Source organism: Streptomyces sp. NPDC001678 (assembly GCF_042892945.1).
In the GTDB taxonomy this organism is placed as follows: domain Bacteria; phylum Actinomycetota; class Actinomycetes; order Streptomycetales; family Streptomycetaceae; genus Streptomyces.
Genome location: NZ_JBIAUP010000006.1, coordinates 452586 through 508447, shown reverse-complemented (window position 1 = coordinate 508447; position 55862 = coordinate 452586). Strand labels below are relative to the sequence as shown.

The following is a 55862-nucleotide window of genomic DNA, read 5'->3' as shown; positions in this document are numbered from 1 at the left end:
GAGCGTGAAGAGGACGGGCGCGGGCTTGCGGGCCAGGCGCCTGAGCCGGGCGAACTGCTCGATCTCCAGGTAGTCGGCGTCGTCCCCGCCGGGGCCGGACTCGACGACGCCGCCGTGGCGTCCGGAGGACGGGGCCGTGTCGTCGGTGCGGGCGCCGATGTCGCTCGCGAGCTGTTCGAGGGTGGCGCGGACGGTCGCGCCGGGGGGCGGGAAGAGCGGCCGGAGTTCCGCGGGGGCGATCCGGGGCTCGCCGCGTCGTTTGCGCGCCGCGCGCACGCGCCCCGGGCGCAGGAGGACGCCGGCGAATCCGGCGAATTCGTCGAGGGCCTGTCCGGGCGCCTTGCCGATGAGGTAGCCGAGGACGCGCAGCAGGGTGCCGATGACGAGCCTGAGCATGACGTACGGCAGGAGCGCGCCACGGGTGTTGGCGAGGAGGGTGTAGACGGCGCCGGCCTTGTCGACGCGGTGGGGGTTGGCGGGCTTGCGGCCGGCGCAGTCGACGGGGCGGCGCTCGCGGGAGGCGGCCTCGGCGTGGCGCAGGACGGCGTCGGGGGCGACGAGGACGCGGTGGCCGGCGGCGTGGGCGCGCCAGCACAGGTCGACGTCGTCGCGCATGAGCGGGAGGCGGGGGTCGAAGCCGCCGAGCTCCTGCCAGACGTCGCGGCGCACCAGCATGCCGGCGGTGGAGACGGAGAGCACGGACCGGATCTGGTCGTGCTGTCCCTGGTCCTGTTCGCGGCGTTCGAGACCGGTCCAGCGGCGTCCGCTGCGGGCGATGGAGACGCCGGTCTCCAGGAGCTGGCGGCGGTCGTACCAGCTGCGGAGCTTGGGGCCGATGACGGCCGCGTCCGGTTCGGCCTCGGCGACGCGCAGCAGTTCGTGGAGGGCGGCGGGCTCGGGCGCGCAGTCGTCGTGGAGCAGCCAGAGCCACTGCACGGGTTCGAGGTCGGCGCGCTCGGCGCCGGGGGCGTCCTCGGTCCAGGTGCGGCCGGCGGGGTCCCAGCCGCTGGAGCGTCTGAGATAGGGGAGGTCGTCGGCGGTCAGGACGGGGGCCGTGCGGACGGCCTCGTCGACGGCGGTGCCGAAGCCCGCGCGCCGGGCCAGGTGGAGGACGCGGTCGGGGCCGAGGGCGTCGGCGAGGAGCCGGCGGGAGTCGTCGGCGCTGCCGGTGTCGGCGGCGACGGCCTGCTGGACAGGGCGTTCCTGGCCGAGCAGCCCGGCGAGGGCGTCGGGCAGCCAGCGGGCGCCGTCGTGGGCGACGAGTACGGCGGTGACGACGTGGCGCGGGAACGCGGGCGGGAGGGCCGGGTCGAGCAGCGCGGGGGTGGTGGGGTCGAACATGGCAGGTGCGGGCCCCGGTTCAGTGGAGACTGCGATGGACGTGTGAGCGCCGCTCTCAGGGGCGCGCGGACCCGGGGAGGGCGTCGGTATGTCTCGGACGGGCCCCCACCCTAGTGGCTGTGAACACAGCGGTCCGCCTCTCGCTTGCGGGGCGCGAGAGGCGGACCGTGCGGTATGGAGCGTGGTGCGGGTGTGGGTGGAGCGGACGGCTCCGCGGTCTCTTCGCCCGGCCGTGGAACGGCCGGCCTTGAACAAGACATCCCGTCAGGCCATGACGCCGGTCTCGTGGACCGCGGCCTTCAGACCGCGGCCTTCTTGAGGCGGCGGCGTTCGCGCTCGGACAAACCGCCCCAGATGCCAAAGCGTTCGTCGTTGGCCAGCGCGTATTCAAGGCACTCGGAACGGACTTCACAGGCGAGACAGACCTTCTTCGCCTCGCGTGTGGATCCGCCCTTTTCGGGAAAGAAGGACTCGGGGTCGGTCTGAGCGCACAATGCGCGCTCCTGCCAGCCGAGCTCCTCGTCCGCCTCCTCGACCAGCAGTTGCTGGAACAGCTCGGTCATGTGCGCCCCTCGTCTGTCAATGCGTCCCCGTGTGCTGCCGCGTGTCAGGTGGTCAGGTGCGGCAGAACGACACGAGTGAAATTACAAGTGCGCCGATCCGGGGCAGTCAAGCCGGGATCTGCTATTGAGCCCCTTATTCACTCTGCGGAACCAAGGGCGCGCGGAAAGTTGCCAAACCACCTCAAGAGTGGACACTTCCACCAGTCGCCACAAAAGCCACTTCCGACCCGGTCCGGGACGGGGGCCTTTCCGCCTCAGAGGAAAGGACGCCACCTGCGGCGAACCCGTTGCACCCGATCTTGACGACCCCGGTCGCCCGTCCGGTGTCCATACACACCGGCAAGCAAACCCTTCACTCCAATCAGTAACCGCACGGGTGAAACATCCCCCCAAAACGGACACCCGGTTGACAGAGGCACGGACGAGCCGGTCTCCTTGGTGACATGCCAGCGAACTCCCTCCCCCTGGCCTCCGCCCCGGGGAACCGCAGCCTGACCCGTGCCTACGGGTCCCGCTGTGCTGCGCAGGCGCGCTGTCGCTGTTCCAGCTGTTGACGCGACCGAAGCCGGTTCCCGGCTCCTCCCGCTCCAGCTGATCTCCCTTTGAGATCGCCTTTTCCCGCTTCCTGTCTCTGATCGCTCCTGCCACGCGTACGCGCGCTCCAGCGCCGTACCGGCACCCGCGCCGAGGATCCATACCCCCATGAACAGCGACGTCCAGATCGCCGGCGACCCGCTCGCCCTCCCCCACCTGATGCCGACGCCCGCCGCCCACCCCGCCACCGTCGCCGAATTCGCCGGCCTGGCCCGCGCCATCGCCGCCGACACCGCCTCCTGGGCCCCGCTGGTGCGCTACGACGCCACCACCCGCTGGTACCACCGGCTGCGCACCGGCCCCGGCTACGAGGTCTGGCTGCTGAGCTGGGTGCCCGGCCAGGGCAGCGGCCTCCACGACCACGGCCCGTCCTCCGGAGTCCTCACCGTCCTCCAGGGCGAACTGGCGGAGCTCTCCGCGCACGGCACGCGCCACACGCTGGGGGCGGGCGCCCAGCGCGTCTTCGCGCCCGGGTACGCCCACGAGGTCGTCAACGACTCCCTCGAACCGGCCGTGAGCCTCCACGTCTACTACCCCGGGCTCACCGAGATGCCGATGCACCGGCCGCCGCTGTGCGCCTCCACCGGACGGCCGTCCGCCGTCGTGACGAGCCAGGCCGCCGTGACGAGCTAGAACGGGACGCCCCGGGCCCGCCCTTCAATATGGCGGCGCGCTCCTGAAAGACTGCGGCCATGCAGCGCATTGTGGTTCTGGCCGGCGGGATCGGGGGCGCCCGCTTCCTTCGTGGCCTCATGTCAGCAGTCCCCGACGCGGACATCACCGTCATCGGCAACACCGGCGATGACATCCACTTGTTCGGGCTCAAGGTCTGCCCGGACCTCGACACCGTGATGTACACGCTCGGCGGCGGCATCCACGAGGAGCAGGGCTGGGGCCGGGCCGGCGAGTCCTTCGCCGTGAAGGAGGAGCTCGCCGCCTACGGCGTGGGCCCGGAGTGGTTCGGCCTCGGCGACCGCGACTTCGCCACGCACATCGTGCGGACGCAGATGCTCGCCGCCGGGTACCCGCTGAGCGCCGTCACCGAGGCGCTGTGCGCGCGCTGGCAGCCGGGCGTGCGCCTGCTGCCGATGAGCGACGACCGCGTCGAGACCCACGTCATGATCGACGACCCCGAGGGCGGGCCGGGCGCCCGCAAGGCCGTGCACTTCCAGGAGTACTGGGTGCGGATGCGGGCCTCGGTGGACGCCCACGCGATCGTCCCGGTCGGGGCGGAGCAGGCCAAGCCTGCGCCGGGCGTGCTGGAGGCGATCGCGGCGGCCGACGTCGTCCTCTTCCCGCCCTCCAACCCCGTGGTGAGCGTCGGCACGATCCTGGGCGTCCCCGGCGTCCGGGAGGCCGTCGCGGACGCCGCCGCCCCGGTGATCGGCCTCTCCCCCATCGTCGGCGGCGCGCCCGTGCGCGGCATGGCCGACAAGGTGCTCGCCGCCGTCGGCGTCGAGTCCACCGCCGCCGCCGTGGCCCGCTACTACGGCTCCGGGCTGCTCGACGGCTGGCTGGTCGACTCCGTCGACGCGGACGCCGTGGCCGAGGTCGAGGAGGCCGGCATCCGCTGCCGGGCCGTGCCGCTGATGATGACCGACGTCGACGCCACCGCCGCCATGGCCCGCGCGGCGCTGGCCCTGGCCGAGGAGGTACGGGCGTGAGCGCGGCCCCCGAGTACCGGGTCTGGGCCCTGCCCGGCATCCCCGAGGTGCGCCCCGGGGACGACCTGGCGAAGATCATCGCCGGCGCGGCCCTGGGCGAGGGGCTGCCCGGGCTCGCCGACGGCGACGTCCTCGTCGTCACCTCGAAGATCCTCAGCAAGGCCGAGGGCCGGATCCTCGCCGCCGAGGACCGCGAGGCCGCGATCGACGCCGAGACCGTACGGCTGGTGGCCCGGCGCGGCACGCTGCGCGTCGTGGAGAACCGGCTGGGGCTCGTGATGGCCGCCGCCGGCGTGGACGCGTCCAACACCCGCGCCGGGACGGTTCTGCTGCTCCCCGAGGACCCGGACGCCTCGGCCCGGCGGATCCGCGAGGGCCTGCGCGAGGCGCTCGGCGTGGACGTCGGCGTCGTCGTCACCGACACGGCCGGACGGCCCTGGCGCAAGGGCGTCACGGACTTCGCGATCGGCGCGGCGGGCGTACGGGTCGCCGACGACCTGCGCGGCGGCGTCGACGCGTACGGCAATCCGCTGGTCGCGACGGTGGTGGCGACGGTCGACGAGCTCGCCGCCGCCGGTGACCTGGTCAAGGGCAAGGCCGGTGGGCTGCCGGTGGCCGTGGTGCGGGGGCTGCCGCACGTGGTCACCGATGACGCCGACGAAGAGGGCGCGTGCTGGCTGGTGCGGCCCGCCGTCGACGACATGTTCCGGCTGGGGACCTCGGAGGCCGTGAAGGAGGCGGTGTCGCTGCGGCGGACCGTCCGGGAGTTCACCGACGACCCCGTGGACCCGGGCGCGGTGCGCCGGGCCGTCGCCGCCGCCGTCACCGCCCCGGCCCCGCACCACACGACGCCCTGGCGATTCGTGCTGCTGGAGTCCGAGGAGTCGCGGACGCGGCTGCTGGACGCCATGCGGGACGCGTGGATCGCGGACCTGCGCGCCGACGGCCTCTCCGAGGACCGGATCGCCCGGCGCGTGCGCCGGGGCGACGTGCTGCGGAAGGCGCCGTACCTGGCGGTGCCGTGCCTGGTGACGGACGGCGCCCACGCCTACCCGGACGCGCGGCGGGCCGCCGCCGAACGGGAGATGTTCGTGGTCGCCGCCGGGGCGGCCGTGCAGAACTTCCTGGTCACGCTGGCGAGTGAGCGGCTGGGGTCGGCGTGGGTGTCGTCGACGATGTTCTGTCCCGAGGTGGTCAGGGAGGTTCTCGCCCTCCCCGAGGGCTGGGACCCGATGGGCGCGGTCGCGATCGGCCGCCCGGCGGCGTCGCCTCCGGCGCGGCCCGCGCGCGACGCGGAGCCGTTCGTGACGGTCCGCTAGGTTTGCGGGCAATCGTCCCGCTGGGCGGGACGGGTGGGCGCAAACCCGCCCACCGGGCCGCACCCGAACCGGGGGTGCCCACGGGGTGGTGCGGGCCGTCGTCCGGGTTGTGCCCACCCTCCCCCAGCTACCGCTGGGAGGTGCCCCCAGCCCTGCGGAACGATTGCCCACAACCACCGTTACATGCGGGAGAAGTCCGGCACGGTAAAGCGCGGACCCCGGCGCTCCGGGGTCACCCCCGACAGGAGGATCAGCCGGCACGCCCGGTGCCGCTGCCCCGCGTACGGCGCCAGAAGGTCGAGCATCGCCGCGTCGTCCGCCCCGCGGAACCCGGTCAGCGCGTAGCCCACGACGCCCGGCAGGTGGAGGTCGCCAACAGTCACCGCGTCCGGCGACCCGTTGCTGCGCTGGAGCGTCTCCGCCGCCGTCCAGGGGCCGATGCCGGGGATCGCCTGGAGACGGGCCGCCGCGCGGGTGTCGTCCATGGCCGCCGCCTCCTCCAGGCGGGCCGCCGCCCGTGCCGCGCGGACGATCGTCGCCGAGCGCTTGGCGTCCACGTGCGCCCGGTGCCACTCCCAGGACGGGATGCGGGCCCAGCCCGCCGGGTCCGGCATCACGCGCATGCCGGCGGGCGCCGGGCCCGGTGCCGGCTCGCCGTGCCGGGTCAGCAGCAGCCGCCACGCCCGGTACGCCTCGTCACTGGTCACCTTCTGCTCCAGGACCGAGGGGATCAGCGACTCCAGGACCAGCCCCGTGCGGGCGAGCCGGAGGCCCGGGTGACGGCGGTGGGACTCGTGCAGCAGCCGGTGGCGGGGGGTGAACGCGGCGGGGTCGTCCTCGGCGCCCAGGAGGGCGGGAAGGCCGTCCAGGAGCCTCTCCGCCCCCGGGCCCCAGGCCTCGGCGTGGACCCGGCCGTCGTAGCCGTCGTACGTCAGCCGCAGCGTGCCGGGCCCCTCCGGGGTGCGGCTCGCCCGCCAGAGCGCTCCGTCCGCGTCCACGCGGTAGGCCGGGTCGCCCGGGCCGCGCGCGAGGACGCCCAGGGTGCGTCCGAGGTCGTAGGGGCCGCCGGTGGGCGGGGCCCACGTGCGGGAGGCCATTCGGCCAGGGTACGTCGCTGAGACGGCCTACTGGTCCGACGAGAAGCGGATCGCCCCCTGGGGGATCCGCGCCTCGCACCAGATCCGGGCCCCGGCGCGCAGTTCGTTGTCCGGGCCGACCTCGGCGCGGTCGCCGATGACGGCGCCGTCCAGGACCGTACGCGCCCCGACGCGCGCTCCGGCGCCGACGAGGGAGTCGCGGACGACGGCGCCCGCCTCGATCACCGCGCCGTCCAGGACGGTGCTGCCGTCGACGAGCGCGCCCGGCTCGACGCGCGCGCCCGCGCCGACGACCGTGCCGCCCGTGAGCTTGGCGTCCGGGGCCACCTCGGCGCCGTCGAGGACGAGGCGGTCGCCGCAGCGGCCGGGGACCGCCGGGGACGGGGCGCGGCCCATGACCAGGTCCGCCGAGCCGCGGACGAACGCCTGCGGGGTGCCCAGGTCGAGCCAGTACGTGGAGTCGACCATGCCCTGGAGGTGGGCGCCGGCGGCCAGCAGCCCGGGGAAGGTCTCGCGCTCCACGGAGACCGGGCGGCCCGTGGGGATCTCGTCGATGACCGAGCGGTTGAAGACGTACGCGCCCGCGTTGATCTGGTCGGTGACAATCTCCTCGGGCGTCTGGGGCTTCTCCAGGAAGGCCTGGACGCGGCCCGTGGCGTCCGTGGGGACCAGGCCGAAGGCCCGGGGGTCCGCGACCCGGGTGAGGTGGAGGGAGACGTCCGCGCCGGTGGTGCGGTGGGTGTCCACCAGGGCCTCGATGTCCAGGCCGGTGAGGATGTCGCCGTTGAAGATCAGGACCGGCTCGTCGGGGCCCGAGCGCAGCCGGTGGGCGACGTTGCGGATGGCGCCGCCCGTGCCCAGGGGCTCGACCTCGGTGACGTACTCCAGGTGCAGTCCCAGCGCGGAGCCGTCGCCGAAGTACGGCTCGAAGACCTCGGCCAGGTAGGAGGTGGCGAGCACGATGTGGTCGACGCCCGCCGCCCTGGCCCGGGCCAGCTGGTGGGTGAGGAACGGGACGCCCGCCGCCGGGACCATGGGCTTGGGCGTGTGCATCGTCAGCGGGCGCAGCCGGGTGCCCTTGCCACCGACCAGGAGGATCGCTTCAGTCACCTTGTCGTCTCTGCTTTCCTGCCGGGGCCGGGCCGTGATCGGCGGCCAGTGTACGCAGAACGTGCGGTTCCGGCCGCGCCCGGTCAGCGTCCCTGGAGGTGGGAGGCCGTGGAGCGGGCTGTTCCGAGCCGGTTGTAGAGCTGGTCGCCGGGGCATTCGGTGGCGTAGCCGTCGCGGTGTCCGGAGATGGCCCTGAGCCTGACGGAGCTGCCCTTCTTGAAGAGGTTGCCGCCGCCCGAGACCAGGGTCGCGGTGCCGGCGGGGTTGACGCCGTAGAGGCCGAGCTTCCACGCGGTGAGGGTCGCCACGGCGGTGAGCGCGGCGCTGGACGGATCGCTCCTTCCGAAGGTCCCGAGCACGGCGATGCCCATGCTGTTGGTATTGAAACCGAGAGTATGGGCACCTCTGACGGGTTTCGCCACACCGCCTGACCGGCCCTCGTAGACCGTGCCGCACTTGTCGACGAGGAAGTTGTAGCCGATGTCCCGCCAGCCGCTGCTCACCACGTGGTAGCGGTAGATACCCCGGATGACGGAGGGGGACTGTCCGCAGCCGTAGCCGTTGCCGGAGGCGGTGTGGTGGACGAAGGCGGCGCGGACGGTCTTGTTGTAGACGAAGCCCTTCTCGCGGATCGACTCGTCGGCGCCCCAGCCGGCCCGGGTGACGATGCGCGGGCGCGGCCCGACGTAGCGGCCGGCGTCGAGGTCGGGGTCGGCCTCGGGGTCCGTGACGTCGGCGCTGCCCTCGCCGTCGCCGTTGTCGGCGCCGCTGTCGGGGGTGCCCTGCTGCGGCCTCTCCGTGGGCTCGGCCTCCGGGTCGGCGGCGCCGTGGCCGTCGGAGATCGGGTGCCCCTCGGCCACGTTGGTGCCGTCGACGTGGGTGGCCTCGATGTCCTTGGCCGACTCGGGCCTGCCGACGGCGGGGATCTCGGTGGCGCCCAGCGGGGCCAGCGGGAAGTTGGCGGCCGAGCTGGCGGCCTCCTCGTCGGAGGGGCCTGGCGCGGGGGGCGGCGCGGAGCGGCCCCGGCCGGCCCGGGGGCGGGCGGGGCCGGGGTCGTGGCCGGGGTCGACGAGCTCGACCCGCATCCCGGAGGGCAGGGCGGTGCCCTCGGCGATCCGGCCCCCGGCGGCGGGCTCGGGGTTGACCCGGACCTGGACGGCGTCGGAGGCGCCCACCCACAGCGGGGCGGTGGAACCGCGCAGGGTGCCGGCGCGGGACTCGGGGGAGTCGAGGTCGGGGCGGTCGTCGTCGTGGGTCTGGACGTCCTGCCACTCGGACCAGCGCTGCCCCCCGAGGGGACGGGTGCGCACCTGGGCCCGGCCGCGCAGCTCCGTGGTGGCGTCGTCCCAGACGATGCCGACCAGGGAGAACGGCGGGACCTCCCGGGCGGGCAGCCCCTGGGGCCCGCGCACCCGGCCGTGCCCCGCGGCCGCCCGGTGGGCGTGGCCGAGCGGGACGAGCCGCAGCGAGTGCGTGGCGCCCGGAACCCTGGGCGGCGCGGCGGCCCGGGGCAGGGCGGGGTGCGGCGGGATCGCCACGGAGGGCGTGGCGGAGGCGGGGGCGGCGAGGAAGGACAGGGTCAGGGCGGCGGCGCAGAGGGTGGCGGCCGGGGGGACGAGATTTCCACGCATGCCAGAAATCCTGGACATATACGTACTAATCTGTCCATTGATCCGCTGACGGCGAGTCGGCTCCGCGGGCGTCCCGCCGCCCCCGGGGACACCTCCGTCCGACTGACCGTCACCGCTCGCGCCGCGTACCCTGGCGCCGATGAACGCCACCGATCGCACCCCCGCCGACCTGCTGCGTTCCGCGCTCGCCGCGGACCCGGCCCGCCCGCTCGTGACCTTCTACGACGACGCCACCGGCGAGCGCGTGGAACTGTCCGTGGCCACCTTCGCCAATTGGGTGGCGAAGACCGCCAATCTGCTCCAGGGCGAGCTCGCCGCCGAGCCCGGCGACCGGCTCGCGCTGCTGCTGCCCGCCCACTGGCAGACGGCCGTCTGGCTGCTCGCCTGCTCCTCGGTCGGCGTGGTCGCCGACGTGGGCGGCGACCCGGCCACGGCGGACCTGGTCGTCAGCGGCCCGGACACGCTGGAGGCGGCGCGCGCCTGCTCCGGGGAGCGCGTCGCGCTCGCCCTGCGCCCCCTGGGCGGCCGGTTCCCCGAGGCCCCGGCGGGCTTCGCCGACTACGCCGTCGAGGTGCCGAGCCAGGGCGACCGCTTCGCCCCGTACGCCCCCGTGGACCCCACCGCCCCGGCGCTCGCCGTGGACGGGCTGGAGCTGACGGGCGCGGAGCTCGTCGGGCGGGCGGCCGCCGACGCCGCCCGGCTCGGCCTCGGCACCGGCTCGCGCCTGCTGTCCGGGCTGGCGTACGACACCTGGGAGGGCCTCTCCGCGGGCCTGTTCGCACCGCTCGCGGCGGGCGGCTCCGTCGTGCTGTGCCGCAACGCCGACCGGCTGTCCGCCGACGCCCTGGACCAGCGGCGCGCGAGCGAGCGCGTCACCGTGACGGCCCTGTAGACGCTGCCGGAGCGCCGCGTCCGGGCGATGATCGGGGTACGTGCCCCCCGGGCACCGGCACCCGGCCCCGCCCGGACGCCGGGCTTCACGGGGCGCGTACGCCACCGACTCCGCGGAGGAGGGACGCAGCGCAGCCGTGAACCGTCCAGGCATGTCCGGCCCGCCGGGCGGCCCCTTCACCGGGGAGCCGTACGGCCGGCCGCCGACGCCCCGCCGGCCGGGCCGCCGACGGCGCTGGCTGCGCCGGCTGGCAGCGGTGGCGGCGGTGCTGGTGCTCGCCGTCGCGGGGCTGGGCTGGGTGCTCTACGAGCAGCTCAACAGCAACATCACCACCGACGACGAGACCGCCGAGGAGCTGCGCCGCTGGGAGAAGCAGCGCCCCAGCGCGCTGGTGCGGGGCGCCCAGAACATCCTGATCATCGGCTCCGACACCCGCAGCGGCTCCGGCAACGGCAAGTACGGCGAGGACAGCGGCAGCCAGCGCTCGGACACCACGATCCTGCTGCACCTGGCTGCCAACCGGAAGAGCGCGACCGCCGTCAGCCTCCCCCGCGACCTGATGGCGACGATCCCCAGCTGCCGCAAGCGCGACGGCACGTACACCAACGAGCGCTTCGCGCAGTTCAACTGGGCGTACGAGCTCGCGGGCACCGCCTGCACCATCCGCACCGTCGAGAACATCACTCAGATCCGGATCGACCATCACATCGTCCTGGACTTCAATGGCTTCAAGAACCTCGTGGACGCCATGGACGGCGTGGAGCTCTGCCTGAACAAGCCCATGGACGACCGCGAGGCCAAGCTCCACCTGCCCGCCGGGAACCAGACGCTCAACGGCGAGCAGGCCCTCGGCTACGTACGGGCCCGCTACAGCCTGGGCGACGGCAGCGACACCGAACGGATGGGGCGGCAGCAGAAGTTCCTCGGCGCCCTGGTGCGGGACATGCGGAGCGAGGGTCTGCTGCTCAACCCGGCCCGCCTCTACCCGGTGCTCGACGCCGCCACCAAGTCGGTGACCACGGACGCGGGGCTGGACTCGCTCAGGAAGCTCTACGACCTGGTGCGCACCGTGCGGGACATCCCCACCGAGCGGGTGCAGTTCCTGACGGTCCCTCGGCGGCCGTACGCGTTCAACAGCGCGCGCGACGAGCTCGTCCAGCCCGACGCGGACCAGTTGTTCCGTCAGTTGCGGCTGGACCAGCCGGTGTCGGTGAACGCTCAGGTGCGCCCGGCCGACGACAAGCCGGGTGACGACCGTCACGGCCGGGGCAGGGCCGGACGGGATCCGGGGCCGGAGGGGGGCGACGGCACGGGGACGGGCGAGAGTGGCGAGGCGCCGCCCGCGCCCCCCGCGTCGGCCGCGTCGCCCGCCGGGCCGCCGGCGCCGCCCCCGCAGGCGCCGGTCGCGCCCGCGCCGCGGACCGTGCCCGCCCCCTCGTCGGCGGCCCCCATGGCGTCCCAGGTGCCCCAGACGCCCCCCGCGACCACGGCACCCTCACCGCTTTCCACCGTCCCGCCGACCTATCAGGGCACCACGGCGGCGCGCGGGATGTGCGGCTGATCGCCACTCAAAGCCGCAAACGCGATAAAACCGTCAAACGACCCGACCGGTTTTTCGTCTCCGCGTTCGTCTCGACATCCCTCTCCACCCCTCTCCGCGAAGTCTCCGCGAAGGGATTGGGCAGATTGCCCAGTTGTAGGGGAGTGCAATTTGTCACGGGCGTCGCTTGACGCTGAACTGGGCGGATAGTGTGAGCGACCCGGTGCGCACGCCGGGTTGACCGCGCACTGCACAAACAACGCTCCGAGCGCCTCAAGGGGGGTAGGCGCCGCGTGGCACCGACGGAGGATTCAAGCGACCGTGGACGCGCAAGGCCGTGGGCGGGCGGGCGGTATCGACCCCGCCGACCAATGGGTGTTCGACCCCGAGACGGGCAGCTACGAGCTGCGTCTCGATCAAGCCGGGGGGCCCGCGCCGGCGCCCCGTGAAGCTTCCGCCGCGACGCCCGGCCAGGCCCCTCGCACATCGCCCAGACCGCCCGCCTCCGCCAGGCCGAAGCCCGGCGGCGGCCGCACCGTACCGGGCCAGCGCGGCACGGGAGCCGGTGGCCGCCGGGGCACCGCGGCCAAGGCGACGGCCACCGGGCGCCGCCGGCCCAAGCCGAAGAAGAAGACGACCGCCAAGAAGAAGGTCCTGATGTGGACCGGCGGCACGGTCGGCGTGGTCCTGGTGGTCGCGTCGGTCGGCGGGTACCTGCTCTACCAGCACCTCAACGACAACATCGACAAGATCGACGTCGGTATCAACAACGGGGTGTTCACCAAGGGACCGCTCAACATCCTGGTCATCGGCACGGACAAACGCTCCGGCAAGGGCAACACCGGCTACGGCGACGACGGCAGCGTCGGCCACGCCGACACCACCGTGCTCTTCCACGTCTCCGAGGACCGGACGAACGCCACCGCGCTGTCCATCCCGCGCGACATGATCACGGACATCCCGGACTGCCCCACCAAGCAGAAGAACGGCTCCACGAAGACCATCCCCGGCTCCAAGGGCGTGCGCTTCAACGAGAGCCTGGGCCAGGAGGACCGCGACCCGGGCTGCACTTGGCGGACCGTCGAGCAGCTGACGGGCCTGAAGGTCACTCACTTCATGATGGCCGACTTCAATGCCGTCAAGGAGCTCTCCTCGGCGGTCGGCGGCGTCGAGGTGTGCGTGGCCAAGGACATCAACGACCGCGACTCGCACCTGAAGATGACCAAGGGGCGGCACACCGTCGAGGGCGAGCAGGCCCTGGCCTTCGTCCGGACCCGGCACTCCGTGGGCTTCGGCGGCGACCTCAGCCGGATCGAGCTCCAGCAGCAGTTCCTGAGCTCGATGCTCCGGAAGATGAAGTCCGGCGACACCCTGACCAACCCCAAGAAGCTCTACGACCTCAGCGACGCCGCGACCAACTCGCTCACCGTCGACACCGGCATAGGCTCCATCAGCAAGCTGACGAGCCTGGCCAAGGAGCTCAGGAAGGTCAATCTGAAGAACGTGACCTTCGCGACCGTCCCCGTCGTCGACAACCCCGCCGACGGCAAGGTGAAGAAGACGGTCGTCCTGGACAAGCCCAAGGCCGATCCGCTGTTCGCCATGGTCCGCCAGGACGTCTCCCTCACCGAGGCGAAGGAGAAGGAGAAGAAGGCGCAGGAGCAGGCCGACGCCAAGCAGGCGGCGCTGCTCCAGGGCCCGAAGGCCGAGCCCGCGAAGGTCCGGGTCAAGGTGTTCAACGGCAGTGGGCGGGTCGGCGCCGCCCAGGAAACCGTCGCCTGGATGCAGAACGGCAAGGGCATGACGCACACCGCCAACGGCGGCAACGCCGCAGGGGGCAAAAAGGATAAAACCCTGCTGCAGTTCGCCCCCAACCAGGCCGATCAGGCGCGCCGCCTCGCGGAGGACATGGGCCTCCCCGTCGACGCCCTGAAGCAGACGACGGCCGACGCGTCCCCCACCGCCGAGATGACGCTCACCCTCGGCGCGGACTTCAAGGGCGCGGGCATCCCGGTGGCCGCCCCGAAGAAGGCACCGGAGGGGATTCAGAAAGTCGAAGCCGACGATGAGAACATCTGCGCCAAGTGAACCCTGACAATGGGCTTTCGCATCTCATAACGCAGTAATACTCATTAGGTACGACACGCCTGCCCATCGGGCCGGACACCAGCCAGGGGAGGCCCGATGCGGCAGAGCAGCGGCGTGCGGGGAGAGAAGTCCCGCGACGCCCGGGGGACCACGCCGGAGCAGGACGCTCCGGAGGGACCCCAGGACTCTCCGAAGGGGTCGAAGGAGAAGCGCTCTCCGAAGAAGGGCGTCCCGGAGCAGAGCACGCCGAAGGCCGCCGACGCCAAGGGCTCCGAGGACGCCAAGGGCTCCGAGGGCTCCGAGGGCTCCGAGGGCTCCGAGGGCACCAAAGGCGCCAAGGAATCCGGCGGCGCCCCCCGGCGCCGCATCGGCCGAATAGCCCGCTGGACCGCGCTCGGCGTCGCGGTCACCGTCCTCGGGGTGTCCGGGGCGGGGTACTTCTACTACCAGCACCTCAACAACAACATCCGCAAGAACAAGCTCAACCTCGGCGACAAACAGCTCGACCGCAGCGTGGCCAACGCGGCCGGCCAGCGCCCGCTGAACATCCTCCTCCTGGGCTCCGACAGCCGGGGCAGCAAGGAGAACCAGGAGCTCGGCGGCGCCCGCGACGACGCCGACCGCCCGCCGCTCGCCGACGTCCAGATGCTGGTCCACGTCTCGGCGGACCGCAGCAACATGTCGGTGATCAGCGTCCCCCGCGACACCCGGGTGACGATCCCCAAGTGCACCGACCCCGACACTGGCAAGGTCTACAGGTCGACCGACCGTCAGATCATCAACACCAGCCTGGTCAACGGCGGCCCGGGCTGCACGGTCGCCACCTGGGAGGAGCTCACGGGCATCCCCATCGACCACTTCATGATGATCGACTTCTCCGGTGTGGTGAACATGGCCGACGCGGTCGGTGGCGTCCCCGTGTGCGTGGACGCCAATGTGCGCGACGACAAGTCCGGCCTCCAGCTGACCAAGGGCAGCCACACCATCAAGGGCAAGCAGGCCCTCCAGTGGCTGCGCACCCGGCACGGCTTCGAGGACGGCAGCGACATCGGCCGCACCCACGCGCAGCACATGTACATGAACGCGATGGTCCGGCAGCTGAAGTCCGGCACCAAGCTCAGCGACCCGGGCCAGCTCACGGATCTGGCCGAGGCCGCCACCAAGGCCCTCACCGTCGACAAGGACCTCGGCTCGGTGAAGGAGCTCTACGACCTCGCCGACGACATCAAGCGGGTGCCGTCCGGCCGGATCACCATGACCACGATGCCGTGGGCCACCGATCCGCAGAACCCGGACGCGCACGTGATACCCAAGGCGGGCGACGCCGACAAGCTCTTCTCGCTCGTGCGCAACGACATCGCCCTGGACGGCAAGGACAAGAAGAAGGACGACAAGGCCCAGGCGCCCACCGCCCCGCCCGCCCGTAAGAACGACATCGCCGTCACCGTCTTCAACGGCACCGGCACGGCGGTGGAGCCGCCGGCCACCGGCCGGGGCTCGGACATCGCCGCGTTCCTGGTCAAGCAGGGCTTCGCCAAGGCGATCTCGGACTCCACGCCGCGCGCGCAGGCGGACACCACGATCACCTATCCGAGGGCCGGGCAGCGCGCCGACGCCCTCGCCGTGGCCAAGGCGCTCGGGCTGCCGGACTCGGCGGTGCGGCACTCCCCCGAGGTCCGGCAGATCACGCTGGTCGTGGGCGGGGACTGGCGTACGGGGACGGCGTATCCGGCGGACGCGGCGGCCCGGGCGGACGCGGCGGCGGCCGACCCGGCCGCGACGCCCGACGCGTCGGGGACCCCGTCGGCCACGCCGTCCGGGAAGCCCACGGGCGAGAACAAGGCGCCCGAAAGCTCGGACCCGCTCAACGGTGCGGACGCCTCGGCGTGCATGAAGGTGAACACGGCGAACCGGTTCTGAGCGCTACCCGCGCCCCATCAGGGGCGCGGGGAACTGCGCGACCAGCCACGACACACCCGCAGGTGGGCAGGGCCCCGGGGGCGAAGGCCCCCGCTCCTCAAGCGCCGGAGGGGCTGGAAGGTCACCGCCGGCTGGCGATGACCTTCCGCGCCAAAGACCGCGGGCTGGTCAGAAAGCCGTACCCCCACGACATGTGCATCGTCGCCAGCGCCACCGGAATCCGCAGCCGCGCGCCGACCGGGAGGCCCTTGCCCGCCGGGACGGAACCGGCCGTGATCGCCGCGAGGTAGCCGGCCGGGACGACCAGGCCCCAGGGGCTGACGGTCGCGCCCACGACGACGCCCGCCGCGATGGCGCACACGGCGGCCGGGGCCGCCAGATAGCGCAGGTTGATCGAGCCCTGGTGGTAGCGGGCCACGACATGGCGCCAGCGGCCGTAGTTCTTGTACTGCTTGGCCAGCGCCCGCACGTTCGGGCGGGGCCGGTAGGAGACCTTGAGCTCCGGGGAGAACCAGATCAGCCCGCCCGCCTCACGGATCCGGAAGTTCAGCTCCCAGTCCTGGGCGCGGATGAACTCCTCGTTGTAGCCGCCCTGCCGCTCCAGCTCCTCGCGCCGGAAGACGCCCAGGTAGACGGTCTCGGCGGGCCCGGCCTGGCCACCGGTGTGGAAGGCCGCGTTGCCCACGCCGATCCGGGAGGTCATGGCGGCGGCGACGGCCATCTCCCAGTCGTTCTCGCCCTCGGCGTGCATGATGCCGCCGACGTTCTGCGCGCCGGTCTCGTCCAGGAGCCGCACGGCGGTGGCGATGTAGTCCGGCGAGAGCATCCCGTGCCCGTCGACGCGTACCACGATCGGGTGATGTGATGCCTTGATCGCGGCATTGAGCGCGGCGGGGGTCCGTCCCGTGGGATTCGGCACCGTGTGGACCCGGGAGTCCTCCGCGACGAGCTCCGCGGCGATCTCGTCCGTACGGTCCGTGGACGGTCCGAGGGCGATCACCACCTCCAGCTCACCGGCATACTCCTGCTCCAGGATGTGCCGCACGGAGGTGCGCAGATGCCGCTCTTCATTGAGCACCGGCATGATCACGGAAACGGCTGGCAGCTGCTGATCGCGCATGGTTCCTCGGGGGTACGGGGGTCGGGATCACCACCCGGCGGACGACGGAAACGTCGGCCACGTTACCGCCAATGGGGGACGTGGTTCCGCCCCGCCCGGGTGGCGGAGCGGGCGCGGACGGCGTGGGGCCGCAGACAGATCATCGTATGGGCCTACGTTGTGTCCGCATGGCGAGGGAAGCGTCACACCCGTCCCCACCCGTCCCCGGCACGCCGCCCGATCTTCGCGGAGGTCCCCCAGTGACCGCACCGGCCCGCTCCTCCGCCCCCCGCTCCGCTCCCCGCCCGGTCAACGCCCGCCACCGCACCCCGCGCCCCCCGCGCTGGGGGATGCGGCTGGCCACGATCGCCGCGGTGGCCGTGCTGGGCACGAGCGGCATCGGGCACGCGGTGGTCTCCGGGCTCTCCGGCGGGATCGGCCGGGTCGACGCCTTCGAGGGCCTGTCCAACCGGCCGGACGGCGGCCGGGGCATGAACGTCCTGCTCGTCGGCACCGACGGCCGCGACCGGATCACCGAGGACGAGCGCAGGCGCTACCGCCTGGGCGGCACCGCCTGTCACTGCACCGACACGATCCTGCTGGTGCACCTCTCCGCCGACCGCGAGCGGGCCACCGTCGTCGGCCTGCCGCGTGACACCTACACCGAGATCCCCGAGCGCACGGACGAGTTCGGCCGGACGCGGCCGGCCCATCCGCAGAAGCTCAACGCCGCCTACGCCGAGGGCGGCCCCGGGCTGACCGTGCGCTCCGTGGAGCGGTTGACCGGACTGCACGTCGATCACTACATGGAGGTCGACTTCACCAGCTTCATGCGGACCGTCGACGCGGTGGGCGGGGTGCGGGTGTGCACCGTGAGACCGCTCAGGGACACCTACTCCGGGCTCGACCTGCCCGCCGGCACCAGCAACCTCGACGGTGGCCAGGCCCTCCAGTACGTGCGCTCCCGCCATCTCGACGGGGCCGCCGACCTGGGGCGGATGCAGCGGCAGCAGCGGTTCCTCGCCTCGCTGATGCACAAGGCCGCCGACGGCGGGGTGCTGCTGAACCCGGTGAAGTTCCAGGAGGTCGCCTCCTCCGTGGTCGGCTCGGTCCGCGCGGACCGGGGCTTCGGCACCGACGAGCTCGTGGACCTCGGCAGGGCGATGCGGAATCTGAGCCCCGCCTCGACCGAGTTCATGTCCGTGCCGATCGCCGTGGCGGACTACCCCGTGCCGAACGTCGGCTCGACCGTGCGCTGGGACGACGCGGCGGCCGGCAAGCTCTTCCAGGCCCTGCGCGAGGACCGGCCCGTGGGCGCGGCCCCGGGCTCCCCCCACCGCCCCCAGGACGCCAAGCCGCCCGCCGAGGGCAATCAGCCCCCCGCCGAGGCCGTCGACGTCGCCCCCGAGCGGATCCGGGTCCAGGTCCTCAACGCCAGCGGCCGCCCGGGGCTGGCCCGGGGCGCCGACCAGGCGCTGCGGGCCACCGGCTTCCTCACCACCGGGCTGCCCCTCGACGCCCCGCCGCCCGCGGTCAGGCACACGACGATCACCTACGACCCGCGCTGGGACCGCTCGGCCCGCTCGCTCGCCGCCGCCCTGCCGGGCGCCGGGCTGCGGCCGGTGGCCGGCCAGGGGCCGCTGATGAAGGTGCTCCTCGGCACGGACTTCACCGAGGTCCGGCCCGTCCGGGCCAAGGAGCCCGACCGGCCGGACCGGATCCCGGTGGTCACCGGCGACCAGGCGGTCTGCCCGGAGCAGACCTGAACCCGGCCCTTCTCCCCTTGGTGAACCCTCGGTCAGTCCTCGAAGCCCTCGGCGGCCCGGTTCTGCCGGAGCTCCATGATCGCGCGGCGCCGGGCGAGCCGGTGCGTCCGCCGGATCTGCGCCTCCTGGTAGCGCCGCCGGTCCCGCTCGGTCTCCGGGACCACCTGCGGCACCGGCCGGGGCTTGCCGTCGGCGTCGACGGCCGCGAAGACGAGATAGGCGCTGCCGACCTGGACGGCCGGCGTGGACTCGTTCCACCGCTCGGCCAGCACCCGCACGCCGACCTCCATGGAGGACCGGCCGGTCCAGTTCACCTGGGCCTTCACATGCACGAGGTCACCGACGCGGACCGGTTCCAGGAAGGCCATCTCGTCCATGGAGGCGGTGACCGCGGGCCCGCCGGAGTGCCGCCCGGCGACCGCGCCCGCCACGTCGTCCACCAGCTTCATGATCACACCGCCGTGGACGGTGCCCAGCAGATTGGTGTCGTTGCCGGTCATGATGTGGGAGAGCGTCGTACGGGAAGCCGATGTCGGCTTGCCGGATATCTCCGGATCCGTTCCCCGGTCCTGGTTGGTCATGTCCACCAGTATGCGGGGACCGCCGGACACCCCGCCGGGCACCCGGGATGTGCATCAGCTCTGCAACAGGACCGCACCGGTTTCCCAGGCGCCCTGTGACCGGGCCCGCGCGGCAGGCACACTCGGTTGCATGAATGACTGGCCCGATCGGCGGAACGGCGCGCCCGAGGAGCGGTACGGGCGCGGCAGCACTGGTACCGAGCCCGAGGGCGCCCGCGCCATGCCGCATGTGCGGCGTCCCGCGCCGCCCCGACAGGTTCCGCCCCAGCAGTACCGCCCGCCACAGGGCTACGACGCCCCCGCCCCCTCCGACGGCTACAACACCGGACAGGTCTACGGACACGGCAGCGGCGGCGGCCGCGGCGGCACCGGCCGGGGGAACCCCGGCGGCGGCGCGGGCGGCCCGGGCGCACGGGCCGGCGCCCCCGACTGGCGCAAGCGGATCAAGATCGGGGCGATCGCGCTGGTCGCCACGGCCCTGGTCGTCTCCGTGAGCACGTACTTCTGGGCCGACGGCAAGCTGCGCCACGAGGTGGACCTCGCCAAGGTCGCCGACCGCCCCGCGGCGGGCTCGGGCACGAACTACCTGATCGTCGGCTCCGACAGCCGCGAGGGCCTGTCCGACCAGGACAAGAAGGACCTCCACACCGGGTCGGCGGACGGCAAGCGCACCGACTCGATGATGATCCTCCACACGGGCGACAACGGCACCACGATGCTGAGCCTGCCGCGCGACTCGTACGTCACGATCCCCGCCTTCACCGGCGCGACGTCCGGGAAGCAGTACGCCCAGTCCACGCACAAGCTCAACCGCGCCTACTCCGACGGCGGCGCCGAGCTGCTCGTGCGGACCGTCGAGTACAACACCGGGCTGCGCATCGACCACTACGCGGAGATCGGCTTCGGCGGCTTCCGCAATCTCGTGGACGCGCTGGGCGGCGTGGACATGTGCCTCGACAAGCCGGTCAAGGACCGGGACTCGGGCGCCGACTTCAAGGCGGGCTGCCAGACGCTGAACGGCGCGCAGTCGCTGGCCTTCGTCCGCCAGCGGCACCAGGAGGCCGACCAGGACCTGGGCCGGATGCGCAACCAGCAGAAGTTCCTGAACACGCTCGCCAAGCAGGCCGCCTCGCCCTCGACGGTCCTCAACCCCTTCCGGCTCTACCCCGTGATCGGCTCCGGGCTGGACACCCTCGTCGTCGACAAGGACATGGGGCTGTGGGACCTGGGGTCGATGTTCTGGGCGATGAAGGGCGTCACGGGCGGCGACGGACAGCAGCTGACCGTGCCCATCGGCAACCCCAACCTGCCGACGCGCGGCGACGGCGAGGCCGTGGCGTGGGACAAGGTCAAGGCCAAGCAGCTCTTCGACCAGCTGAAGAAGGACGAGAAGGTCACCGCCGTCGCCCCGAAGTGACGGCGGCGGTGACGACGGCGGTGACGACGACGGCGGCGGTCGTCAGGCGTCGTCGGGCGACGGCCCGGTCGCGTTGATCACGGCGAAGACCGCACCCTGCGGGTCCTGGAGGACGGCCATCCGGCCGGCCACCATGTCGAACGGCGGCTTGAGCACATTGCCCTTGGCCCTGACCAGCGCGTCGACCGTGCTGTCGGTGTCGTCGACGGAGAAGTACGTCAGCCAGTGGGAGGGCGATCCGGGCGGGGAGTTCTCCAGGCCCTGCATCCCGCCGACCACCCGGCCCTTCGCCTTGAGGGAGGAGTAGGCGGGCATCTCCTCGAAGGGCTCGGCGGTCAGGCCCAGGGCGTCCGCGTAGAAGGCGCCGGCCGCGTCGGTGTCGGCGGTGTTGAGCTCGTTCCACACCACCGAGCCCGGCTCGTTGACGATCTGCGAGCCGGGGAAGTCCTTGGCCTGCCAGATCCCGAAGACCGCGCCCGTGGAGTCGGCCACGACGGCCATCCGCCCGAGCGTCATGACGTCCATCGGGTCCATCAGCGGGGTGCCACCGGAGTCCTTGATCTTCCGCATGGCGGCATCGGCGTCCGCGACGGCCAGATACGTCGTCCACGCGGGCGGCGGCTTGGAGCCGCCCTCCTGCGCCATCGACGTCATGATCCCCACCACGGGCTTGCCGCGCAGCGTGCAGACCGCGTACCCACCGGTCTCGGGCGGCCCGGGCTCCCCCTGCCAGCCGAAGAGATCGCCGTAGAAGTCGAGGGCCTCCCGCTGGTCGGGGACCACGAGATCGGCCCAGCAGGGCGTCCCGGGCACATAGGGCTTCGTTACCTCGGGCATGACGCGCGCCTCCCTGGCAGTACGGACACCCCCGCGACCACCTTCACCCCGCCACCGGAGGCCCGCCACCGGAGGAACGGCGAACGGCCCCCGGCGGACCGTCGCCGGGGGCCGTTCGCGCGCTGCCGACGCGCGGCGCGTTACGGGAGCGCGTTACGAGAACGCGTTACGGAGCGCGTTACGGGAGGTTGCGGGCCATGACGATCCGCTGGACCTGGTTGGTGCCCTCGTAGATCTGCGTGATCTTGGCGTCGCGCATCATGCGCTCGACCGGGTAGTCACGGGTGTAGCCGTAGCCGCCGAGGAGCTGGACGGCGTCCGTGGTGATCTCCATGGCGGCGTCGGAGGCGTAGCACTTGGCGGCGGCGCCGAAGAAGGTGAGGTCGGCGTCGACGCGCTCGGACTTGGCGGCGGCCGCGTAGGTCAGCTGCCGGGCGGCCTCCAGCTTCATCGCCATGTCGGCCAGCATGAACTGGACGCCCTGGAAGTCGCCGATCGGCTTGCCGAACTGCTTGCGCTCCTGGACGTAGCCCTTGGCGTAGTCGAGGGCGCCCTGGGCGATGCCCAGCGCCTGGGCGGCGATGGTGACGCGGGTGTGGTCGAGGGTCTTCATCGCCGTGGCGAAGCCGGTGCCCTCGGCGCCGATCATGCGGTCGGCGGGGATGCGGACGTTGTCCAGGTAGACCTCGCGGGTCGGGGAACCCTTGATGCCGAGCTTCTTCTCCGGGGCACCGAAGGAGACGCCCTCGTCGCCCTTCTCCACGACGAAGGCGCTGATGCCCTTCGAACGCTTCTCGGGGTCGGTGACGGCCATGACCGTGTAGTACTCGGAGACGCCCGCGTTGGTGATCCAGCGCTTGACGCCGTTGAGCACCCAGTAGTCGCCGTCGCGCACGGCGCGGGTCTTCATCCCGGCCGCGTCCGAGCCCGCGTCGGGCTCGCTCAGGCAGTAGGAGAACATCGCGTCGCCCTTGGCGAGCGGGCTCAGGTACTGCTTCTTGAGCTCCTCCGAGCCGGAGAGGGCCACCGGGAGCGAACCGAGCTTGTTGACCGCCGGGATGAGCGAGGACGAGGCGCACACCCGGGCGACCTCCTCGATCACGATGACGGTCGCGAGGGCGTCCGCGCCCGCGCCACCGAACTCCTCCGGCACGTGCACGGCGTGGAGGTCGGCGGCGACCAGGGCGTCGAGCGCCTCCTGCGGGAAGCGGCCCTCCTCGTCCACCTCGGCGGCGAACGGCGCGATCTTCGCCTCGGCGAGCGAGCGCACGACCTTGCGGAGCTCGTCGTGCTCCTCGGACGGCCGGTACAGGTCGAAGTCCTTGTTTCCCGCCAAGGCGTACTCCCCAGAGAGTTAGCTACTGATTAGTAACCCCGATTCTAGGGGCGCACTTCGGGCGAGGACCACGTGAGCTTGCCGACAACCCGTGATCTCCCCGAGATCCTTCCCGGGCGGGCCCCGACTATGCTCGGGCAACGCAATCCGGCCGCCGGGCCCGCGCGCGGGCCGGCCGTCAGTACCGCACAGCAATGGAGCACCGCATGGCCCTCAGGATCACCGTGATCGGCACCGGCTACCTCGGCGCCACCCACGCCGCGGCCATGGCCGAGCTGGGGTTCGAGGTGCTGGGTCTCGACGTGGTTCCCGAGAAGATCGAGACGCTCGCGCGCGGCGAGGTCCCGATGTACGAGCCGGGGCTGGAGGAGCTGCTGCGCAAGCACGTCGCCGGCATCGAGGGCTCGACCGGACGGCTGCGCTTCACGACCTCCTGGGAGGAGGTCGGCGAGTTCGGCGACGTCCACTTCGTCTGTGTGAACACCCCGCAGAAGCACGGCGAGTACGCCTGCGACATGTCCTACGTCGACAGCGCCTTCACCTCGCTCGCCGCCCATCTCCACCGCCCCGCGCTGGTCGTCGGCAAGTCGACCGTGCCGGTCGGCAGCGCGGGCCGGCTCGCGAAGCTGCTCACGGAGCTGGCCCCGGCGGGCAAGGACGTGGAGCTCGCCTGGAACCCGGAGTTCCTGCGCGAGGGCTTCGCCGTCCAGGACACCCTCCACCCCGACCGCATCGTCGTCGGCGTCGCGGGCGAGCGCGGCGAGAAGCTGCTCCGCGAGGTCTACGCGACCCCGGTCGGCGAGGGCTCGCCCTTCGTGGTCGCCGACTACCCGACCGCCGAGCTGGTGAAGACCGCCGCCAACTCCTTCCTCGCCACGAAGATCTCCTTCATCAACGCCATGGCCGAGGTCTGCGAGGCCGCCGACGGCGACGTCGTGAAGCTGGCGGAGGCCATCGGCCACGACGACCGCATCGGCAAGAAGTTCCTGCGCGCGGGTGTCGGCTTCGGCGGCGGCTGCCTGCCGAAGGACATCCGGGCCTTCATGGCCCGCGCGGGCGAGCTGGGCGCCGACGAGGCCCTGACCTTCCTCCGCGAGGTCGACTCCATCAACATGCGCCGCCGCACCCACATGGTCGAGCTGGCGCGGGAGGCCGTGGGCGGGAGCTTCCTGGGCCGTCGCGTCGCGGTGCTGGGCGCCACGTTCAAGCCGGACTCGGACGACGTCCGGGACTCCCCCGCGCTCAACGTCGCCGGCCAGATCCACCTCCAGGGCGGCCAGGTGACGGTCCACGACCCCAAGGGCATGGAGAACGCCCGCCGGCTCTTCCCGACGCTCGCCTACGCGGACAGCGCCATCGAGGCCTGCCGGGGGGCGCACGTGGTGCTCCACCTCACGGAGTGGGGCGAGTACCGCCAGCTCGACCCGGCCGTGGTCGGCGCGGTGGTGGCGGAGCGGCACATGATCGACGGCCGCAACGCGCTGGACGCTGCCGCTTGGCGTTCGGCGGGCTGGACGTTCCGGGCGCTGGGGCGCCCTAAGGCCTGACCCCTGGCGGTGTCCTCAAACGCCGGACGGGCTGATTTCAGCCCGTCCGGCGTTTGAGGACACAACACAGCAGCCCGTCCGGCGTTTGAGGACCGGGGTCCGGGGCGGAGCCCCGGGAATCAGCCGTCCAGCCGGTCGATCGTCGCGATCGACGGCCCCCGCTTCGCGGAGACCTCCCGCGCGACCGCCTCCGCGTCGCGCAGGACGCGCGTCGCGTTCTGCCACGTCAGCTTGGCCAGGTCCGCCTCGGACCAGCCGCGGCGCAGGAGTTCCGCGATCAGGTTCGGGTAGCCGGAGACGTCGGCCAGGTCGGCCGGGGTGAAGGCCGTGCCGTCGAAGTCGCCGCCGATGCCGATGTGGTCGACGCCGGCGACCTCGCGCATGTGGTCGAGGTGGTCGGCGACCGTCGCGGCCGTGGCCACCGGGCGCGGGTGCTCCGCCTCGAAGGCGTGGTGGACGGCCATGCCCTCGGCGGTGGTGTCGAGGTGGTGGAAGCCGTGGGCGCGCATGTTCTCGTCGGCGGCCCGCGTCCAGGCGACGGCCTCCGGCAGGACGAACTTCGGGACGAACGTGGCCATGGCCACGCCGCCGTTCGCGGCGAGCGCGCCGAGGACGTCGTCCGGGATGTTGCGGGGGTGGTCGCAGACCGCGCGGGCCGACGAGTGCGAGAAGATCACCGGCGCCTCGCTGACCCGCAGCGCGTCCCGCATCGTGCCGGCCGAGACGTGCGAGAGGTCGACGAGCATGCCGAGGCGGTTCATCTCGCGGACGACCTCCTCGCCGAAGCGCGTCAGCCCGCCCGCCGCCGGCTCGTCGGTCGCCGAGTCCGCCCACGGGACATTGTCGTTGTGGGTGAGCGTCATATAGCGGACGCCGAGGCGGTGGAGGGCGCGCAGCGTGGCCAGCGAGCAGTTGATGCTGTGCCCGCCCTCGGCGCCCATCAGCGAGGCGATGCGGCCCTCGGCGCGGGCGGCCTCCATGTCGTCGGCCGTCAGGGCGAGCCGCAGCTCACCGGGGTGGCGGTCGACGAGCTGCCGTACGACGTCGATCTGTTCCAGCGTCGCGCTGACCGCCTCGTCGCCGGCCATGTCCGTGCGCACGTACACCGACCAGAACTGCGCGCCGACGCCGCCAGCGCGCAGCCGGGGCAGGTCGGTGTGGAGCCCGGCGGCGCTCTGGTCGGTGGCGATGTCGCGCTGGTCGAGGTCGTAGCGGACCTGCTGGCGCAGGGCCCAGGGGAGGTCGTTGTGACCGTCGACGACGGGGTGCGCGGCGAGCAGCTCGCGGGCGCGGATCAGCTCGTCCACGGCGCTCACTTCCCGAATCCGAAGCCGGTGGCGCCCTCGACCTTGGCGCGCAGGCGCTTGCCCTTCTCGGTGGCCTGGTCGTTGAGCTCGTCCTGGAAGCGGCGCATCCGGTCGAGCAGCTTCTCGTCGTGGGCGGCGAGCATCCGGACGGCCAGCAGGCCGGCGTTGCGGGCGCCCGCGACGGAGACGGTGGCGACCGGGACGCCGGCGGGCATCTGGACGATGGAGAGGAGCGAGTCCATGCCGTCGAGGTACTTCAGCGGCACGGGCACGCCGATCACCGGCAGCGGGGTGACCGAGGCGAGCATCCCGGGCAGATGGGCCGCGCCGCCCGCGCCCGCGATGATCGCCTTGAGGCCGCGGCCGGCGGCCAGCTCCCCGTACTCGATCATCTCGCGCGGCATCCGGTGCGCGGAGACGACGTCGACCTCGTAGGGGATCTCGAACTCGTCCAGGGCCTTCGCGGCGGCTTCCATGACGGGCCAGTCGGAGTCCGAGCCCATGACGATGCCGATGAGGGGGGAGCCGGGAGAACTCATTCCGTGATCGTTCCTCGCAGATATCCGGCGGCGTGCGCGGCGCGCTCGCGCACGTCCGCCAGGTCGTCGCCGTAGGTGTTGACGTGTCCGACCTTGCGGCCGGGCTTCACGTCCTTGCCGTACATATGGATCTTCAGGGCCGGGTCGCGCGCCATGCAATGCAGGTACGCGTAATACATGTCCGGATAGTCGCCGCCGAGAACATTGGCCATCACGGTCCACTTGGCGCGCGGGCGCGGATCGCCGAGCGGCAGGTCCAGTACGGCCCGGACGTGGTTGGCGAACTGCGAGGTGATCGCGCCGTCCTGGGTCCAGTGGCCGGAGTTGTGGGGGCGCATCGCGAGCTCGTTGACGAGCACCCGGCCGTCGCGGGTCTCGAAGAGCTCCACGGCGAGGTGGCCGACCACGCCCAGTTCCTTGGCGATGCGGAGGGCGAGCTCCTGGGCGTGGGCGGAGAGCTCGTCGGACAGGCCGGGCGCGGGGGCGATCACGGTGTCGCAGACGCCGTCGACCTGGACGGACTCCACGACGGGGTACGAGACGGCCTGGCCGTGCGGGGAGCGGACCACATTGGCCGCGAGCTCGCGGACGAAGTCGACCTTCTCCTCGGCGAGCACGGGCACGCCCGCCCGGAAGGGCTCTTCCGCTTCCTTGGCGTCGCGGACGACCCAGACGCCCTTGCCGTCGTAGCCGCCGCGCACGGTCTTGAGGACGACGGGGAAGCCCGTGCCGTCGCCCTCGGCGGCGAAGCGCTCGACGTCGGCGGGGTCCGCCACGAGGCGGTGCCGGGGGCACGGGACCCCGATCGCGTCGAGCTTCGCGCGCATCACACCCTTGTCCTGGGCGTGCACCAATGCGTCGGGCCCCGGGCGGACGGGGATGCCGTCCGCTTCCAGGGCCCGGAGGTGCTCGGTCGGAACATGCTCGTGATCGAAGGTGATCACATCGCAGCCTTGTGCGAACGCACGAAGGGTGTCCAGGTCGCGGTAGTCGCCGATGACGACATCGCTCACCACCTGGGCCGCCGAGTCCTGATGGGTATCACTGAGCAGCTTGAACCTGACACCGAGGGGGATGCCCGCCTCGTGGGTCATACGGGCGAGCTGACCGCCGCCGACCATGCCGACTACCGGGAACGTCACTCCCCCAGGGTATCCGTACGTACGAACCACTCCGACCCCTCATGGAGGATCCTCCAAGTCCGGAGGCTGTTCTTCCGGCAGCGCACAGGTGTAATCAAAGCGGCAAAACCGGGCGTTCGCTGTTCGTTCACCGACTCTCCGGACGGGCTCCTCCGCGGGCTCGTTAGCATGAAGACCATGACTCAACGGCGCACAGTGCGTTCCCGGCTGGAGCGGCTGGCCCGCGAAATCGCGAAATTCGGCGCCGTGGGCGCCATCGGATTCGTGGTCAACTTCATCGTCTTCAACATCTGCGTCCACGGCCTGGGGCTGGCCGTCGTGCGCTCGGGCGTCATCGCCACGGCCGTGGCGATCGCCGCGAACTACGTCGGCAACCGCTACTGGACCTACCGCGACACGGACAAGAACCGGCGCAGCCGTGAGCTCACCCTGTTCCTGCTCTTCAGCGCCGTCGGCCTGGTGATCGAGAACGGCATACTCGCCCTCTCCCACTACGGCATGGACCTGACCAGCCCGCTCGCCGACAACATCGCCAAGAACGTCGTCGGCCTCGGCATCGGCACGGTCTTCCGCTTCTGGTCGTACCGCACCTGGGTGTTCCGCGCGCTGCCCGCCCGCGACGCCGTCCAGGCCGCCGAATCGTTCCTGACGGAGGCGCCCGCCGCGCAGGAGCGCGTCAGGGCGGGGAAGTAACCGGCTTCTAGTCGTCCTGATCCGCCTCGCGGCTCAGGAAGAGCGCGAACACCGGCGGCTGCTGCTGGAGGAGTTCCAGCCGGCCGCCGTCCGCCTCCGCGAGATCGCGGGCGACGGCCAGGCCCAGGCCCGTGGAGTTACGGCCGCTGACCGTCCGTTCGAAGACCCGCGAGCCCAGATCTGCCGGGACGCCCGGCCCCTCGTCGGAGACCTCCACCACCGCCTGGTTGCCGGTGACCCGGGTGCGCAGGGCGACGGTACCGTCCCCGTGCATCAGGGAGTTCTCGATCAGCGTCGCCAGCACCTGGGAGACCGCGCCCGGCGTGCCCACCGCGCGCAGCCCCTGCTTGCCGGAGCGGACCACGGCCCGGCCCGTGGCGCGGGCGGCCGGCCGCCACTCCTCGATCTGCTGCTTGATGACCTCGTCGAGGTCGAAGGTGATCGCGGACCCGGTCTGCGGGTCACGGGAGTTCGTCAGCAGCCGCTGGACGACATCGGTGAGCCGCTCCACCTGGGTGAGGGCGATCATCGCCTCCTCCTTGACCGTCTCCGGGTCGTCGGTGAGCGTGATCTCCTCCAGCCGCATCGACAGCGCGGTCAGCGGCGTCCGCAGCTGGTGCGAGGCGTCGGCGGCCAGCCGCCGCTCCGCCGTGAGCATCCGCGCGATCCGCTCGGCGCTCGCGTCCAGGACGTCCGCGACCCGGTCGAGCTCGGGGACCGCGTAGCGACGGTGCCGGGGGCGGGGGTCGCCGGAGCCCAGCCGTTCGGCGGTCTCGGCGAGGTCGGTGAGCGGAGCGGTGAGCCGGTTGGCCTGACGTACGGCCAGGAACACGGCGGCGATCACGGCCAGCAGGGCCACCGCGAGGATCACCAGCAGGGTGCGGCCGATCTCCCGGCTGACCGTGCTGCGGGACTCCTCGACCCGTACCGTCTCGCCCTGTTCGCCCTTCAGCGTCGTGGTGATGACGCCGCCCTCGGGCCGGCTGCCGATCTCGATCGGCTGCCGGCCGGGGATGTCGACCCGGGCGTACCGGTTGGGGGTGATCTGATCGCCCAGCACCTCCGACTCGACGCGCTCGTGCCCGGCGAGCCGGCTGTCGACGATGGCCACCAGCCGGACGGCCTCGGACTGCACGCTCTCCTGCGCGCTGTTCTCGATCGTCCGGGTCTCGACGATGACCAGCGAGATCCCGAAGACCGCGATCACGACGAGCACGACGGCGAGCGTGGAGTTGATCAGTCGGCGGCGCACGGTGTCCTCCGGGCGGGGGTGGATCAGATCAGGCCCGGCAGGTGGCGGTCCCGGGACGGCTTGAGAGTCTCGGTCGGCTCGAGGGGCTCTCGGTCAGCTCTTCTCGAAGCGGAAGCCGACGCCGCGCACGGTGGCGATGTAGCGCGGGTTGGCGGCGTCGTCGCCGAGCTTCTTGCGCAGCCAGGAGATGTGCATGTCCAGGGTCTTGGTGGAGGACCACCAGGTGGTGTCCCAGACCTCGCGCATCAGCTGGTCGCGGGTGACGACCCGGCCGGCGTCCCGTACCAGGACCCGCAGCAGGTCGAACTCCTTCGCGGTGAGCTGGAGTTCCTCGTCGCCCATCCAGGCGCGGTGCGATTCGACGTCGATCCGCACGCCGTGCGTGGCGGGCGGCTGCTGGTGGGCCTCGACGGTGCCGCGGCGCAGCAGCGCCCGGACGCGCGCGAGCAGCTCGGCCAGCCGGAAGGGCTTGGTGACGTAGTCGTCGGCGCCGGCGTCCAGGCCGACCACGGTGTCCACCTCGTCGGCGCGGGCGGTGAGCACCAGCACGGGGAAGCCGTGCCCCTCGGTGCGCAGTCTGCGGCAGACCTCGAGGCCGTCCATGCCGGGCAGCCCGAGGTCGAGGACGAGCAGGTCCACTCCTCCTTGCAGGCCGGCGTCCAGGGCCGTGGGACCGTCTTCGCGCACCTCCACCTCGTACCCTTCGCGGCGCAGGGCGCGTGCGAGCGGCTCCGAGATGGAGGCGTCATCCTCGGCGAGCAGTACTCGGGTCATGGGGTGATGGTAGTCCGCGCGGGCGCACGTCAGCGGCGGGCCGAGTGCTACCTACGGCAACACTTCACCGAAAGTGCTACCACCTTCGAAAGGAAGCATTCGGTTCCGGAATCGACTGTGATCCATGTCTCAACACCTTCCATGGCCGGGCGGGGTGTGACGTATGGTGACCCGACATCTGTAGCACTACCGAGGGACCTTCGGGACATCCGACGAGCCGAAGGTCTCTGTTGTGCGCAGGGCTGGTGCTCCAGCCTTGTTCCACAGTGTTTGACCTGTCGGCCGGGTCCGCCGCGCGAAGATGCGCGGGGGGCGTGGATCCCGGAATACGGCCGTCCCGCGACTTCTCCCAGCGAGGAGCCGCACCCCAGGGGAGTGGGGCGGACGGTGTCAGTAGCCGGTGCCGGCCAACCCCCACCCGGGCGCGCGTCCTCCGGACCACCGCGCGTCCCGAGCACCCTAGGAATGACCATGGCGTCCAGCCTGACGAAGGACGCGGCGGAGCGGGAGAAGACCTCTCCGGCCTCCGACGGCAAGACCTTCTTCGGCCACCCCTTCGGCCTGGCCCCGCTCTTCTTGACCGAGATGTGGGAGCGTTTCTCCTACTACGGCATGCGGGCCCTGCTCGTCGTCTACCTGATCTCCGGCGGCCCCGATGCCAAGCCCGGCAGCCAGGGCGGCGGTCTGGCGATGCCCGAGGCCAGCTCGGTGGCGATCTACTCCATCTACGTGGCCATGGTGTACCTGCTCGCCATGCCCGGTGGCTGGTTCGGCGACCGCGTCTGGGGTCCCCGTAAGACGGTCACCATCGCGGCCAGCACGATCATGGCGGGCCATCTGCTCCTGGCCGTGCCCGGCAAGCCGACCTTCTTCGCCGGCCTCGCGCTGGTGGCGATCGGCTCCGGCCTGCTGAAGTCCAACATCTCCACGATGGTGGGCCACCTCTACGACGGCCCGACGGACCCGCGCCGGGACGGCGGCTTCACGCTGTTCTACATCGGCATCAACCTCGGCGCCTTCTTCGCGCCGCTGGTCATCGGCACCATCGGCCAGGAAGTCAACTGGCACCTGGGCTTCGGCATCGCCGCCGCCGGTATGGCGCTCGGCCTGCTGATCTTCCTGTGGGGCACCCGCCACCTCGACCCGAAGAGCAGCGTCGTCCCGACGCCGCTGTCGGCCGAGGAGCGCAAGTCGACCCTCACCAAGGCCCTGATCTGGCTGGGCGTCGCGGCCGTCTTCTACGGCATCGTGGGCGGCACCGGCACCTTCACCCTCAACTGGGCCCTGGTCCCGATCACCCTGCTGGGTCTGATCATCCCGATCACCGTCCTGCTGCGCATCAAGCGCGACAAGGACCTGAGCGACACCGAGCAGACCAAGGTCAGCGGCTACATCTGGTTCTTCGTCGCCGCCGCGGCCTTCTGGATGATCTTCGACCAGGCCGGTTCGACGATGTCGACCTTCGCCGAGAAGAAGACCGCCGACAACGTCTTCGGCATCGGCTTCCCGTCGACCTGGTTCCAGTCGGTCAACCCGCTGTGGGTCATGGCGCTGGCCCCGGTCTTCGCCTGGCTGTGGGTGTTCCTGGCCCGCCGCAACAGCGAGCCCAGCACCACGGTGAAGTTCGCCATGGCGATGGTGCTCATCGGCGCCTCGTTCTTCGTCTTCGCCGTCCCGATGGGCATGGCGGGCGACGGCACCAAGGTCAGCCCGGCCTGGCTGCTGATGATCTACATGATCCAGACCATGGGTGAGCTGTGCCTCTCCCCGGTGGGTCTGTCGCTCACCACGAAGATGGCGCCGAAGAAGTACGCGAGCCAGATGCTGGGCGTGTGGTTCCTCGCCGTCACCGCCGGTGACTGCACGACGGGTCTGCTGTCCATCGCCGGTGTGGACATGAACGGCACCGGCACGATCGTGTTCCAGGCCGCGCTCTGCACCCTCGCGGGTGTCGCGGTGTGGATGTACCGCAAGCGGATCATCGCCCTGATGGGTGACGTCCACTGACGCGAGTGCCTTGACGCGAATGCGTTGACGGACACCGGAAGCCCCCGGCACGGGAACGTGCCGGGGGCTTTCGCGTGCGCCCGTTCCGCCGTCCGCCGGCCGTCCGGTCCGTCAGCCGTCCGTCAGCCGGGGGGCGCGCCGGGGCCGGGCCGCCTGGGGTCGGTCTCCGGGGTGAACCACGGGAGCGGGCCCTCCCGGGCCGCCGGGGGCTCCGGACCGGCCGTGGCGGCCATGGCGGCCTTGACGGGCGTACGGGGACGGACACGGTCCACGACCGCCATGCCCGCGCGGAAGACCGCCAGCGGGACGACCACGCCCAGCAGGATCCAGAAGAGCGTCACCCCCCAGGGCCGGCTCACGTCCCACGGCTGCTCGACGAGCACCTTGCCGGCGTACTCGAGCGAGACGAGGTAGTCCCCGTACGCGCCCGCCGCCAGCTCCACGTCGAGCGTCACCCGCTCCTTGCGCCCGGGGGCCACCGTGCCGTGCCAGGGGCGGTCCTCCCAGGCCGGGGCGAGCACCCCGCGCGAGGTGCCGAGCCGGAAGGCCGGGTTCTTGGCAGGGGTGGAGCCGAGGTTGGCGACGGTCACGACGAGCCGGCGGGTGGGCGGGGCGCCGAACCACGTCAGCAGCCCGCCGGCCCCCTCCAGCCGGGCGTCGAGCACGCTGAGCCGCTCCCCGCCGCTCTGCTCCGGCAGGGGCGCGACGGGGTGCCCGCTGACGACCAGCGGAACGTCCGTCGCGACGGAGTCGCCGGTGACGGTCGCCACATGGACGACACAGGGGCAGGGCTTGGGCGGCGCGGGGACGGGCACGTCCACGCGGAAGGCGCCGTCGGCGCCGGTGGTGACGGCGCGGCCGTCGGCGTTGGCGCAGGCGTTGGTGCCGCCGATCATGTTCTGCCCGCAGACGAGCAGGGTGAGCAGCGCACCGGCCGGCCAGCCCCGGCCGGTCACGGTGACCCGGCCGTCCCGGGGGACCTCGGAGCGGTCCACGGCGGCCTGGGGGGCGCCGTCGGCGAGGACCGGGGGCGCGGGGAGGGCGACGAGGAGCGCGAGCAGCGCGAGGAGCGCCGCTGCCCACTCCCAGGCGCTCCCACGGCCTCTCCGGCGGCCCCGCGGCGGTCGGCCCCGCGGCGGTCGGCCCCTCATGAGCGGGCCGCCCGACGACGCCGTAGACGCCGTACGCGGCGTACGACCGCCCCGGCCGCCACGAGCCCGGCCGCCGCGCCGAGGGCCGGGCGGAGCCAGGGCAGGGGCGTGTACGAGCCGGACGCGGCGGCCCGGGTGCCGTCCGGGGTGGTGGCCGTGACGCGCACCGCCACCCGGTCCAGGCGCGGGGCCTCCGGCCATCGCTCCGCCAGCCGTACGCTCTCGCCGGGTGCCAGGGCGGTGGGGACTCCTGCTGCCTGGCGGCTCAGGACCTGCCCGAAGAGGCCTTCCGCCCGGATGGTCAGCCGGGGGGCGAGGGTGGTGTTGCCCCGGTTGACCAGGGCGTAGTGGATCACCGCGTCCCGGCCCGTGCCGCTGACCCGGACGTGCTCCACCGAGAGCGCGGCGAAGGCGGTCCCCGCGACCCGTACGGCCATGGACACCCGGACCCGCCGGCCGTCCCCGGAGGCGGTCACGGCGGCGGAACGGTCGCCGGGTGCCGAACCGGCCGGAACGGTCACGGTGAGGGGGACGTCCGCGCGGGTGCGGGGCGGCACGCTCACGCGTCCGGCGGCGAGGGAGATCCACGGGTCGCTGCCGCTCAGCTCGACCGTCAGCCGCCGGTCGCCGGGGTTGACGACCGTCAGCTTGTCCTCCAGGACCGAGCCGGGGGCGCCTTCGAGGTAGAAGGACGACCTGTCCTCCGCCGTCGGCGCCTTCCTGCCACCGGGGGCGGGCGCCGCCGTCCAGGACGGCCGGCTGTCGGCCGGGGTCGGGGCGACCGGGGCCGGGGCGGTGGGCGTGGGCACGGCGAGCACCGAGGCGGCGCAGAGCAGGGCGGCGGCGGTGTTGCGGGCGTTCGTCGGCGGCATCAGCGGCATCGGCGGCTCCCTGGGCGTGGGGGTGAGGGGGTCAGCCGGCGGTGCGGCGCCTCCGGGTGAGCCAGAGGGTGCCGGCGACCCCGGTGAGGAGCACGGTGCCGCCGAGGGTGGCGAGGGCGACGGCGGAATCGGAGGGCCCGGTCTGCGGGAGCTGCCCGCCGCCGGTGGTGCCGCCGGTCGTACCGCTGGTGGTCGAGCCGGTGGACCCGCCGGTGGTGCCGGCCGTGGAGCCGCTGGTCGACCCGCCGGTCGACCCGGCCGACGACCCACTCGTGGACCCACTGGTCGACCCGCTCGTGGACCCGCTCGTCGATCCACCCGTGGACCCACTAGTCGATCCACTCGTCGACCCGCTCGTGGACCCGCCGGTCGTGGTCCCGCCCGTCCCGCCCGGGTCCTTGACCTCAAGGGTGAGCGAGGGCTTGGGGTTGTTGGTGGGGGTGCAGGTGGTCGTGGTGCCCAGGGCGGAGATGGTGAGGACGGAGGCCGTGAAGGTGACCTGGCCACCCTTCTTGGGGGTGTACGTCCCCGACAAGTCACTGATCTTGATGGGGGTGTTGGGAGGTATCGGCTGGTCGTTGGCGGGGCCGGAGACGTCGACCGTGCCGCTGTCCGCGCCGCCCACCTTGATCACGGCACTTGGCTTCATCGCGCCCTTGCCGAGCTCGATGGGGCTGGAGGAGACGCCCTTCTGGAAGGTCATGGTGAGCTTGTAGGCGTCACCGCTCGCCGTGGCCTTGATGTCGATGGGCGAGACCGCGCTGCGGTCCCCGATCGGCGTCTTGCACTGGTAGTTGACGTCGACGACCTCGGCCCGCGCGTCCGGCGCGACCAGCAGGAACGCGCCGCCGGCCAGAGCCGCCGAGACGGCGAGCGCGCCGGCGCGGCGCTTGGGGTGGCGTGAGGTGCGGTACACCTGGGGTTCCCCTCTCGTCCGGTGCCACAGCAGAGATTTGCTGACGGCACATCAGATCGGACGCCGAAGGTACGCCCGGGACGGTGGAGAGGGAAGACAAGGAACAGCCCGTAAAGGCTCTCCCTCAGGGCTTCTCTACGACGGCCCGGCCAGTTCCGCCCAGACCGTCTTGCCGACGCCGCCGGAGCGCCGGACGACCCCCCAGTCGAGGCAGAGCCGCTGGACGATGAACATGCCGTGGCCGCCGGGCCGGCCCGCGCGGTGCGGGGTCCGGGGTGCCGGGGTGCCGGTGCCGAGGTCGCTGACCTCCAGCCGGAGCACCTTGCCCGTACGGCTGACGCACAGCTCCTCGGGGCCGTCGGCGTGCAGGCAGGCGTTGGTGACCAGCTCGGAGACGACCAGCAGGACGTCCTCGGCGGCGGCCCGGTGGTCGGCGGAGACCGCGGGGAGCCAGCCCCAGTCGTGGAGCGCCTGACGGGTGAAGTCACGCGAGAGCGGTACGGCGCCACCGACCCCGACGAGGCGCAGCCTGCGGGCCGCCGCTTCCGCCGGGGCCGGTGAACCGGCCGAGGCGGCGTCCCCCGCCTCCGGGCCGGGGCCGTCCGGCGGTGGGCACGCCCGGGTGGTGCTCATCAGCGCTTCACCTCACCGATTCACCGATACGAACACGAACATCTTCAATGGATTCAGCTGTCTCCTGCCCGGCGGAATCGTGAGAACACCCACGAATTCGACGGGGCGCCTGTGACACAGGCAACGGAGATTCCCGGCTCGGCTCAGTCGGCGAGCGCCGAGTCGAGCGTGTCGTGCACGGTGAAGACGGCCCCGGCTCCCGTGATCTCGAACACCCGGGCGACGACGGGGGTCATCGCGGCCAGGTGGACGGCGCCTCCGGCGGCCTCGGCCTTGAGCCGGGCGCCGAGGAGTACGTTCAGGCCGGTCGAGTCGCAGAAGTCGAGCCGCGAGCAGTCGACGACGAGGCGGGCGTCGCCGTCGCGTACACAGCCCTCCAGGGACTCGCGCAGCAATTCGGCCGTGTGGTGATCGAGCTCACCCGCGGGCGAGACGACCGAGCTCGCGCCCTCGCGCCGGACCTCCACTTGCAGTCGGCCCCTGCTCGGATTGCCGACCATCCCGCGATCCATGCGCTCCCGCTCCCCTTCATGCGCTCGTGGCGTGCTCGCGTTCCGCTGCCGAAACACTACGCCTTCCTTACGCGGCTCCGGAAGCCGAAGTTCCGCCAAATACTGACAGAATGGGACAAACCATACTTGCCAGACGGTGGTGAAGACCGGTAGGGCTAGTAGGGACACATTTTCCACCGACGGCTTTGGAGGCGCCGCAAACCGCAGCAAAAGGGTCACGGCTTCGGCAGCCATATGCCGAGAATGATGGAGGAGACCATGTCACCCCGGCTCGACGAACAACGTCCCGCCACCTCGTGCGCCTCGCACGAGGACCTCGCGACGGCCTCGTCGGCAACCCTGCCCGAGCACGACGCCCCCGACACCCCCGGCCTCGCCGGGCTCCCTGAGATCCCCCCGTACGACGAGGTGGCCGCGGTCGACGCGCGGGCCCTGTCCAAGACGCTCTTCGCCCGCCTCGCGTCGCTCGAAGAGGGCACCCACGACTACGCGTACGTCCGCAACACACTGGTCGAGCTGAATCTGGCCCTGGTGAAGTTCGCGGCCTCCCGGTTCCGCACCCGCAGCGAACCGATGGAGGACATCATCCAGGTCGGCACCATCGGTCTGATCAAGGCGATCGACCGGTTCGAGCTGACCCGCGGTGTGGAGTTCCCCACCTTCGCGATGCCGACGATCATCGGCGAGATCAAGCGCTTCTTCCGCGACACCAGCTGGTCCGTCCGGGTCCCCCGGCGACTCCAGGAGCTCCGCCTCGACCTGGCCAAGGCCGGCGACGAGCTGGCCCAGCAGCTGGACCGCGCCCCGACCGTCGCCGAGCTCGCCGAGCGGCTGGGCCTGACGGAGGACGAGGTCGTCGAGGGCATGGCCGCGAGCAACGCGTACACCGCGAGCTCGCTGGACGCCCAGGCCGACGACGACGAGCCGGAGGGCTCCCTGTCGGACCGCATCGGCTACGAGGACCACGGCCTGGAGGGCATCGAATTCATCGCGTCGCTCAAGCCCCTCATCGCGGAACTGCCGTACCGCGACCGCCACATCCTCTCCTTGCGGTTCGTGTCGAACCTGACGCAGTCGGAGATCGGCGAGGAGCTGGGCATCTCCCAGATGCACGTCTCCCGGCTGCTGTCCCGCACGCTGGTGCGGCTGCGGCGGGGACTGCTGGCCGAGGAGTGACGCGGGGCGCGCCGCCGCCCACGACTGTGCCGCTGTGCCGCACGGGCCCGCCCGCCCATGCGGCACAGCGGCTTTCCCAGGGCCTTGAGAAAACCTTGAGAAGCCCTTTCACGGCCTTCCATGGCCGAAAACATTCTCCTCAAGCACTTCGCGCAGGCCATTGAATGCGCTGGCCAACACTGATCCCTCATCAGCGCATCAGTGCACTCTTCATGCTTGGGAGACACCCCATGAGACGACTCCGCACCGCGGGTCTTGCCCTTCTCGGCGCGACGCTCGTCGCCTCCGTCGCGGCGAGCCCGGCCCAGGCCTCGCCGGGCGAGACCCGCACGGTGTGCGCCGACTCGATGACCCCGGACGGCTGGGTCGACGTCAACTGGGGCACCAGCGCCTCGTGCCGCGTGATGGGCGGCTCGAACATCAAGATGATCAAGCAGCTCGACGGCCTCCCCGTCGGCACCCAGGTCAACGCCTGCGCCACGGCCCAGCCGCCGAATGGCTGGATCAAGGTCCAGACCTACTACAGCGGAGGCTGCGTGGCCTTCGGCAACCCGTCCTTCACGCCGAATGCGTGGCTGCTCCGGCGAGCGTCCTGACCGGGACGCGGTAGGGAGTGCGGGCCCGATCTCCGTGGCCGGGTGTCACGCGACCTCCCCAGGGGCGGGTACCGGGCCACAGTCCGTCTCGTGATCCTTGGTCAAAGCGGCCGACACGTCGGGGTCGGAATGGGCTTCGGCGGTGTGCTCCCATGCGGCCAGCATCTGGGCCACAGCCGCGCTGTTGTTGATGGAGTCCGCGGCACGCGTGGAGGCAACCAGTTCGGCTACGAAGGCCCGGGCATCCGGCTCGGGGAGGAACCCGACCCAAGGAAACACGTCGGGCAGCACGTCCAGGACCGTTTCCCGGGTCCGACCCACGCGATCGGGGCTATCAGCACTCATATCTCCCGAAGGTAGTTCCAGGCACCCGCCTCAAGCGATCGCTCGCACGGGGGACCTCGGGCGTACGCTCGCCCCATGGGTGCCACCTTCGGCCAGCGGCTCCGGGACGTACGCAAGCGCCGGGGCCTGAGTCAGCGTGAACTCGCAGCGATGTCAGGCGTTTCGCTCTCCCTGATCCGCAAACTGGAGCAGGCAGAACGCGACGACACCCGGCTGGAGACAGCGCACAGACTCGCGGTGGCTCTGCGAGTGCCCACGAGCCGGCTGGCCGGCGATCGGGGCGACGCCGGACCCGAAGCCCCCGCCGCGAACCAGTGGGAAGCGGTGCGCCGAGCGCTGACGGATCCCGTCCGGGCGACGGAGAGCGGCGAGCCGCCCACCCTCACGGGTGTACGCGCGGCCCTCGACTCGGCGCTCCCGTTGTTCTCCACGGACCGGTACACGGAGCTGGGCGCGATCCTGCCGCCCCTCATCCGCGACGCGGACGCGCTGGCGGAGACCGGACTTGACGGCAAGGCCCTCCGGGCCCGCCTGATGCAGCTGACGGGCTGGCTCCTCACCCAGACCCGCCAGTTCCAGGCGGCAGACGTAGCGCTGGAACGAGCGCTGGGCGAAGCACCGGACGACCTGCACGCGGCGACCAGCGTCAGCACCCGCTGCTGGCTGCTCCTGCGGCAGGGCAGGCTGGGCGCCGCACGCGAGCTGGCGACGCGCTGGGCCGACGAAGTCGAACCCCGCATGTCCCGCGCCACGCCCGCGGAGCTCAGCGCGTGGGGCTGGCTTCTGCTGCGCCTCTCCGCCGCGTCCGTCAGGGACAACAGGCCCGACGAGGCCGACCAGGCGCTGCGCCTCGCCCACTCCGCCGCGATCGCGATGGGGCGGGAGTTCGCACCGGAGAAGGACTTCCTCCGGGCACTCGGCCCCGTGACGGTAAAGCTCAAACGCGCCGAGAACGCACTGATCGCCGACCGCCCCGACCACGTACTCCAACTCGCGGAACGCGTACCCGCGACCGGCCTCCGGCCCACCTCGAACAACCGCAACCGCCACCTGCTGGACGTCGCGGAAGCGAACGTCCGGCTGCGGCGGTACGCGGAAGCGGTGGACGTCCTGGAGCACGTCCGGACCGTGGCGCCCCAGTGGCTGCCCAATCAGCGGTACGCGCAGGACATTCTCGGCCGGGTGATCGAGAGAAGGAGGACCCTCACGCCGGGCATGCGATCGCTCGCGGACGCCATCGGTGTGCCGCTGTGACCACGGGTGGCACTTCCACCGACCGCCCCGCCAAAGTGCCATTGTGGGGCGGAAAGCGACTTCCGTAGCGTCTTGGCGCATGGCGACAGATGAGCAAACCGGCACGCCTGAGGTCGGGACTCTCGCGATGGACACGCAGCGGAACCGCCTGGGTGAGGTGATGGCGGCGACGCGGGAACGCGTCTTCCTGCGCCCCCTGGGCGGCGGTCGCGAATGGGAGGCGAAGCCGTCGGCGCTCCGCCCGATGACGCCCGGCGGCGAGCGGGGGCGCTGTGCCGGATGCGACCGGATCAAGCGCGCCCGACGGGAGGCGACCGCGCGGGGCGACGCCGAGGGGATGGCGCGCGCCGCCACACTCATGGGTCTGCACCAGCGCGAGGCACACGTGTGAGTCGAGGCAACCGGTTCGCGGCGAACCGCGAACCGGCCGGGCCCGACGTCTCTTTAAAGGACTTGGGGAAAGAACCAACCCCTACCAACCCGACACGTCACCCCATCAGGTGACACGGTGGAAGTCGCGGGCGGCGGCGCGGTACGTTCGCCGCGCAAGCTCACCCAGACAGACGACGGCCCCCGCCGGGACTGGCATCCCGAACGAGGGCCTGATCATCCAGGAAGCAGCACCTTCCCAATGACTGAACCGCAGTCTAGCGCGCACGCCTCCGCGCGCACCGGCCCTCCGCGAGCCGGAGTCGTCCACATCCGCCACCACCACGACACCAACTTCACCGTCGTCGGCAACCACCTCGCCCAGCACCCGGACTTGTCCGCCGTCGCGATCGGCCTGGGCGTTTACATCCAGTCGCTGCCGGACGGCGCGTCCGTGGGCATCAAAGACCTCACCCGCCGCTTCAGGGAAGGCGAAATCACCATCGCCAGGGCCCTGAAGGAGCTGGAAACCGCCGGCTATCTGGAGCGGCCGCGCGAACGGACGGCAACGGGCCGGATGGTGACCCGTACGACCTGGTACGAGCGGCCCGGCGCCGAGCCGCCTCCGGCCAAGGTCGACCTGGTGAAGCGGCGGCCCGCCGCCCCGAAGCCCGCTCCGCGCGAGGAGCCGACCCCCTTATCGCTGCCGCCCGTCGACCGGCCCGCCGCCGACCTGCTCGCCGGGCTGCGCCGCCGCGACCCACGGCTGTGGCTCTCGGAGACGGACGTCCGACGGCTCTCCCCCGCCGTGCGCACATGGCTCGACCGTGGGATCGGCCCCGTCCAGATCGCTCTCACCCTTACGGGCAGCCTGCCGATGGGCGCCATCTCCTGGCCCGCCCGGCTGCTGGGCTACCGCCTGCGGAACTGGCTGCCGCCCGCCCTGCCCGTACGGACCCCGGAGGCACCACCGGGCCCGGCACGTCCCCCGGCGCCCCTGCCGTTCCAGACCTGCGGCGGCTGCGAACGCGTCTTCCGCGCCGCCGAGCCGGGCCGCTGCCGGGACTGCCGTGAAGCGGCGGGCCGTGCGGTCGCCTGAATCTCACAGGCCCGGCAGGTCCCCTACGCCACCGCTCCCTCCGCCGCCGCCAGCAGGCCCGCCAGGGAGGCTCGGGTCCGCTGGAGTTCGGTGATGTGGCGGTCGAGGTCGTGGAGGCGGGTGGAGAGGTGAGTGGCCACGCAGGGGTCGTAGGCGGACGGGTCCTCGCCACGCACGCAGGGCAGGACGTCACGGATGACGCGGGTCGGCAGGCCCGCGTCCAGGAGGACCCTGATGCGGCGTACCGTCTCGGGCGCGTCCTGGGCGTAGCGGCGGTGGCCGCTGGGGAGGCGGTGGGAGGCCAGCAGGCCCTGCTCCTCGTAGTAGCGCAGCAGCCGGGCGTTCACGCCGGTCGCTCGCGCCAGGTCGCCGATCCTCATGATGACCTGCCTCACAGAGGGTTGAATCTCACATCGGTGTGAGACTTTAGCGTGACGGCCATGACGGACACCGTGCTCAACAGCAACCCCTTCAATCAGCGCGTCATCGAGGAGTTCCGGGCCAACGGCGGCCGTGTCGGCGGCCAGTTCGCCGGCGTGAAGCTGCTGCTCCTGACCACGCGCGGCGCCCGGACCGGGCTGGCCCGGACGACGCCGCTGGTGCACGTCGCCCACGGCGACCGGCTGGTGGTCTTCGCGTCGAACGGCGGGGCGCCCACCGCCCCGGGCTGGTTCCACAACCTCATGGCCGCCCCGGAGGCGACCGTCGAGGTGGGCAGGGAGCGCTTCCCCGTGCGGGCCGAGCTGCTGGAGGAGTCCGCGCGGGAGGACGTGTGGGCCCTTCAGATCGCGGCGGATCCGGCCTTCACGGACTTCAGGGAGCGGGCCTCGCGCTCCGGGCGGGATATCCCGCTCGTGACGCTGGAGAGGACGGGCTGAGGGGCAGTGGTGGCGTTCTTGCCGAGCGGTGCGAGGGCGGCCAGGAAGAGCAGGCCGCTCAGGGGGATCAGGTCCAGGCCGCCGGCCGCCGTGATCGCCACACCGGCGACGATCGCGAGCGGCCGCCAGACGGCTATCGCGCGCAGGGCCGCCAACTGGGCCACGAGCAGCAGCAGTCCGACGTAGAAGAGCAGCGGGCCGACGGTGTAGACAGCGGGGGTCACGCCCGGCCAGCTGTGGATCCGTTCGAAGAGGGCGTTCATCGTCGCGCGGTCCACCGACGCGTATCCCACGAGCAGGTCGATGGCCGTCTGCGCCGTCACGGCCGCCACGCCCAGCAGGCCCAGGGTCGCGCCGGCGCCGGCGAACGTCCTGCTCACCCGGCCCCGGCCCGTCGCCGCCGTCCGGCGCAGGCCCAGCATCACCTGTCCGAACAGCAGGACGCCAGCCAGCAGGGCCAGATGACCCAGCGACCAGGCCGGGCCCGGGCCGTGCCCGGGGTCCGTCAGCCGGATGAGGCCGTAGGCCGTCATGCACAGCGGGCCCGTCGTGAAGGCCGCCTGTCGCCATGTCGTGTTCGTCATGACGTCGATACTTCCGGGCGAGGCCTCCCCGCGGCTTCCGGGAAGACCCCGATCCCGCCCTGAGACCCCCCTGACCCGGCCCTCAGAGCTCGCGCACCCCGCGCCGCCAGACCGCCGAGACGAGCGGCACGCCGGGCCGGTAGGCGAGGTGGACGTGCGAGGGGGCGTCCAGGAGCGCCAGGTCGGCGCGGGCGCCCGGGGTGAGGCGGCCGATGTCCGTGCGGCGGAGGGCCGCCGCCCCGCCCGCCGTGGCGGACCAGACCGCCTCGTCGGGCGTCATTCCCATGTCGCGCACGGCCAGGGCCACGCAGAACGGCATGGAACTGGTGAAGGACGAGCCGGGGTTGCAGTCCGTGGACAGGGCGACCGTGACACCCGCGTCGAGGAGGCGGCGCGCGTCGGGCCACTGGGCGCGGGTGGAGAACTCGGCGCCAGGGAGGAGGGTGGCCACCGTGGAGCCCTGGGCCAGGGCATCGACGTCCGCGTCCGTGAGGTGGGTGCAGTGGTCGGCGGAGGCCGCGCCGACCTCGACGGCCAGCCGGACGCCGGGGCCGTGGCCCAGCTGGTTGGCGTGGACGCGCGGCACCAGGCCGTGACGCTTGCCGGCCTCCAGGATCGCGCGGGCCTGGTCGCCGTCGAAGGCGCCCTTCTCGCAGAACACGTCGACCCAGCGGGCGTGCGGGGCGCACGCGTCGAGCATCTCGCCGGTGACGAGGGAGACGTAGCCGTCGGGGTCGTCGGCGAACTCCGGCGCCACGATGTGCGCGCCGAGGTAGGTGACCTCGTCGGTGTGGGCGGCGGCGATCCGCAGGGCGCGGGCCTCGTCGTGGGTGGTGAGGCCGTAGCCGGACTTCGTCTCGAAGGTGGTCGTGCCCTGGCGGAGGGCTTCGGTGAGGTAGCGGGTGAGGTTCGCCTCCAGTTCGGCGTCGCTCGCCGCTCGGGTCGCCGCCACCGTCGTGCGGATGCCGCCCGCGCTGTAGCTCCGCCCGGACATCCGCGCGTTGAACTCGGCGGTGCGGTCGCCCGCGAAGACCAGGTGGGAGTGGGAGTCCACGAAGCCGGGAATCACGGCCCGGCCCCCGGCGTCGACGGCGTTGTCAGTGGCGGGTGCTTTGCTGGACTCACCGATCCACGCGACGCGGTCGCCGTCGATGACGACTGCCGCGTCCTGGACCAGACCGAGGGGGCCTTCGCCGAGGGAGGGGTCGTTGGTGACCAGACTGCTGATGTTGATGATTGCCGTGCTCATGCTTGCTCCGGTCCTCGGCGTCAGCCGCTCAGGGCGGCGATGGAGTCGGCCAGTGCCCGCGGCACGTCCGGTACGAGCTGGTGGAGCCCGTCGCGTACGACGTGCCGGCCGCCCACGACCGTATGGCGGATGTCCGCCCCGGTCGCGGCGAATACGGCCGTCTCGGCACCGTGGCGCGGAGCCGGCCCCGCGGTACGGACGGAGTCCAGCGCGACCGTCGTGAGGTCGGCGAGGGCACCCGGCTCGATGCGGCCCGCGTCCGCCCAGCCCAGGGAGGCGTGCCCGTCCTCGGTGGCGGCGCGCAGCAGCGCGGCGGCGGTCCAGTGGCCCCGGGTGCGGCTGCGCAGCCGCTCGTCGAGCTCCATGGCACGGGCCTCTTCGAGGAGGTCGATGACGGCGTGGCTGTCGCTGCCCAGCGACAGCGGGCTGCCCGCCCGCTGGAGGGCGACGGCGGGGCCGATGCCGTCGGCGAGGTCCCGTTCGGTCGTGGGGCACATGCAGATCGTCGATGCCGCGCCGCCGAGGAGGGCGATGTCCTCGTCGGTGAGGTGGGTGGCGTGCACGGCGGAGGTACGCGGGCCGAGCACGCCGTGGTCGGCGAGCAGCCGGGTGGGGGTGCGGCCGTGCGCCGCGAGACAGGCGTCGTTCTCGGCGGTCTGCTCGGAGAGGTGGACGTGGAGGGGGGCCTCACGGTCCTTCGCCCAGTCGGCGACGGTCGTCAGCTGGTCGGCGGGCACGGCGCGCACCGAGTGGACGGCCGCGCCGATCCGGGCGTGGCCGGCGGGCTTGAGGGCGGCGGCGCGCTCGGCCCAGGCGTCGGCCGTGCCGTCGGAGAAGCGCGTCTGGTGGTGGTTCGGGGGCTCGCCAACGGGACCGTTGCCGAAGCCCGAGGAGAGATAGGCGGTGTCGAGGAGGGTGATGCGGATGCCGGCTTCGGCGGCAGCCGCGATCAGGGCCTCGCCCATGGCGTTGGGGTCGGCGTAGGGGGTGCCGCCGGGGCCGTGGTGGAGGTAGTGGAACTCGCCGACGCAGGTGACGCCGGCGAGGGCCATCTCCGCGTACGTGGCACGGGCGAGCGCGAAGTACGAGTCCGGGGTGAGCCGGTCGGCGACGCCGTACATCACGTCGCGCCACGTCCAGAAGGTGCCGCTGCCCACCTGGGTGCGGCCGCGCAGGGCACGGTGGAAGGCGTGGGAGTGGGCGTTGGCCAGGCCGGGGAGGGTCAGGCCGCGCAGGGTCGTCGCGCCCGGGGGCGGGGAGGGGACCTCGGTGCGGACGGCCGTGATCCGGCCGTCCGTCACCTCGATGGCCACGCCCGGCTCGACACGGTCGCCGAGCCACGCGTGCTCGGCCCAGTAGGTCACCTGCACGCCAGGCCCTCCAGTACGTCGGCGAGTGCGGTCACTCCGGCCACGCAGTCGTCCTCGGTCGCCGTCTCGGCGGGCGAGTGGGAGACGCCGGTGGGGTTCCGCACGAACAGCATGGCCGTGGGGATGACACCGGACAAAATACCGGCGTCGTGCCCGGCGCCCGTGGGCAGCACGGGCGCGCCGCCCAGGAGCCCCGCGAGCTCGTCGCGCAGGTCGTGGGCGAACTCCACGACGGGGGTGAAGGATTCCCGGGTCACCCGGACCTCCACGCCGTCGCGGACGCCGCGCTCGACCGCCGCCTGCTCGATCTCCGCGACGACGGCGGCCAGCGTCTCCTCGTCGGCGGCGCGCGAGTCCAGCCAGCCGCGGACGAGGGAGGCGATGGCGTTCACGCCGTTCGGCTCGACGCCGACCTTCCCGAAGGTCGCCAGGGCACCGGCGAGCCGGGCCTTCTTGCGGGCCGCGAGCACGGTATTGGCGTACGTCAGCATCGGGTCGCGGCGGTCGTCGAGGCGGGTGGTGCCGGCGTGGTTGGCCTCGCCGTGGAAGTCGAACCGCCAGCGGCCGTGCGGCCAGATCGCGGAGGCGACGCCCACGGGGTGCGACGTGTCCGCGAGGGCGCGGCCCTGCTCGACGTGGAGCTCGACGAACGCGCCGACGCGGGCGAGGCGCTCGGGGTCGGGGCCGATGGCCTCGGGGTCGTATCCGGCACGCTCCATGGCCCGGGCCAGGGAGATCCCTTCGCCGTCCCGGAGGACGTGGGCCTTGTCGAGGGTGAGCTGACCTGCGGTCAGGCGCGAGCCGACGCAGGCCAGACCGAAGCGGGCGCCCTCCTCGTCGCCGAAGTTGACGATGGCCAGGGGGCGGCCGGGCTTCGCGCCCCGGGCGCGGAGCTCGTCGAGCGCGGCGAAGGACGACACGACGCCGAGGGGGCCGTCGAAGGCGCCACCGTCGGGGACGGAGTCGAGGTGGGAGCCGGTGACGACGGCGTCACCGGCGGTGGGGTCGCCCAGCCAGGCCCACTGGTTGCCGTTGCGGTCGACCTCGTAGGTCAGCCCGCGTAGTTCCGCTTGCGCCTGGAACCACGAGCGGCAGTCGGCATCGGCGCCGGTCCAGGCATAGCGGCGGTAGCCGCCGCTTTCCGGGTTCCGGCCGATGGGGGCGAGGTCGCGCCACATCTCGTGGAACGACGGTGCGTTGCCCGCACCGGAGGTGCCCGCTTCGGGTGCGGGCCGGTGGTCCGGTTGTGCCCACCCGTTCCGCCCTGCGGAACGATTGCCCACAACCGGGCGGTCGCCCGCAGCGGCGGTCACTCCCCCTCCCGCATCGGGATGCGGACCCCGCGGTCCTCCGCCACCGACTCGGCGATGTCATAGCCCGCGTCGACGTGGCGGATGACGCCCATGCCCGGGTCGTTGGTCAGGACTCGGCGGATCTTCTCGCCCGCCAGGGCCGTGCCGTCGGCGACCGTGACCTGGCCCGCGTGGATGGAGCGGCCCATGCCGACGCCGCCGCCGTGGTGGAGGGACACCCAGGAGGCACCCGAGGCGACGTTGACCATGGCGTTGAGCAGCGGCCAGTCCGCGATCGCGTCGGAGCCGTCGAGCATGGCCTCCGTCTCGCGGTAGGGCGAGGCGACCGAGCCGCAGTCGAGGTGGTCGCGGCCGATGACGATGGGCGCGGAGAGCTCGCCGCTCGCGACCATGTCGTTGAAGCGCTCGCCCGCGCGGTCGCGCTCGCCGTAGCCGAGCCAGCAGATGCGGGCCGGCAGGCCCTGGAAGTGGACGCGCTCGCCGGCCATCTTGATCCAGCGGGCCAGGGACTCGTTCTCGGGGAAGAGGTCGAGGATCGCGCGGTCGGTGGCCGCGATGTCCTTGGGGTCGCCCGACAGCGCCGCCCAGCGGAAGGGGCCCTTGCCCTCGCAGAAGAGCGGGCGGATGTACGCCGGGACGAAGCCGGGGAAGTCGAAGGCGCGGGTGTAGCCCGCGAGCTGGGCCTCGCCGCGGATGGAGTTGCCGTAGTCGAAGACCTCGGCGCCCGCGTCCTGGAAGCCGACCATCGCCTCGACGTGACGCGCCATCGACTCGCGCGCCCGGGTCGTGAAGTCGGCGGGCTTCTCGGCGGCGTAGGTGGCCATCTCGTCGAAGGAGACGCCGACGGGCAGGTACGCGAGCGGGTCGTGGGCGCTCGTCTGGTCCGTCACGATGTCGATGGGCGCGTTCATCGCGAGGAGCTGCGGTACGAGCTCGGCGGCGTTGCCGAGGACGCCGATGGACAGCGGGCGGCGGGCGTCGCGCGCCTCGACGGCCAGCTGGAGGGCGTGGTCGAGGGAGTCGGCCTTGACGTCCAGGTAGCGGTGCTCGATGCGGCGCTCGATGGCGCGCGGGTCGCAGTCGATACAGATCGCGACGCCGTCGTTCATGGTGACGGCGAGCGGCTGGGCGCCGCCCATGCCGCCGAGGCCGGCGGTCAGGGTGATCGTCCCGGCGAGCGTGCCGCCGAACTTCTTCGCGGCGACGGCGGCGAACGTCTCGTACGTGCCCTGGAGGATGCCCTGCGTGCCGATGTAGATCCAGGAGCCGGCCGTCATCTGCCCGTACATGGTCAGGCCGAGGGCCTCCAGGCGGCGGAACTCCTCCCAGTTCGCCCAGTCGCCGACGAGGTTGGAGTTGGCGATGAGGACGCGCGGCGCCCACTCGTGCGTCTGCATGACGCCGACGGGGCGGCCGGACTGGACGAGCATGGTCTCGTCCTGCTTGAGCGTCTGCAGGGTGCGGACCATCGCGTCGAAGGAGCGCCAGTCGCGGGCGGCCTTGCCCGTGCCGCCGTAGACGACGAGCTTGTCGGGGTGCTCGGCGACCTCGGGGTCGAGGTTGTTCTGGAGCATCCGCAGCGCGGCTTCCTGCTGCCAGCCCCGGGTGCTCAGCTCGGTGCCTCGCGGTGCTCGCACGGGTCGCGGTCCTGACATGGGCGCTGCCTCCCTGGCTCTCCACTCGGTCCCATTCGGTTCTGAATAGAACACTGCACAGTTTGGGTGGCTGAATACCTCTAGTCAACAGCTTCTGCTCAACAGGTCGCCGGTCGGCCTCGACGGCGCTCGCACCGTGGCCGTCGGCCCCGCTCGGTGGTGGAGTAGGCGTATGGGTCATGTGGAGAGCGGGAGCGAGAGCGCCGCGCGGCGGCGGGACGCTGCCGTGCGGGCGGCCGTCCGGCAGGGGGTCGTCTCGGCGGACCGGCCCGTCGCGGGCCTGCTGGACGTCCCGGGGATCAGAGCGGCCACCGCCGCGCTCCACAGAGCGTTCGCGCAGGTCAGCACTCCCGGGGCGGACGTCCTCCACACCTTCGCGGTCAAGGCCGCGCCCCTGGTGCCCGTGCTGCGGCTGCTCGCCGACGAGGGGCTGGGCGCCGAGGTGGCGAGCCCCGGGGAGCTCGCGCTGGCCCGCGCTGCGGGCGTGCCGCCCGGGCGGACCGTGCTGGACTCCCCCGCCAAGACCCCCGCCGAGCTGCGCGAGGCGCTGGCGCTCGGCGTCGCCGTCAACGCCGACAGCCGGGAGGAGCTGGCCCGGCTGGACGGCCTCCTGGACGGCGTCCCACCCGCGTCCGTCCCGCCGCTCGGCCTGCGCGTGAACCCCCAGGTCGGCGGCGGCAGCATCGACGCGCTCAGCACCGCCACGCCGACGTCGAAGTTCGGGATCCCCCTGCGCGACGAGGGGGCGCGCGAGTGGCTGGTACGCACCTGCGCCGAGCGGCCGTGGCTCACCCGGATCCATGCCCACGTCGGCTCGCAGGGCTGCCCCCTGGAGCTGATGGCCTCCGGCATCCGGGCGGTGTACGAACTGGCCGAGGAGGTCAACGAGCGCGCCGACGCCCGGCGGATCCGGTCCGTGGACATCGGCGGCGGCCTGCCCGTCAACTTCGCCTCCGACGACGTCACCCCCACCCACGCCGCGTACGCGCGACTGCTCGCCGAGGCCGTCCCCGGCCTGTTCGACGGCCGCTACGGCCTGGTGACCGAGTTCGGGCGGTCGCTGCTCGCCAAGAGCGGGATGGTGCTGGCCCGGGTGGAGTACGCCAAGTCGGCGGGCGGCCGCCGGATCGCGGTGACGCACGCGGGCGCGCAGGTGGCCGTCCGCACGGTGTTCGCGCCGGAGGCGTGGCCGCTGCGCGTGGCGGTGTACGACGCGTGGGGACGGCCGAAGGAGGGAGTGCCCGAGACGCAGGACGTGGCCGGGCCGTGCTGTTTCGCCGGGGACCTGGTCGCGACCGGACGGTCGCTGCCCCGGCTGGAGGCCGGGGACCATGTCGCGCTGCTCGACACCGGCGCGTACTACTTCTCGAACCACTTCGCGTACAACACGCTCCCCCGCCCGGGGGTTTACGGCTATGCCGAGCACCAACGGACGGAAGGGGACGAGGAGGCCCCCTCCGTCGGCGTGCGCTTCGTGCCCGTACGGCCGCCGCAGTCCCTCGACGAACTCGTCGCCGAGAGCGGCGGCGCCCACGCGGTGGGGCTCACCGCGCTGCGCTGACCACCGCCGCGCCCGGGGCCGGACGGCCCCGCCGCCGGGCCCCGCCGGGCAGGGCGTCACCGGCGACGAGACCGGTGGTGAACCAGCCGCGTACGGGCGCCGCGACGGGGCTGCCCTGCGCCCGCTCCGTACGCACCCACAGCAGCGACTCGCTCCGGCGCTCCAGGCCGCCCAGCCACAGGGCCTTCGCCCACAGCCCGGCACCCGCGCCCGCCATCGCCAGCCCGGCCGCCGAGGGCACGGCGAGCGAGGAGGCCGTGGCGGCGACGAACGCGCCCGCCAGCCACCAGCGCCGGGCCCGCCGCCAGTTCCGCGCCGTCACGGCCCGGTCCTGGAGGAACACGGCCCGGCCCGCGCGCTCCGCGCCGCCCGCCAGCTCCGTGTACCGGCCGCGCCGCGCCAGGAAGGCCACGGCACCGGCCACGACGAACAGGACGCCACCCGCCGCCAGCCCCAGTCGGCGTCCGGTGAGCCCCGGCACCAGCTCCGTCACCGCGACACCGGCCCCCGCGCTCAGCAGCCCGAGCCACCACAGCCAGCGCGCCGACGCCCTCACGATCACGGCCACGCGAGCCAGCGCATACGCTCCGCGTCCCACGGCGGACCTCCTCTGTCGCCATCACTGCGGGCCGCACGCTAGCCGACGATTCTGAGTGCGAGCTGAGAACCGCCGGGGCCCGTGGCCCACCCGTAGCCCACTGGAGTCATACCCGGGTATCACAGGCGAGTTGACCCCCACGTATGTCGTGTCGACGCATCGTCGGTCCTTATGGTCGTCACACCAGCCGAACGGTGAACGGTGGGAGGAGACCGGAATGCCGGTGAACGAGCGTGCCCTGCGGCGACGGGCGCTGGTGGCGGCGGGCGCGCTGGCCCTGACCGGTCTGCTCGGGGCCTTCGCCCCGCACGCCCGCGCGGCGGCCGACGGACCCGGACGGGCCGACGGCGCCACGGCGGCCCCGGTCTCGGCCTCGCTCCTGGACCCGGCCTCGGTCCTGCCCTCGGCCCCGGCCGGCTCCCGTGCCCACGCCCGGCTGCCCGAGCCCACCGGCCCGTTCCCCGTCGGCACCACCACCCGCCACCTGGTCGACACCTCCCGCGAGGACCCCTGGCACCCGGGGCGCGGCCACCGCGAGGTGATGATCGGCCTCTGGTACCCGGCGGCCCACGCGGGCTGGCGGACCGCCCCGCGCACCGCGCCCCACATGGAGCGGCGCGCCGCCGCCCACTTCGGCTCGCCGGGCGGCTCCGGCCACCTCGGCTACCGCGTGCCGGCCGGGGCCGTGGACTGGGCGGCCACCGCCACCCACGCGCGCGTGGACGCTCCCGCCGCGCGCGGGACGGGCGTACGGCCGGTCGTGCTGTACTCCGCGGGCCTGGGCGATCCCCGGACCTGGAACACATCGCTCGTCGAGGACCTGGCCTCGCGCGGCTACGTGGTCGTCACGGTCGACCACACCTACGACTCCTCCGAGGTCGCCCTCCCCGGCGGCCGCCTCGCTCCCTCCGTCCTCCCCGCCCTCGCCGCGAAGCGCGGCACGGACCCGGAGCGGGTGCTGCGCAGGGCGATGAAGGCGCGCGTCGACGACACCCGGTTCGTCCTGGACCGGCTCGGCGACCGCCGGCACCGGCTCGCCCTGCCGCACGGGCTGGCGGCCGCCATGGACCTGCGGCACGTGGGGATGGTGGGCCACTCGGCGGGCGGCTTCACGGCCGTTCAGGCGATGCACGACGACCGACGCATCCGGGCCGCGGTGAACATGGACGGGACGATGGAGTTCCCCGGGGCCCACGGCATGAGCTCGGCGTCCCGCGACGGCGTCGACCGGCCGTTCCTGCTGATGGGCACCGACGCGGCCGATTCCGGCGAGTACCGGCGTCAGCCGTCGTGGAAAGCGCTGTGGCAGCACTCGCGCGGTCGCGGTGGCTGGCGCGGTGACGTGACGCTCAGCGGGTCGGAGCACGGCGCCTATACGGACGCGGCGGCGCTGCTGCCGCAGCTCGCGCGGCAGGGGGCGGTGCCGTGGGGGACGGTGCGGGGGGATGTGGGGTCGGTGCGGGGGGAGCGGGCGGTCGCGGTGACGCGGGCGTATGTGGCGTCCTTTCTGGACCGCTTTCTGAGGGGGCGGGACGACGGGCTGCTGGACGGGCCGTCGGGGCGGTTCCCGGAGGTGCGGTACGCCCGTTAGGGCGGTGGAGAGTCCCCGATCCCGCCCCTTCCCGTTTCTTTCAGGGGCTCCGCCCCCGAACCCCCGGGTCCTCAAACGCCGGACGGGCTGAGTTCACGCTCCGCCCCCCGGACCCCCGGTCCTCAAACGCCGGACGGGCTGGATTGGGGCGCCCTCACTCCACGAACAAGCCCCGCGCCGCCGCCCTCGCGTCGAACTCCTCCAGCCTTGCCTGCGCGTCCGGCAGCGCGTCGCACATCGCCTCCAGCAGCACCCGGCCCAGCAGCATCGGCGCGCACGCCGTGTCGAAGGCGAGGCCCGTGCCGACGGCGGCCGGCAGCAGGACGTCGCTGTGGCGGGCGACCGGCGCGAAGGTGGAGTCGGCGACGGTGACGACCGTCAGCCCCACCCCCCGCGCGTACTCCAGCGCCTCCACCACCTCGCGCGGATGGCGCGGCAGCGCGAAGCACAGCAGGGCGCTCGCCCCGGCGCGTACGGCCGCGTCGACGCGGTCGACGAGCAGCGTGCCGCCCTCGTCCAGCAACCGCACATCGGGGTGGACCTTGCGCGCGAAGTAGGCGAAGCCCGCCGCCTGGGCGGTCGCGGCCCGCAGGCCGAGGACCGGCAGGGGGCGTGAGGCGGCCAGCAGCCGGCCGGCCCGGGCGACGGGGGCCGGGTCGGCGAGCAGCGAGGCGAGGTGGCGGAGGTTGTCGATCTCGGCGTGCACGGCCTGCTGGTACTCGTTGTACGAGTCCTCGGCGGGCGCCTCGGCGGCGGGGACGACGTCGCGCAGGTGGCGGCGGAGCGCGGGGTAGCCGTCGAAGCCGAGGGCGACCGCGAAGCGGGTCACCGACGGCTGGCTGACGCCCGCGAGCTCGGCGAGTTCCACGCTGGAGAGGAACGGCGCGTCGGCCGCGCGGCGCACCATGCAGTGGGCGATGCGACGCTGCGTGGGCGTCAGCCGGTGCCCTTCGAAGAGCTTCTGCAGCCGCGCGGTGGCTTCCGGTTCGCCCCCGGTCCCGCTCATGGGCCCTCCTCGGTCAGTCATTCATCCGGCCCGCATCCTGCATGGAATTATGCAGGACGCGGCACCGGGGCCGCGCCTCACAGCGGAGCCACCGCCTCACAGCGGAGGCAGCAGCTTCTTCTGCGGCTTGCCCATCGCGTTGCGCGGCAACGCGTCCATGAAGCGGATCCGGCGCGGCCGCTTGTGCACGGACAGATGGCCCGCCACGAAGTCGATCAGCGCCTTCTCGTCGATCCCGTCGGCCACCACATAGGCGACGATCTCCTGCCCCAGGTCGTCGTGCGGCAGGCCGACGACCGCCGCCTCGCGGACCGCCGGGTGGTCCAGCAGGGCGTTCTCGACCTCGCCCGCGCCGATCCGGTAGCCACCGGACTTGATCAGGTCGGTGGAGGCCCGGCCCACGATGCGGTGGGTGCCGTCCTCCTCGATCGCGGCGATGTCGCCCGTGCGGAACCAGCCGTCGGCCGTGTACGCGGCCGCCGTCGCCTCCGGGCGGCCCAGGTAGCCGGCGAAGAGCGTCGGGCTGGACACCTCCAGCTCCCCGATGCCGCCCTCCTCCCCGGTCTCCACCACGCGGGTGCGCACGCCCGGCAGCGGCAGTCCCACCGAGCCGGGGCGGCGCTCGCCGTCCGCGCGGGCGGAGACGGTGATCAGGGTCTCCGTCATGCCGTAGCGCTCGACGGGGCGTTGCCCGGTGAGCGCCTCCAGGTCGCGGAAGACGGGCGCGGGCAGGGCGGCGCTGCCCGAGACCAGCAGCCGGGCGCCGGAGAGGGCGCGGGCGGCGGTGTGCTCGCGCACCACCCGCGACCAGACCGTCGGCACGCCGAAGTAGAGGCTGCCGTCCGCCGCCGCGTACGCCTCCGGCGTGGGGCGGCCGGTGTGGATCAGCCTGCAGCCGGTGCGCAGGGCGCCCAGCACGCCCAGCACGAGGCCGTGCACGTGGAAGAGCGGCAGGCCGTGCACGAGGGTGTCCTCGGCCGTCCACTTCCAGGCCTCGGCGAGCCCGTCCAGGCCCGCCGCGACGGCGCCGCGCGGGATGAGCGCGCCCTTGGGCGCGCCGGTGGTGCCGGAGGTGTAGAGCACGAGGGCGGTCGACTCCGGGTCCGGCTCGGGCGCGGACCAGGTGCCGCGCTCCCGTATGTCCACGGGGACGTCCTCGCCGAGGACGAGCCCGGCGCCGGAGTCGCGCAGGATGTGGCCGCGCTCGGCGGGCCCGGCGTCCGGCGGCAGCGGGACGACGGGCACCCCGGCGAGCAGCCCGCCGACGACGGCCACGACGGTCTCGGGCTCCGCCACCGCCCGTACGGCCACCGACGGCGCCCCGGCGATCCGGGCCGCCACCGCGCCCGCCGCGCCCAGGAGTTCCTCCCGTGACATCGGCCGTCCCGCGATGGTCAGGGCGTCCGGGCGGTCGGCGGCGTCCTGGGCGAGCAGGGACGACAGCAGGGGTTCGGGCACGGAATCGCTCCTTCCACGGGGCCCCGGCGGGCCGGGGGGCATCCCCTCTGCGGATACGGGTGCTGGCCCCACTGACGCGGGGTCCTCGCCGACCGTACCGTCATGGTCATGATGGCCCGTGACACCGATACCCCGAAGGACCCCGGTCGCGCCGACGACCCGGCCCTCGACCTGAAGAAGGACCCCGAACTGCGCCGGGAGCTGGACGCGACCGCGCACACGCTCAAGGAGCTCGGGCCCGAGTACGAGGCGGAGCTCATCGACTCCTTCCTGGAGAAGGTCGGGGAGCGCATCGACCGGCGGATGGACGCCACGGCGGACCGTCAGGTGCGGCGGCATCTCGCCGAGCGGCAGATGAGTGCGGCGCGGGGTGCGGCGGGGCGGCACCTGGGCGACGGGCCGCCCCCGGCCCTCGGGGGCTTCGGGCAGCGCTTCGGTTTCGCGGCGGTGTCGCTGGTGCTGGCGGTGCCGCTGTCGGCGATCGCCGCGTATCAGGCGCATCTGGCGGGGCTGGTGGTGACCTGGGTGGGGATCGTGGGGGTCAATGTCGCCCAGGCGCGGCGCCTGCCGCTCGGGCGCCGGGCGAACGAGCGGGAGCGGTCTCCCGCCGACGGGTGGGGCGCGTAAGCGTTCCGGTTCACCCGCGGGCCGGTGGGGGCTTGTCGCGCAGTTCCCCGCGCCCCTTACGGGGCGCCCCCGCAGGGCCCCGGCCGCGCGGCCCGGAGGAACGAGGGGCGCGGGGGCCGCCGCACCCCGGCCGGGGCCGGGGTCGGGACGACGGCGGTCCCCGCGGAGGACGCGGGCCGGATCCCGGGTGCCGGGATCCGGTGCCGCGTCCGGACGGCTCTGGAGTCCGGGAGCCGCTCCGGAGTTCCTGCCGCCTCGACACCCCTCACTATGCCGGTCCCGTGTTAAGTCCGTGCTGCGCGCACGTGACGCATACGTACCTTTTACGGACCGGTAGTTACCCCAATGGGCCTTACTTCGTTCCGCCGTTGCCGCTCTCGGCGAGGAACGCGAGCAGGTCCTGGCGGCTGACGACGCCCTTCGGCTTGCCCTCGACGATCACGATGGCCGCGTCCGCCGTGCCGAGGACGTTCATCAGGTCGCCGACCGGCTCGCCGGAGCCGACCTGCGGCAGCGGCGCGCTCATGTGCTTCTCCAGGGGGTCGGTCAGCGCGGCCCGCTGGGCGAACAGCGCGTCCAGCAGGTCGCGTTCGACGACCGAGCCGATGACCTCGGCCGCCATGACGTCGGGGTGACCGGCGCCGGGCTTGACGATGGGCATCTGCGAGACGCCGTACTCGCGCAGCACCTCGATGGCCTGACCGACCGTCTCCTCGGGGTGCATATGGACGAGCGAGGGGATGCCGCCGTCCTTGCGGCGCAGCACGTCGCCGACGCGGGCGGCGTCGCCGGGCTCCTCCAGGAAGCCGTAGTCGGCCATCCACTCGTCATTGAAGATCTTGCTCAGGTAGCCGCGGCCGCTGTCCGGCAGCAGCACCACGACGACGTCGTCCTCGCCGAGGTCCTTGGCGACGTGCAGGGCGCTGACGACCGCCATGCCGCAGGAGCCGCCGACCAGCAGGCCCTCCTCCTTGGCGAGTCGGC

The 55862-nt window shown here is 72.7% G+C and carries 51 protein-coding genes (2 of these 51 cut by a window edge); 21 read left to right on the top strand and 30 right to left on the bottom strand.

Annotated features, from left to right (window positions below; all coding sequences use genetic code 11):
* A protein-coding gene (locus tag ACFYZR_RS16535; protein WP_391910660.1) for a glycosyltransferase family 2 protein crosses the window boundary here: on the bottom strand, positions 1–1341 show its beginning. It extends 2403 nt beyond the left edge of the window; 1341 of the gene's 3744 nt are visible here — the first part of the coding sequence; the start codon lies at positions 1339–1341; the stop codon falls past the left edge of the window.
* 299 nt (positions 1342–1640) lie between these two features.
* Entirely contained in the window at positions 1641–1904 is a 264-nt protein-coding gene (locus tag ACFYZR_RS16530) for a WhiB family transcriptional regulator (protein WP_004952403.1), read from the bottom strand.
* Between the two features lie 702 nt (positions 1905–2606).
* Between ACFYZR_RS16530 and ACFYZR_RS16525 the strand changes: the two genes are divergently transcribed.
* The 3 genes from ACFYZR_RS16525 to ACFYZR_RS16515 are packed head-to-tail and all read left to right on the top strand — an operon-like array spanning position 2607 to position 5481.
* Positions 2607–3131: a cysteine dioxygenase gene (locus ACFYZR_RS16525; RefSeq protein WP_391910658.1), complete on the top strand. Its 525-nt coding sequence runs from the start codon at positions 2607–2609 to the stop codon at positions 3129–3131.
* A 59-nt stretch (positions 3132–3190) separates the two neighbouring features.
* Positions 3191–4162 (top strand): 2-phospho-L-lactate transferase, encoded by a 972-nt coding sequence (gene cofD / locus ACFYZR_RS16520; RefSeq protein ID WP_391910656.1) that lies wholly within the window; start codon positions 3191–3193, stop codon positions 4160–4162.
* Positions 4159–5481 carry a coenzyme F420-0:L-glutamate ligase gene (locus ACFYZR_RS16515; protein ID WP_391910654.1) on the top strand — a complete coding sequence of 441 codons (1323 nt, stop codon included), beginning with the start codon at positions 4159–4161 and terminating at the stop codon, positions 5479–5481. Before cofD ends, ACFYZR_RS16515 begins: the two co-directional genes overlap by 4 nt.
* A gap of 179 nt (positions 5482–5660) precedes the next feature.
* On the opposite strand, the gene ACFYZR_RS16510 is transcribed toward ACFYZR_RS16515, so the two are convergent.
* The 3 genes from ACFYZR_RS16510 to ACFYZR_RS16500 form a co-directional block, all read right to left on the bottom strand.
* Positions 5661–6578 (bottom strand): DNA-3-methyladenine glycosylase family protein, encoded by a 918-nt coding sequence (locus ACFYZR_RS16510; RefSeq protein ID WP_391910652.1) that lies wholly within the window; start codon positions 6576–6578, stop codon positions 5661–5663.
* A gap of 27 nt (positions 6579–6605) precedes the next feature.
* Positions 6606–7688, bottom strand: a complete 1083-nt coding sequence (locus tag ACFYZR_RS16505; protein ID WP_391910650.1) for a sugar phosphate nucleotidyltransferase — start codon at positions 7686–7688, stop codon at positions 6606–6608.
* 83 nt (positions 7689–7771) lie between these two features.
* Positions 7772–9319, bottom strand: a complete 1548-nt coding sequence (locus ACFYZR_RS16500; protein ID WP_391910648.1) for a peptidoglycan recognition protein — start codon at positions 9317–9319, stop codon at positions 7772–7774.
* A gap of 139 nt (positions 9320–9458) precedes the next feature.
* Between ACFYZR_RS16500 and ACFYZR_RS16495 the strand changes: the two genes are divergently transcribed.
* The 4 genes from ACFYZR_RS16495 to ACFYZR_RS16480 all read left to right on the top strand — a co-directional run bounded on the left by ACFYZR_RS16495 (position 9459) and on the right by ACFYZR_RS16480 (position 15759).
* A complete protein-coding gene (locus tag ACFYZR_RS16495) occupies positions 9459–10211 on the top strand; it encodes a TIGR03089 family protein (RefSeq protein ID WP_391910646.1) in 753 nt (250 codons plus the stop codon).
* A 151-nt stretch (positions 10212–10362) separates the two neighbouring features.
* A complete protein-coding gene (locus ACFYZR_RS16490) occupies positions 10363–11772 on the top strand; it encodes an LCP family protein (protein WP_391910644.1) in 1410 nt (469 codons plus the stop codon).
* A gap of 300 nt (positions 11773–12072) precedes the next feature.
* Positions 12073–13839, top strand: a complete 1767-nt coding sequence (locus tag ACFYZR_RS16485) for an LCP family protein (RefSeq protein ID WP_391910642.1) — start codon at positions 12073–12075, stop codon at positions 13837–13839.
* A gap of 96 nt (positions 13840–13935) precedes the next feature.
* Positions 13936–15759 carry an LCP family protein gene (locus ACFYZR_RS16480; RefSeq protein WP_391910640.1) on the top strand — a complete coding sequence of 608 codons (1824 nt, stop codon included), beginning with the start codon at positions 13936–13938 and terminating at the stop codon, positions 15757–15759.
* A 121-nt stretch (positions 15760–15880) separates the two neighbouring features.
* On the opposite strand, the gene ACFYZR_RS16475 is transcribed toward ACFYZR_RS16480, so the two are convergent.
* Positions 15881–16879, bottom strand: coding sequence for a glycosyltransferase family 2 protein (locus tag ACFYZR_RS16475; protein ID WP_391910638.1), 999 nt, complete (start codon positions 16877–16879; stop codon positions 15881–15883).
* A gap of 239 nt (positions 16880–17118) precedes the next feature.
* On the opposite strand from ACFYZR_RS16475, the gene ACFYZR_RS16470 reads away from it, so the two are divergent.
* Positions 17119–18624, top strand: coding sequence for an LCP family protein (locus ACFYZR_RS16470; RefSeq protein WP_391910636.1), 1506 nt, complete (start codon positions 17119–17121; stop codon positions 18622–18624).
* A gap of 32 nt (positions 18625–18656) precedes the next feature.
* On the opposite strand, the gene ACFYZR_RS16465 is transcribed toward ACFYZR_RS16470, so the two are convergent.
* A complete protein-coding gene (locus tag ACFYZR_RS16465; RefSeq protein WP_391910634.1) occupies positions 18657–19205 on the bottom strand; it encodes an acyl-CoA thioesterase in 549 nt (182 codons plus the stop codon).
* A gap of 130 nt (positions 19206–19335) precedes the next feature.
* Between ACFYZR_RS16465 and ACFYZR_RS16460 the strand changes: the two genes are divergently transcribed.
* The gene (locus tag ACFYZR_RS16460) at positions 19336–20622 is read left to right on the top strand and encodes an LCP family protein (RefSeq protein WP_391910632.1); all 1287 of its coding nucleotides are present in this window, start codon (positions 19336–19338) and stop codon (positions 20620–20622) included.
* Between the two features lie 42 nt (positions 20623–20664).
* Here ACFYZR_RS16460 and ACFYZR_RS16455 read toward each other — a convergent pair whose 3' ends face one another.
* Together ACFYZR_RS16455 and ACFYZR_RS16450 are read right to left on the bottom strand one after the other, a co-directional pair.
* Complete coding sequence (locus ACFYZR_RS16455; protein WP_391910630.1) at positions 20665–21459, bottom strand: VOC family protein; 795 nt, start codon at positions 21457–21459, stop codon at positions 20665–20667.
* A gap of 178 nt (positions 21460–21637) precedes the next feature.
* Complete coding sequence (locus ACFYZR_RS16450; protein ID WP_391910628.1) at positions 21638–22795, bottom strand: acyl-CoA dehydrogenase family protein; 1158 nt, start codon at positions 22793–22795, stop codon at positions 21638–21640.
* A 206-nt stretch (positions 22796–23001) separates the two neighbouring features.
* Between ACFYZR_RS16450 and ACFYZR_RS16445 the strand changes: the two genes are divergently transcribed.
* On the top strand, positions 23002–24342 hold the full coding sequence (locus ACFYZR_RS16445) for a UDP-glucose dehydrogenase family protein (RefSeq protein WP_391910626.1): 1341 nt from the start codon (positions 23002–23004) through the stop codon (positions 24340–24342).
* A 119-nt stretch (positions 24343–24461) separates the two neighbouring features.
* Here ACFYZR_RS16445 and ACFYZR_RS16440 read toward each other — a convergent pair whose 3' ends face one another.
* Genes ACFYZR_RS16440 through ACFYZR_RS16430 form a run of 3 tightly spaced genes read right to left on the bottom strand, consistent with a single transcriptional unit; the run spans position 24462 to position 27330 of the window.
* Positions 24462–25658 (bottom strand): dipeptidase, encoded by a 1197-nt coding sequence (locus tag ACFYZR_RS16440; protein ID WP_391910624.1) that lies wholly within the window; start codon positions 25656–25658, stop codon positions 24462–24464.
* On the bottom strand, positions 25655–26188 hold the full coding sequence (gene purE / locus ACFYZR_RS16435) for a 5-(carboxyamino)imidazole ribonucleotide mutase (protein ID WP_391910622.1): 534 nt from the start codon (positions 26186–26188) through the stop codon (positions 25655–25657). The genes ACFYZR_RS16440 and purE overlap by 4 nt, the downstream gene beginning before the upstream one ends.
* Positions 26185–27330, bottom strand: a complete 1146-nt coding sequence (locus ACFYZR_RS16430; protein ID WP_391910620.1) for a 5-(carboxyamino)imidazole ribonucleotide synthase — start codon at positions 27328–27330, stop codon at positions 26185–26187. The genes purE and ACFYZR_RS16430 overlap by 4 nt, the downstream gene beginning before the upstream one ends.
* Positions 27331–27507: 177 nt before the next feature.
* Here ACFYZR_RS16430 and ACFYZR_RS16425 point away from each other — a divergent pair, with 177 nt between their 5' ends.
* Positions 27508–28023 carry a GtrA family protein gene (locus tag ACFYZR_RS16425; protein WP_391910618.1) on the top strand — a complete coding sequence of 172 codons (516 nt, stop codon included), beginning with the start codon at positions 27508–27510 and terminating at the stop codon, positions 28021–28023.
* Positions 28024–28030: 7 nt separating this feature from the next.
* Here ACFYZR_RS16425 and ACFYZR_RS16420 read toward each other — a convergent pair whose 3' ends face one another.
* Together ACFYZR_RS16420 and ACFYZR_RS16415 are read right to left on the bottom strand one after the other, a co-directional pair.
* On the bottom strand, positions 28031–29275 hold the full coding sequence (locus ACFYZR_RS16420; RefSeq protein WP_391910616.1) for an ATP-binding protein: 1245 nt from the start codon (positions 29273–29275) through the stop codon (positions 28031–28033).
* A 93-nt stretch (positions 29276–29368) separates the two neighbouring features.
* The gene (locus tag ACFYZR_RS16415; protein WP_229348737.1) at positions 29369–30049 is read right to left on the bottom strand and encodes a response regulator transcription factor; all 681 of its coding nucleotides are present in this window, start codon (positions 30047–30049) and stop codon (positions 29369–29371) included.
* A gap of 471 nt (positions 30050–30520) precedes the next feature.
* Here ACFYZR_RS16415 and ACFYZR_RS16410 point away from each other — a divergent pair, with 471 nt between their 5' ends.
* Positions 30521–32056: a peptide MFS transporter gene (locus ACFYZR_RS16410; protein ID WP_391910613.1), complete on the top strand. Its 1536-nt coding sequence runs from the start codon at positions 30521–30523 to the stop codon at positions 32054–32056.
* A 122-nt stretch (positions 32057–32178) separates the two neighbouring features.
* On the opposite strand, the gene ACFYZR_RS16405 is transcribed toward ACFYZR_RS16410, so the two are convergent.
* The 5 genes from ACFYZR_RS16405 to ACFYZR_RS16385 all read right to left on the bottom strand — a co-directional run bounded on the left by ACFYZR_RS16405 (position 32179) and on the right by ACFYZR_RS16385 (position 36149).
* Positions 32179–33207 (bottom strand): hypothetical protein, encoded by a 1029-nt coding sequence (locus ACFYZR_RS16405; protein WP_391910611.1) that lies wholly within the window; start codon positions 33205–33207, stop codon positions 32179–32181.
* Complete coding sequence (locus tag ACFYZR_RS16400; protein WP_391910609.1) at positions 33204–34088, bottom strand: hypothetical protein; 885 nt, start codon at positions 34086–34088, stop codon at positions 33204–33206. The genes ACFYZR_RS16405 and ACFYZR_RS16400 overlap by 4 nt, the downstream gene beginning before the upstream one ends.
* Positions 34089–34119: 31 nt before the next feature.
* Positions 34120–35004 (bottom strand): LPXTG cell wall anchor domain-containing protein, encoded by an 885-nt coding sequence (locus ACFYZR_RS16395; RefSeq protein ID WP_391910607.1) that lies wholly within the window; start codon positions 35002–35004, stop codon positions 34120–34122.
* A 135-nt stretch (positions 35005–35139) separates the two neighbouring features.
* Entirely contained in the window at positions 35140–35637 is a 498-nt protein-coding gene (locus tag ACFYZR_RS16390; protein WP_391910605.1) for an ATP-binding protein, read from the bottom strand.
* A gap of 143 nt (positions 35638–35780) precedes the next feature.
* Positions 35781–36149, bottom strand: a complete 369-nt coding sequence (locus tag ACFYZR_RS16385) for an STAS domain-containing protein (RefSeq protein ID WP_391910603.1) — start codon at positions 36147–36149, stop codon at positions 35781–35783.
* 246 nt (positions 36150–36395) lie between these two features.
* On the opposite strand from ACFYZR_RS16385, the gene ACFYZR_RS16380 reads away from it, so the two are divergent.
* Both ACFYZR_RS16380 and ACFYZR_RS16375 read left to right on the top strand, forming a co-directional pair.
* Positions 36396–37325 (top strand): RNA polymerase sigma factor SigF, encoded by a 930-nt coding sequence (locus ACFYZR_RS16380; RefSeq protein WP_391910716.1) that lies wholly within the window; start codon positions 36396–36398, stop codon positions 37323–37325.
* A 230-nt stretch (positions 37326–37555) separates the two neighbouring features.
* Complete coding sequence (locus ACFYZR_RS16375) at positions 37556–37921, top strand: hypothetical protein (RefSeq protein ID WP_391910601.1); 366 nt, start codon at positions 37556–37558, stop codon at positions 37919–37921.
* Positions 37922–37966: 45 nt separating this feature from the next.
* Here the strand turns inward: ACFYZR_RS16375 and ACFYZR_RS16370 are convergent, their stop codons facing one another.
* Positions 37967–38212 carry a hypothetical protein gene (locus ACFYZR_RS16370; RefSeq protein ID WP_391910599.1) on the bottom strand — a complete coding sequence of 82 codons (246 nt, stop codon included), beginning with the start codon at positions 38210–38212 and terminating at the stop codon, positions 37967–37969.
* A gap of 129 nt (positions 38213–38341) precedes the next feature.
* Here ACFYZR_RS16370 and ACFYZR_RS16365 point away from each other — a divergent pair, with 129 nt between their 5' ends.
* From ACFYZR_RS16365 to ACFYZR_RS16355, 3 genes are all read left to right on the top strand, one after another.
* Positions 38342–39520, top strand: a complete 1179-nt coding sequence (locus ACFYZR_RS16365) for a helix-turn-helix domain-containing protein (protein ID WP_391910597.1) — start codon at positions 38342–38344, stop codon at positions 39518–39520.
* Between the two features lie 127 nt (positions 39521–39647).
* Complete coding sequence (locus tag ACFYZR_RS16360) at positions 39648–39911, top strand: hypothetical protein (protein WP_391910595.1); 264 nt, start codon at positions 39648–39650, stop codon at positions 39909–39911.
* A 240-nt stretch (positions 39912–40151) separates the two neighbouring features.
* Complete coding sequence (locus ACFYZR_RS16355) at positions 40152–40988, top strand: helix-turn-helix domain-containing protein (RefSeq protein WP_391910593.1); 837 nt, start codon at positions 40152–40154, stop codon at positions 40986–40988.
* Positions 40989–41011: 23 nt separating this feature from the next.
* Here the strand turns inward: ACFYZR_RS16355 and ACFYZR_RS16350 are convergent, their stop codons facing one another.
* A complete protein-coding gene (locus ACFYZR_RS16350; RefSeq protein ID WP_391910592.1) occupies positions 41012–41368 on the bottom strand; it encodes a MerR family transcriptional regulator in 357 nt (118 codons plus the stop codon).
* Between the two features lie 60 nt (positions 41369–41428).
* On the opposite strand from ACFYZR_RS16350, the gene ACFYZR_RS16345 reads away from it, so the two are divergent.
* A complete protein-coding gene (locus ACFYZR_RS16345) occupies positions 41429–41866 on the top strand; it encodes a nitroreductase family deazaflavin-dependent oxidoreductase (RefSeq protein ID WP_391910590.1) in 438 nt (145 codons plus the stop codon).
* Here the strand turns inward: ACFYZR_RS16345 and ACFYZR_RS16340 are convergent.
* The 5 genes from ACFYZR_RS16340 to hutU form a co-directional block, all read right to left on the bottom strand.
* Positions 41770–42450 (bottom strand): hypothetical protein, encoded by a 681-nt coding sequence (locus ACFYZR_RS16340; protein WP_391910588.1) that lies wholly within the window; start codon positions 42448–42450, stop codon positions 41770–41772. The two genes, ACFYZR_RS16345 and ACFYZR_RS16340, sit on opposite strands and share 97 nt — an antisense overlap.
* Positions 42451–42532: 82 nt before the next feature.
* A complete protein-coding gene (gene hutI / locus ACFYZR_RS16335) occupies positions 42533–43699 on the bottom strand; it encodes an imidazolonepropionase (RefSeq protein ID WP_391910586.1) in 1167 nt (388 codons plus the stop codon).
* A 20-nt stretch (positions 43700–43719) separates the two neighbouring features.
* Positions 43720–45069 (bottom strand): formimidoylglutamate deiminase, encoded by a 1350-nt coding sequence (locus tag ACFYZR_RS16330; RefSeq protein WP_391910584.1) that lies wholly within the window; start codon positions 45067–45069, stop codon positions 43720–43722.
* A complete protein-coding gene (locus tag ACFYZR_RS16325) occupies positions 45060–46247 on the bottom strand; it encodes an allantoate amidohydrolase (protein ID WP_391910714.1) in 1188 nt (395 codons plus the stop codon). The genes ACFYZR_RS16330 and ACFYZR_RS16325 overlap by 10 nt, the downstream gene beginning before the upstream one ends.
* 131 nt (positions 46248–46378) lie before the next feature.
* A complete protein-coding gene (hutU, locus tag ACFYZR_RS16320; RefSeq protein ID WP_391910582.1) occupies positions 46379–48037 on the bottom strand; it encodes a urocanate hydratase in 1659 nt (552 codons plus the stop codon).
* Between the two features lie 172 nt (positions 48038–48209).
* Here hutU and ACFYZR_RS16315 point away from each other — a divergent pair, with 172 nt between their 5' ends.
* Positions 48210–49598, top strand: a complete 1389-nt coding sequence (locus ACFYZR_RS16315; protein ID WP_391910580.1) for a diaminopimelate decarboxylase — start codon at positions 48210–48212, stop codon at positions 49596–49598.
* Here the strand turns inward: ACFYZR_RS16315 and ACFYZR_RS16310 are convergent.
* Positions 49582–50166 carry a hypothetical protein gene (locus ACFYZR_RS16310; protein ID WP_391910578.1) on the bottom strand — a complete coding sequence of 195 codons (585 nt, stop codon included), beginning with the start codon at positions 50164–50166 and terminating at the stop codon, positions 49582–49584. The two genes, ACFYZR_RS16315 and ACFYZR_RS16310, sit on opposite strands and share 17 nt — an antisense overlap.
* 247 nt (positions 50167–50413) lie before the next feature.
* Here ACFYZR_RS16310 and ACFYZR_RS16305 point away from each other — a divergent pair, with 247 nt between their 5' ends.
* On the top strand, positions 50414–51787 hold the full coding sequence (locus tag ACFYZR_RS16305; protein WP_391910576.1) for an alpha/beta hydrolase family protein: 1374 nt from the start codon (positions 50414–50416) through the stop codon (positions 51785–51787).
* Positions 51788–51941: 154 nt separating this feature from the next.
* Here ACFYZR_RS16305 and ACFYZR_RS16300 read toward each other — a convergent pair whose 3' ends face one another.
* Together ACFYZR_RS16300 and ACFYZR_RS16295 are read right to left on the bottom strand one after the other, a co-directional pair.
* A complete protein-coding gene (locus tag ACFYZR_RS16300) occupies positions 51942–52793 on the bottom strand; it encodes a MurR/RpiR family transcriptional regulator (protein WP_391910574.1) in 852 nt (283 codons plus the stop codon).
* Between the two features lie 96 nt (positions 52794–52889).
* Positions 52890–54251, bottom strand: coding sequence for an acyl-CoA synthetase (locus tag ACFYZR_RS16295; protein ID WP_391910572.1), 1362 nt, complete (start codon positions 54249–54251; stop codon positions 52890–52892).
* Between the two features lie 108 nt (positions 54252–54359).
* On the opposite strand from ACFYZR_RS16295, the gene ACFYZR_RS16290 reads away from it, so the two are divergent.
* Complete coding sequence (locus ACFYZR_RS16290) at positions 54360–54878, top strand: hypothetical protein (RefSeq protein ID WP_391910570.1); 519 nt, start codon at positions 54360–54362, stop codon at positions 54876–54878.
* A gap of 352 nt (positions 54879–55230) precedes the next feature.
* Here ACFYZR_RS16290 and ACFYZR_RS16285 read toward each other — a convergent pair whose 3' ends face one another.
* Positions 55231–55862: the final stretch of a cystathionine beta-synthase gene (locus tag ACFYZR_RS16285; RefSeq protein ID WP_391910568.1), read on the bottom strand. 766 nt of this gene lie beyond the right edge of the window; the window shows 632 of its 1398 coding nt (coding positions 767–1398); its start codon lies beyond the right edge, outside the window; its stop codon occupies positions 55231–55233.

What these genes read in the sequence shown, in the direction of transcription:
- ACFYZR_RS16490 (WP_391910644.1), top strand. Translation starts at nt 10,363, where the DNA reads ATGTCCGGCCCGCCGGGCGGCCCCTTCACCGGGGAGCCGTACGGCCGG.
- ACFYZR_RS16400 (WP_391910609.1), bottom strand. Translation starts at nt 34,088, where the DNA reads ATGCCGCTGATGCCGCCGACGAACGCCCGCAACACCGCCGCCGCCCTG.
- ACFYZR_RS16300 (WP_391910574.1), bottom strand. Translation starts at nt 52,793, where the DNA reads ATGAGCGGGACCGGGGGCGAACCGGAAGCCACCGCGCGGCTGCAGAAG.
- hutU (WP_391910582.1), bottom strand. Translation starts at nt 48,037, where the DNA reads ATGTCAGGACCGCGACCCGTGCGAGCACCGCGAGGCACCGAGCTGAGC.
- ACFYZR_RS16380 (WP_391910716.1), top strand. Translation starts at nt 36,396, where the DNA reads ATGGAGGAGACCATGTCACCCCGGCTCGACGAACAACGTCCCGCCACC.
- ACFYZR_RS16500 (WP_391910648.1), bottom strand. Translation starts at nt 9,319, where the DNA reads ATGCGTGGAAATCTCGTCCCCCCGGCCGCCACCCTCTGCGCCGCCGCC.
- ACFYZR_RS16390 (WP_391910605.1), bottom strand. Translation starts at nt 35,637, where the DNA reads ATGAGCACCACCCGGGCGTGCCCACCGCCGGACGGCCCCGGCCCGGAG.
- ACFYZR_RS16350 (WP_391910592.1), bottom strand. Translation starts at nt 41,368, where the DNA reads ATGAGGATCGGCGACCTGGCGCGAGCGACCGGCGTGAACGCCCGGCTG.
- ACFYZR_RS16315 (WP_391910580.1), top strand. Translation starts at nt 48,210, where the DNA reads ATGGGTCATGTGGAGAGCGGGAGCGAGAGCGCCGCGCGGCGGCGGGAC.
- cofD (WP_391910656.1), top strand. Translation starts at nt 3,191, where the DNA reads ATGCAGCGCATTGTGGTTCTGGCCGGCGGGATCGGGGGCGCCCGCTTC.
- ACFYZR_RS16340 (WP_391910588.1), bottom strand. Translation starts at nt 42,450, where the DNA reads ATGACGAACACGACATGGCGACAGGCGGCCTTCACGACGGGCCCGCTG.
- ACFYZR_RS16465 (WP_391910634.1), bottom strand. Translation starts at nt 19,205, where the DNA reads ATGACCAACCAGGACCGGGGAACGGATCCGGAGATATCCGGCAAGCCG.
- ACFYZR_RS16355 (WP_391910593.1), top strand. Translation starts at nt 40,152, where the DNA reads ATGACTGAACCGCAGTCTAGCGCGCACGCCTCCGCGCGCACCGGCCCT.
- ACFYZR_RS16385 (WP_391910603.1), bottom strand. Translation starts at nt 36,149, where the DNA reads ATGGATCGCGGGATGGTCGGCAATCCGAGCAGGGGCCGACTGCAAGTG.
- ACFYZR_RS16305 (WP_391910576.1), top strand. Translation starts at nt 50,414, where the DNA reads ATGCCGGTGAACGAGCGTGCCCTGCGGCGACGGGCGCTGGTGGCGGCG.
- ACFYZR_RS16525 (WP_391910658.1), top strand. Translation starts at nt 2,607, where the DNA reads ATGAACAGCGACGTCCAGATCGCCGGCGACCCGCTCGCCCTCCCCCAC.
- ACFYZR_RS16405 (WP_391910611.1), bottom strand. Translation starts at nt 33,207, where the DNA reads ATGAGGGGCCGACCGCCGCGGGGCCGACCGCCGCGGGGCCGCCGGAGA.
- ACFYZR_RS16365 (WP_391910597.1), top strand. Translation starts at nt 38,342, where the DNA reads ATGGGTGCCACCTTCGGCCAGCGGCTCCGGGACGTACGCAAGCGCCGG.
- ACFYZR_RS16425 (WP_391910618.1), top strand. Translation starts at nt 27,508, where the DNA reads ATGACTCAACGGCGCACAGTGCGTTCCCGGCTGGAGCGGCTGGCCCGC.
- ACFYZR_RS16460 (WP_391910632.1), top strand. Translation starts at nt 19,336, where the DNA reads ATGAATGACTGGCCCGATCGGCGGAACGGCGCGCCCGAGGAGCGGTAC.
- ACFYZR_RS16375 (WP_391910601.1), top strand. Translation starts at nt 37,556, where the DNA reads ATGAGACGACTCCGCACCGCGGGTCTTGCCCTTCTCGGCGCGACGCTC.
- ACFYZR_RS16445 (WP_391910626.1), top strand. Translation starts at nt 23,002, where the DNA reads ATGGCCCTCAGGATCACCGTGATCGGCACCGGCTACCTCGGCGCCACC.
- ACFYZR_RS16415 (WP_229348737.1), bottom strand. Translation starts at nt 30,049, where the DNA reads ATGACCCGAGTACTGCTCGCCGAGGATGACGCCTCCATCTCGGAGCCG.
- ACFYZR_RS16345 (WP_391910590.1), top strand. Translation starts at nt 41,429, where the DNA reads ATGACGGACACCGTGCTCAACAGCAACCCCTTCAATCAGCGCGTCATC.
- purE (WP_391910622.1), bottom strand. Translation starts at nt 26,188, where the DNA reads ATGAGTTCTCCCGGCTCCCCCCTCATCGGCATCGTCATGGGCTCGGAC.
- ACFYZR_RS16510 (WP_391910652.1), bottom strand. Translation starts at nt 6,578, where the DNA reads ATGGCCTCCCGCACGTGGGCCCCGCCCACCGGCGGCCCCTACGACCTC.
- ACFYZR_RS16530 (WP_004952403.1), bottom strand. Translation starts at nt 1,904, where the DNA reads ATGACCGAGCTGTTCCAGCAACTGCTGGTCGAGGAGGCGGACGAGGAG.
- ACFYZR_RS16360 (WP_391910595.1), top strand. Translation starts at nt 39,648, where the DNA reads ATGGACACGCAGCGGAACCGCCTGGGTGAGGTGATGGCGGCGACGCGG.
- ACFYZR_RS16410 (WP_391910613.1), top strand. Translation starts at nt 30,521, where the DNA reads ATGGCGTCCAGCCTGACGAAGGACGCGGCGGAGCGGGAGAAGACCTCT.
- ACFYZR_RS16475 (WP_391910638.1), bottom strand. Translation starts at nt 16,879, where the DNA reads ATGCGCGATCAGCAGCTGCCAGCCGTTTCCGTGATCATGCCGGTGCTC.
- ACFYZR_RS16495 (WP_391910646.1), top strand. Translation starts at nt 9,459, where the DNA reads ATGAACGCCACCGATCGCACCCCCGCCGACCTGCTGCGTTCCGCGCTC.
- hutI (WP_391910586.1), bottom strand. Translation starts at nt 43,699, where the DNA reads ATGAGCACGGCAATCATCAACATCAGCAGTCTGGTCACCAACGACCCC.
- ACFYZR_RS16455 (WP_391910630.1), bottom strand. Translation starts at nt 21,459, where the DNA reads ATGCCCGAGGTAACGAAGCCCTATGTGCCCGGGACGCCCTGCTGGGCC.
- ACFYZR_RS16290 (WP_391910570.1), top strand. Translation starts at nt 54,360, where the DNA reads ATGATGGCCCGTGACACCGATACCCCGAAGGACCCCGGTCGCGCCGAC.
- ACFYZR_RS16325 (WP_391910714.1), bottom strand. Translation starts at nt 46,247, where the DNA reads ATGTGGCGCGACCTCGCCCCCATCGGCCGGAACCCGGAAAGCGGCGGC.
- ACFYZR_RS16480 (WP_391910640.1), top strand. Translation starts at nt 13,936, where the DNA reads ATGCGGCAGAGCAGCGGCGTGCGGGGAGAGAAGTCCCGCGACGCCCGG.